The following is a 57,671-nucleotide window of genomic DNA, read 5'->3' on the forward strand; positions in this document are numbered from 1 at the left end:
TCCTATTACATAGTCCATCCTAGATACATAATCAAAACTTTTACTTCCATTTACCTTTTTAGCTTGTACCATTAATATATACTTTCCTTCATTCTTCGGAATCCACTCTACATTCTCACTTTCTGTAAAATCTTTTAACACACTCCAGGTTCCATTGCATCCAATCATATACTTATAAACAAGTTTTTCCTTTAAGTTATTATATATATTTATAATGATTTTTGATTTTTGCTTCTGTGGACTTTCTAGATTACAGCTTATAGCAAGTTCATTCATCTACATCATCCCCCATGTAAAATAATATTCCTAGGCATTAATTCCCATAAATTTATTATACTATAGTTCCATATTTTGTAATAGTATTTTTTGTATATTTCCATTACAATTTAGCAATAGGTGTCTACGTTGAAATATTCCAGTATATCACAATATTGAGACTTAGCTAAAACCAAAAATACTCCCTTTAAAAATAAACTATTTTAAAAGGAGTATCCTATTTTCATTTGTAAAAATTATCTACACTAATTAGCCTTACACCTGGATATTAATTTAAGTAAATTTTTTTCAAGTCTCTCATCATCTTGTTTTGTCCTTTTCTTAGGGCTGAAAGTTTTTCCTCCTGACCTTCTTATTTTTGAAGATATATGTCTTTCAAAAAGAAGTTGATCCATATTATTATCATCATATATATACCCTTTAGGATTTATGGCATAGGCCTTTTTGCCTAGGGTCATGGCTGCTACTCCATAATCCTGACTTATAACTATATCTCCACTTTCAACTTTATTTATAAGGACCATATCCACACTTTGAAATCCACCATCTACATACTTAATAGTACTATAATTGCTATTTAAAACATGATTTATATCGCAGTACATTATAACTTCCACATTATTTTCTCTAGCAACCTTTTCTATTATAGATTTTCCAGGACAGGCATCTGCATCTACTAATATTTTCATCTAATTCACAACGTATAATTTTACGTATTTTCTCCTTTACTATTGATTTCTTTTTTGTCCCATCTTTCCGAAGGTAATCTTTAGCAAAAGCATAAGTCCTCCAAGACACCCACCTGACAATAAAGAAATGCCAATAATTTTAAAAACTGATCCTAAATTTTTATCCTGCAGGTTAATAAAATATAAAACAAAAAATATAAGTGTAAATATTACAAATCTTTTTATAAAATACTTTTTCAAATAACTTCCCCCTACACCTATAAAAATATATTACAACACTTCCTATTATATATTATATTTACACATTTAACAGATAATTTATAAAAATACTTCTAGGGTTTCTAAGCAAGAATAAATTTATACTCCAAATATTCAGTATAATTTCAAAAAAACATGATCGCAAAGCAATAAGCCTTACGATCTTTTCTTTTTCATCAATTTAAAATGATTTGATATCAAATCAAAACTTAATTTCCTTAGGTGCGTCTGTGAAAGATGATATAGTAGCTGTGGCATCCTTGAGGTAAAAAACTTGACAGTTGCCATCATCAGCTTTATACATTTTCTGGAGTGATGGGTATGCATCCAACATATGCTGTCTTGCTTCTACTCTATCATCCTCAACAGCAACAGCTTCCACTCGAATCCATTTACCATCTGCCATACCACAGATTTCAATTTTCGGATTTGCCTTCATTTGTTTTGATACATTTTTGACCTTGCCGGTTTGAATATAAAGTTTATTCTCAAAAATATCCGCCGTGCCAAAAGGACGAACTCTCGGCTGATTACCTTCAACAGTTGCCAAATAATATGTTTCGCATTTTTTCAAGAACTTACAAACTTCTTCCATAAATACTTCCTCCACTCCTTTTAGTGATTGACTTTCAATCCACTTTTCTATATCATTAAATCATAGTACGATATAATATTCAAGTACAATTTTTTAATATAGTAAGTATCAAATAGATACTAAAGGAGGAATTTATGCAAGAGGATTTATTTGGAATTTGTCCATATGTGACGGCACAAAAATTGCTTACAGGAAAATGGACATTGCTCATTATGTACCACTTAAGCGTAAAAACAATGCGCTTTAATGAACTCCAAAGAACGCTTCCCAATTTGACACAGGCTACCCTGACAAAGCAGTTACGCATGATGGAAAAGAACGGCCTAATTATCAGAACAGTATACAACCAAATACCACCAAAGGTAGAGTATTCACTCAGTGAGTTGGGCGATCATTTTAAACCCGTTTTGGATGCACTCCAGATATGGGGAAACGAATATATTGATTATCTTAAAAGCAATAGCTATTAATGTTCAACATTTTAACCATAAATTTAATAATAAAGGCCGCTTTCTGAAGTTTTTCCAGTCATTTTTCAAAACTTGAATTTAAAAAATCTCAAGCACTTCTATTTTAAAAATTGGGTGGAAAAACTTAGTTATAGGTTTTCTAATTGAAATTTGCTATTATATGAAGTCCACCTTCAAACTAGAAACCCTATATCTGTTTTTCAAGTTCTAATTTCATATTTTCATAACCAGGTTTTCCAAGGAGTGCAAACATATTTTTCTTGTATTTTTCAACACCAGGTTGATCAAAAGGGTTTATTCCCATAAGATAGCCGCTTACAGCACATGACTTTTCAAAAAAATATACCATATGTCCAAAATAATACGCTGTTAATTCAGGTACATTTAATACTATACAAGGTACATTTCCATCACTATGAGCTAAAACTGCACCTCTAAAGGCTTGCTGGTTTACAAAATTCATAGTTTTTCCTGCAATAAAATTCAATCCATCAAGGTTTCCTTCATCTGACTTTATTGTAACCTCTTTTCTTGGCTTCTCGACATTTATAAAAGTTTCAATTAAACTTCTAAATCCATCTTGTATATATTGTCCCATAGAATGAAGATCTGTTGAAAAGTCTACTGCTGCTGGAAATATTCCTCTATTATCTTTTCCCTCACTCTCTCCATACAGTTGTTTCCACCATTCTCCAAAATAATGCAAACATGGTTCAAAATTAGCTAATATTTCTATAGATTTACCCTTTCTTTGCAAAATATTTCTCACTGCTGCGTATTTATAGGCATCATTTTTATCTAACTTTGGATTTCCATATGCAATAACTGCATCTGCAGCACCTTGCATTAATTGATCTATATTAATGCCAGCTACAGCTATTGGAAGCATACCTACTGCTGTAAGTACAGAAAATCTTCCTCCAACATCATCTGGAATTACAAAGGTTTCATATCCTTCCATATCTGCCAGAGACTTTAGTGCACCTTTTTTCTTATCAGTTGTAGCAAATATTCTCTCTTTTGCTCCCTCACGTCCATATTTATTTTCAAGTAATTCTCTAAGCATTCTAAATGCTATTGCAGGTTCTGTTGTAGTACCTGATTTGGATATTACATCAACAGATATGTCTTTTCCCTCTATAATTTCCATAAAGTCTGCCATATAAGTTGAACTTATGTTATTTCCCAGATAATATATTGCAGGGCCACCTCTTTTTTCTCTAGGCAAATTGTTATAGAAAGTATGGCTTAACATTTCTATAGCTGCTCTAGCTCCCAGGTAAGATCCGCCTATTCCTACAACTACAAGGACATCAGAATTGTCTCTAATTTTTTTTGCACATTTTTTTATTTTCTCAAACTCTTCTCTATCATAATTTAGAGGCAAACCAATCCATCCTGTAAATTCACCACCTATTCCTGTTTTCTTATGGAGCATTTCATGAGCCTGATTTATAAAAGGCTCCAAGGCTTCTATCTCATAATTTTTTAAATAATTCTCACATTTACTCAAATCCAAGTTTAAACATCCTTTAAACATATTTTACCTCCATAATTATATATCTATAAAATAGTTTATACTAAAAAACTTAAAAAATTAATAAATTTGCTTTTTATTTTTACTTTTTATCTTTTAATATATTAATTTTTCTGATTACATTATTTATTAATCTATTGCATATTAAAAGTGTATCACAACCATATACTGTTATGATACACTCTTAAATACACTTTTATAATATCCTTTACAATTTATGTGCAATTTTATTTAATTCTGATGACATAGAACTTAATTCTTGTATACTCGCCGTAATTTCTTCTGTAGCAGAAGCTTGTTCTTGACTTTCTGCTAGAGAACCCTGGCTTTTTTCACGAGTTTCATCAACTTTCTGTTTGATGCTATCGGTTAATTTCTTAATTTGTGGAACTGTATCTTTTGATTGTTTAGATAATTTTCTTATCTGCTGTGCAACAACTTCAAAGCCTTTTCCGCTTTCTCCTGCTCTAGCTGACTCTATGGCAGCATTCAAGCCAAGCATATTTGTTTCATCAGCAATATTTTTTATAAATACTGATACTTTATTAATTTCTTCGGACAAATTTATTACTTCCTTAATACCGTTATTAAGATCCATTTCATTTGAGTGTATGTTTGTTGCAGATACAGATAACTGTTCAATTGCAGAAGCGATTCCAGAAATACCACTTTCAAGATTAGCAGACATATCTCTTAGATCACCTGCAACCTTTTTTGGAATCACTATTCCTAATGTGGCCACAATTTCATTTGAATTTTCTTCATCGAACAATGGTAAACATGTAACTAAAGTAGGGACTCCATACTTTGAACTATCAAGTTCTAGTGTAACTTGCTTTTTCTTATCTATAACCTCTTTTGCAATGTCGCCTTCTACTAATTTATATCCTACAGTTACAGTAGGCATATCAAACTGTTTTGAGGCTTGTCTGTATGCTACTTTGTATAAATCAGTCATATAGATAAAAACTCCTTCTGGAAACATTTCAGATAAAACAGGCGCAAAATTATTAAAGGATCTTGCTACAGGATGAAGCCTAGGGAATACAATTGAAAGTGCTCCAACAACTTTTCCACTTTCATCAACTAAAGGTTCTGCAACTGTCTTTAATCTTACCCCATAAAGGGATCTTGGAACATTTTCCATCAATGTTCTATTTTCTTTCATTGCCCTACCTACTACACTGTTTGAATTTAATTTATCACCAATCTTAAACATATCCAAATCAAATTGTTTTGATGCTTTTCTCCATGTAAATGTCTCTCCTTCAATAATTAAATATAACACTCCACCAGGTATCATTTCTAATTGCAATTCTAATATAGCTTTTAACTGTTCCAGCATGTTTATAGAAATCATAATAAATCCCTTCCTTTATGAAATATTTGTAAATCTATAGCTTAATTTAAGTTATAATTGTTTATTTTGTCGTAATTTAAATAATAATATATTTTCAGTATATTATAAAAATTCAATTGTATCAATTAGTAATGTGCCTTATTAATGCTTAATTTGTTTTGCCTCTCTAGTCAAATTTTTCCATATATAAAAATAAAGTGCTGCAAAACTACTTTAAAAAGTATTTCTACAGCACTCCATTTTTACTAATATTAAATTTAAATATATATGTTTTATTCCCATTCAATAGTAGCAGGTGGTTTAGAAGTTACATCGTAAACTATTCTGTTTACTCCTTTAACTTCATTAACTATCCTTCTACTTACTTTATCCAAAACATCATAAGGTATTCTTGCCCAATCTGAAGTCATGGCATCACTGGATACTACAGCCCTCAGTGCAACTGTGTAGCAGTATGTTCTTTCATCGCCCATTACTCCAACAGAACGTATATTAGGAAGGCAAGCAAAATACTGCCATATCTTTTCATCCAGTCCTGCATTTGCTATTTCTTCTCTAAATATAGCATCTGCCTCTCTTGTTATTGTAAGTTTTTCTTCAGTAATTTCTCCAAGTACTCTTATAGCAAGACCAGGTCCTGGGAAAGGCTGTCTCCAAACCAATTTATGAGGTATTCCAAGCTTTTCTCCCACAGCTCTAACTTCATCTTTAAACAACTCTCTAAGAGGTTCTATAAGCTTAAAATCCATGTCTTCTGGAAGTCCGCCTACATTATGATGGCTCTTTATAGTTGCAGAGGTTCCAAGACCACTCTCAACTACATCCGGGTATATAGTACCTTGAACTAAGAAACTTATATCTCCTAGTTTTTTAGCTTCTTCTTCAAATACCCTTATAAACTCTTCTCCTATTATCTTTCTCTTCTTCTCAGGGTCCGATACACCTTTTAATTTTCCTAAAAACCTATCTTTGGCATTTACTCTTATAAAATTCATATCAAATTGCTTTTTAAATACATGTTCTACCTGATCACCTTCGTCTTTTCTCAAAAGACCATGGTCTACAAATATACAGGTAAGCTGCTTTCCTACAGCCTTATGTACAAGTACTGCTGCCACAGAAGAATCAACTCCACCGGACATGGCACATATTACTTTCTTATTTCCTACTTTTTCCCTTATTAACTTTATCTTTTCATCTGCAAAGGAAGACATAGACCAATCTCCCTTTAAATTACATACCTTAAATAAAAAGTTAGAAAGCATTTCTCTTCCAAAAGGTGTGTGTTCAACTTCAGGATGGAATTGAACTCCATATATTTTTTTATCAGTGTTTTCTATTGCTGCAACAGGACATCCATTGGTCTTTGCTATTACTTTAAATCCTTTTGGAGGTTCTGATACAACATCTGTATGACTCATCCATGAGATTTGATTTTTATCTATATTAGAAAATAAAGCACTATCTGTATCAAGTTCTATCTTTGTCTTTCCGTATTCCCTTACTTCTGCACTTTTAACTTTTCCACCCAATATATTGCATATAAGTTGATGTCCATAGCATATACCTAAAATAGGTACTCCCAATTTAAATATCTCTTCACTTATTCTAGGAGCATTTTCACCATATACGCTATTTGGTCCACCTGTAAATATTATTCCATTAGGACTTTTTTCCTTTATCTTATCTATAGAGCAAGTATAGGGAAGTATTTCGCAGTATACATTATTTTCTCTAACTCTTCTTGCTATGAGTTGATTATATTGTCCGCCAAAATCAACTACAACGACCATCTCTTTTTCCATGAACTTCCTCCTAACCAATTATAGAAAATCATTTTATATTAAACATTACAAATACAATTATATTATAAAAACTTCTATTGGACTACAATTTTTACTGTCTAACACTGTAATTTGGAGCTTCTTTAGTCATGGAAATATCATGTGGATGACTTTCTCTAAGTCCTGCTGAAGATTGAACTACAAAAGTAGCTTTTTCATACAAATCCTTTAAAGTAGGTGATCCTAAATACCCCATTCCTGAGCGTATTCCTCCTAAAAGTTGGAATACAGTATCTGCTACAGATCCTTTATAAGGAACCCTGCCTTCTACACCTTCTGGAACTAATTTTTTATTTCCTTCCTGAAAGTATCTATCTTTACTACCACAAGCCATAGCACTTAGAGATCCCATTCCTCTGTAAACTTTATAACTTCTTCCCTTATATATTTCAGTTTCACCTGGTGCTTCCTCACATCCTGCAAACATTGATCCCATCATAACTACTTTTGCTCCAGCAGCTAGTGCCTTTACTATATCTCCTGAATATTTTATTCCTCCATCTGCAATAGCTGGTATACCGTATTTATTAGCTTCTTCTACACAGTCCATTACTGCAGTAAGCTGTGGGACTCCTACTCCTGATATTACTCTAGTAGTACATATGGATCCAGGTCCAATACCTACTTTTATTGCGTCTGCACCAGCCTCAATTAAATCTCTAGCAGCTTCTGCTGTTGCAATATTTCCTGCAATAACCTGTACTTCTGGATATTTTTCTTTTATAATTTTTACTGCATCCAAAACTCCTTTAGAGTGTCCATGAGCTGTATCAACATTTAAAACATCAACTCCAACTTTCACAAGGGCACTTACTCTCTCCATCATATCTTTGGTAACTCCTACAGAAGCACCGCATAAAAGCCTTCCTCTAGAATCTTTAGCGCTGTTTGGGAATCTCTTTACTTTTTCTATATCTTTTATGGTTATAAGCCCTCTTAAATTATTATCCTTATCTACTAAAGGTAACTTTTCTATTTTACTTGTTTTTAATATTTCTTTAGCTTCTTCTATAGTAGTATCTTCTGGAGCTGTTATTAGTTTTTCTCTTGTCATAACCTCGGAAATCTTCTTATCATAATTCGTTTCAAATACTATATCTCTATTAGTAATTATACCAACTAATTTTCCATCTACAGTTATAGGTACTCCAGATATTCTATATTTACTCATAAGACTCATAGCATCATTTATGCTGTTATCTGGTGAAAGGTAGAAAGGATCTGTTATTACTCCATTCTCCTGTCTTTTTACCTTATCCACTTCCATAGCCTGTTCTTCTATAGTCATATTTTTGTGTATTATACCTATGCCGCCTTCTCTTGCCATGGCAATAGCCATTTTTGAATCAGTAACGGTATCCATTCCTGCACTCATAAGAGGTATGTTTAATTTTATAGTCTTAGTTAGATTAGTAGCTAGAGAAACTTCCCTAGGTAAAACCTCTGATTTGTTTGGTACTAAAAGTACATCATCGAAAGTATATGCTTCTTTTAAAATTTTTGCCAATTAAAATCACTCCTAAATTATAATAATATGTTATTAACTAATTGTTTTTGATATAATTTAATAAAAAAGCCATATTAAATTCACATATATGCGAAATTAGTATGACTTGTACCATAATAATTCCGCTCATAGTCAGAAATTTACGGCTTCCGGTAGATACTCCCTGCCTTATTGAGGGTATATATGAGCTGGATAAAAGATATTCACTTTTTACAAATTTTAATGAATTTCTATCTATTTTAATAACTATTTACACTATTTTATTCAATTTTTTTGTTTTTGTCAATGAAAAGTTACTAATATGTTTAAAATGAGCCTAAATAGCATCTAATTATCCTATTTATTGAAAATATAGTAAAAATCAGTATTAATATAATAACTGACACAATATGAATCAGGATAAATTATAGATTCCCCTTTAGATATCCTATATATACATTAAAATAGCTTTCTAATTATAATACCATAATAAAGCTTAAACCCCGCATTAAAGTAATACGGGGTTGTAAACTTTTTCTTATATTTACTTTTGAATTAGTACATTCCTTCCATTCCGCCCATTCCTGGTGCTCCTGCTGCTGGACCTGCAGGTGCTTTTTCTGGAATATCTGCAACTGCTGCTTCTGTAGTTAAGAATGTAGCTGCTACGGATGCTGCATTTTGAAGTGCTGATCTTGTAACCTTAGTTGGGTCTACTATACCCTTTTCTACCATGTTTACATATTCGCCTTTTAATGCATCGTATCCAACACCAATTTCACTATTTCTAACTTTTTGGATTATTACTGAACCTTCAACACCAGCATTGCTTGCTATTTGTCTAACTGGTTCTTCCAATGCTTTTCTTATTATGTCTATACCAACTTTTACATCCGGTACATCTGAAGTTAATTTTTCAACTTCTGGAATTGCATTTATATAAGCAGTTCCGCCTCCTGGTCCCATACCTTCTTCAACACCTGCTTTTGTAGCTGCTAAAGCATCTTCTATTCTTAATTTTTTCTCTTTTAATTCAGTTTCAGTTGCTGCTCCAACTTTTACTACAGCTACTCCACCTGCAAGTTTTGCAAGTCTTTCTTGAAGTTTTTCTTTATCAAAATCTGAAGTAGTTTCTTCTATTTGAACCTTAATCTGGGATACTCTATCTGCTATAGCTTTCTTATCTCCTCGTCCATTTACTATAGTAGTATTTTCTTTATCTATCTTTACAGATTCAGCTCTTCCTAAATCCTCTAATTCAGCTTCTTTTAAGTCTCTTCCCAATTCTTCTGATATTACCTGTCCTCCAGTAAGTATTGCTATATCCTGAAGCATTTCTTTTCTTCTGTCACCAAATCCAGGTGCCTTTACTGCTACACAAGTAAATGTTCCTCTTAACTTATTTACAACTAAAGTTGCAAGTGCTTCTCCTTCTACATCTTCAGCTATTATAAGTAACTTCTTTCCTTGTTGAACTATTTTCTCAAGTAATGGTAATATATCTTGAATATTTGATATCTTCTTGTCTGTTATTAATATATATGGATCTTCTATTGCAGCTTCCATTTTTTCTGAATCAGTAACCATATATGGACTTAAATAACCTCTGTCAAACTGCATACCTTCAACTACATCTAACTCAGTTCCCATAGTTTTTGACTCTTCAACAGTTATGACACCTTCGTTACCTACCTTTTCCATGGCATCAGCTATTAATTTACCTATTTCTTCATCAGAAGCTGATATAGCTGCAATTCTTGCTATATCTTCTTTTCCCTTTACAGTTGTTGAAACTTTTTTTATTTCTTCTACAGCTTTATCTACAGCCATCTTTATACCTTGTCTTATAAGCATTGGATTTGCTCCAGCTGTAACATTTTTTAATCCTTCTCTTATTATTGCTTGAGCAAGTAAAGTAGCTGTAGTTGTTCCATCTCCAGCTACATCATTTGTCTTTGTAGCAACTTCTTTTACAAGTTGTGCTCCCATGTTTTCATATGGATCTTCTAATTCTATTTCCTTTGCTATTGTAACACCGTCATTTGTAATAAGCGGTGAACCAAATTTCTTATCAAGTACTACATTTCTTCCCTTAGGTCCAAGTGTAACCTTTACTGCATTTGCTAGCTTATTTACACCTTCTTGCATTGATTTTCTTGCATCTTCACCAAATAAAATACTTTTTGCCATAAAAAACCCTCCTTACAACTAACCGTTATATAGATACTTATTTTTCTTTTTCAATTAACTACTCGATTATAGCTAATATGTCGTCCTGTTTTAAAATAGTGTACTCTTGTGCATCTATTTTTACTTCATTTCCAGCATATTTGGAGAATAATACCTTATCTCCTACTTTTACTTCCATTTTAACTTCTTTTCCATCTACTGTTCCACCAATTCCTACTGCCACAACTTCTGCTTCTTGTGGTTTTTCTTTAGCACTTCCTGGTAAAACAATACCGCTCTTCGTAGTTTCCTCAGCTTCTAATTTTTTAATTACAACTCTGTCTCCAAGTGGTCTAATTTTCATCTAAACCCCTCCTTAAAAATATTTTAAATGTATTTAAAATTAATTTTTAGCTTTTATTGTTAGCACTCATTAATTATGAGTGCTAATACAATTATTATAATAGTGAATAGTATTTATATTTTCAAATTTAAATTTACCAGTTATTAGCCTATTTTACAGTAAAAATATTGATTATACTTTAATTATATAGTTATTTCGCCTTATTACTATTAATTTCATATATATCTTAATATGTAAATTGTTTATATGTAAAGCCATACCTATTATTATCTTCCAATTAGGCTTTATATATACAAAATATTTAAAATTTATTAAAAAAGCGATAAACAATCCAATTAAAGTTGTTTATCGCTTTCTGAAGTTCTATTTTTTGTTATCTTAACTATTATCTTTTCGCCTTTTAACACGCCTATTATAAATAAAAGTGTCATTATGATTCCTATTAATATAAGCACCATTTTATTTCCAGTATATATTTTTGATCCAAAATAAGCTGAAATAATTACTCCAGGCAACCTTCCTAAAGTTGAATAAAGTATAAAGTGTTTAAACCTAATGTTTGATATTCCACATATATAAGCCAGAACATCTTTAGGTATTCCTGGAATCAAATATAATAGAAACACTATAAAGTTTATACTGCCTAAATTCAATATTCTATGAAAAAACTTTAAATCCTTGTCAGATATTATTTTGTTTATAAGCGGTTTCCCATAAATTCTCGATATACTATAGGCTGCTATGCTGCCAAAAGTTATGCCCAAGATTGATATGATACTTCCAAACAACGTTCCATATATATATCCTCCTGCAATTTGGACAATCTCCCCTGGTATAAAAAAAGCAACTACCTGCAAAAATTGGACAAATAAAAATACTACTACCCCATATTTGCCATAGGACATAATCCAATTCTTTATTTTATTTGGATCTCTAAATATATACATATATTTATTGTAATATTCATATGCAACTGCAATTAATATAAACAATATAATTGCTAACACTATATAAGATTTATATTTTTTTAAAGTTCTTTTTAATCTTTTCAATCCATACCACCTAATTTAATGTAATTAATATTAATTATGTTCAATTCATTTTGTTATATACTTTAAATCTTACCACAGTTTTTTGTATAATTTATTAAATTTTAATTAACCATATGTTATTCTAACTTAAGAATCAACTTATGCGTAGGTATATTTTTAAGTTAATAATTAAGAATGAATAGTAAAAGTTGATTTTTTGCTTAGAAACCCTATAGTTTATCTTTCAAGATCTACATCTCTAAATTTTTCAAGTTTTTCATTAGAAAGCACGGATTTTTTATCAGATTGTTTACTAAATTTAATCAATTGGCCTCTAGCTTTCATAGAAGAAATCATAGTAGCCGGTCCTCCAATACATCCACCTTCACACATCATTCCCTCTATCTTTACAAATATCTTGATTTATATGAGCCCTTCCATCTACCTTTGATATTGCTTTTGCCGGACATACTTCCATACATTTGTGTTGGATGCATCCCCTGCAAGCCTCTGTCACACGATATTTATATATAGGAATAATATTTTAAACTAAAAAAGGGATTCTCCCTTTTTTAGCCCATGGAGAGTCCCTTTTATTTTTAAACCTGCGAGCTATTATCTATTCTATTTGCGGTTTACATGTAATAGTTCGTGGTTTTTACCTTTTAACAATCCTGAATACAGTGATTTCATAAGCGGATTGTCAGCTGTACGTTTTATAGTGCTCATTTTATCTGATTGATATATTCCAGCACTACGTTTTAGCTTTCCTTCAAGTTTTTCAAATGGTTGTCCACCACCAGAAATGCATCCACCTGGACATGCCATAACTTCAACGAAATCATATTTTGATTCACCAGATTGTATTTTCTGTATAAGATTTTCTGCATTTCTAAGACCGCTTACTATTGCTATTTTTATTTCACGATCACCAACAGTAATGCTAGCTTCTTTAGTACCTTCCATGCCCCTAACACCATTAAACACAATTGCACGTAATGCAGCATTTGATTTATCAGCTAAAACTTTACGTATAACAGCCTCTGTAACACCACCTGTTACTCCAAATATAACTCCAGCTCCACTGCTAAGATCAAATGGCATATCAACTGCTTCAGGCTCTAATTCAGGAAATACAATTCCTGCTTGTCTTATCATACTTATAAGCTCCTGTGTAGTTATTACATAATCTACATCAGGTACACCATTTTTTGAAAATTCTTCTCGTTTTGCTTCATATTTTTTAGCTGTACAAGGCATAACTGCTACAACTACAATTTTTTTATCACTATTTTTATAGTACTCCTTAAGTACAGAAGCAAACATTTCCATAGGTGATTTGCAAGTAGAAACATATTTCATTAACTCTGGATGTGTATTCTCTACATAATTTACCCATGCAGAACAACAGGATGTAAACAATGGTAAACTTTCATTTTTTTCAAGTCTTGAAGTAAATTCTGCTGTTTCTTCCAAAACTGTAAGATCTGCTGCCGTTGAAGTATCAAAAACTTCATCAAATCCCATTCTTCTAAGTGCAGCTACTATTTTACCCATTTCGTTTTCGCCGTTTTCCTCACCTAATTCCTCATTAAGACCAACTCTTACAGCGGGCGCAATTTGAGCTACAACCTTTGTATTCTTATCACTAAGTGCTTCCCATAATTCAGCTGTATCATCCTTTACTACAATAGCACCAGTAGGGCATACTGCCGCACATTGACCACATCCAACACAATTCGAATTTGCTATAGGTTCATCAAATGCAGTAGTTACAGTCATATTAGAACCTCTTTTAACAAAATCAATAGCTCCAACATTTTGTACTTCTTCACACACTCTTACACAGTCACCGCATAAGATACATTTACTCCTATTTCTTACAATGCATACTGATGAATTATCAATTTTTTTATTTATAGAAGTATTTTTAAATCTTACTTTCTTTATTTTAAAACGCTTTGCTAAATCTTGTAGTTTGCAATGCTCATTTTTTTCACAAGTTGTACAATCTCTGCAATGATTTGCGAGTAACAACTCAAGAATGTTTTTTCTGTATTTTCTAAGTCTTGGAGTATTTGTATATATTTCTATACCAGCTTGAGGAGGAGTAGAACATGCAGCTTGCATACGGCCGCGTTTATCTTCAACCATGCACATACGGCATGCACCATAAACTGAAAGCTCCGAATGATAGCAAAATGTAGGTAAATCAATGCCAGCTTTTCTAATTAGTTCAAGAATATTTTTTTCACCATTTATCTCTACAGGAATATTATCTATAATCATAAATTGTCCACTCATTCTATTAATCCTCCTTTACAGCTTTAAATGCACAAGTATCAACACAGGTTCCACATTTTATACATTTATTTTGATCAATTGTAAATGGCTTCTTGATTGTTCCTGAAATTGCTCCGACAGGACAAGCTCTTGAACATTTTGAGCATCCTTTACAAATTGTCTTATCTATATATATTGTTCTAAGCTTAGTACATGTTTTTGATGGGCATTTTTTATCAACTATGTGAGTTTCATATTCATCACGGAAATTCTTAATAGTACTAACAACTGGTGATGGAGCCGATTTCCCAAGTCCGCATAGTGCTGTTGAAGATATAGTATCTGCTAGCTCTAATAACATATCTATGTCTTCTATTTTACCTTTGCCTTCAACTATGCCCTCAAGGATTTCAAGCATTCTCTTAGTTCCTTCACGGCAAGGAACACATTTTCCACAGGATTCATTTCGTGTAAAGTTCATGAAAAATTTTGCAGTATCAACCATACATGTATCTTCATCCATAACTACAAGTCCGCCAGAACCTATCATGGCTCCTACTTTTTTAAGTGAATCAAAATCCAGTGGCAAATCAAGATCTTTACTTGTAAGACATCCGCCAGATGGCCCTCCTATTTGTACAGCCTTAAATTTTTTACCGTTTCTTATTCCTCCACCAATATCAAATATTACTTCTCTTAGGGTTGTACCCATTGGTACTTCAATTAATCCTGTATTTTCAATATTTCCTGTTAAAGCAAAGGCTTTTGTACCAGGACTGTTTTCAGGTCCAATGTTTCTATACCAGTCTGCTCCTTTAGCAATAATTACAGGTACATTTGCAAAAGTTTCAACGTTATTAAGTACTGTTGGCTTACCAAAGAGTCCATGTTCAACAGTTCTTGGAGGTTTTACTCTTGGCATACCTCTTTTTCCTTCAATAGAAGCTGTAAGGGCACTTCCTTCACCACAGACAAAAGCACCTGCTCCTTTATTAATTTTAATATCAAAGTTAAAACCTGTTCCAAGAATATTTTTACCCAAAAGTCCGTATTCTTTTGCTTGTGCAATTGCATTAGAAAGTCTCTCTACAGCAAGAGGATATTCTGCACGAACATAAATATATCCCTCTTGTGCACCACAAGCAACACCTGCAATCATCATTCCTTCAAGTACTCTATGAGGATCTCCTTCCATTACGCTTCTATCCATGAATGCACCTGGATCCCCTTCGTCACCATTACATACAATATATTTCATATCTGTCTTTTGACGTTTTACTTGAGTCCATTTACGGCCAGTAGGAAATCCACCGCCTCCACGTCCTCTTAAATTTGATTCATCTATTTGCTTAATAACTTCATCCGAATCCATGTCAAATAATGCTTTTTCAAATGAGGAATATCCTCCTAAGGCAATACATTCTTTTATTGAAGTTGCATCAATGTGACCACAGTGCTCAAGGGCAACTCTTGTTTGTTTTTTATAAAAAGGAATTTCCTGCTGCTTCCTATATATTTGTCCATCTTTTTTATATGCAAGTCGTTCAACACATTCATCATTAAGTATAGTTTTATCTAAAATTTCTAAACAGTCATCCGGTTTTACTTGTATATACAAGTATCCGAAAGGTTCAACTCTTACAAGAGGTCCCATCTCACAAAATCCATGGCATCCACTTTTCTTAAGTCCAACTGATTTATCATGCGACTCTTTTTCAAGTTCTACTGTACAATTTATTCCTTTTTCTTTCATCAATCTTAAAAATTCATCATAAATTTTTAATGAACCACCTGCAACACATCCAGTACCACCACATATGAGAATTTTCTTACTTTGCATTTCAAGGCTATTTTTATAAATTTTTCTAGCATTAATCAAATCATTTCTACTACTAAACATGCTATTTTTCCTCCTTAAGTGAGTTTAAAAGTTCCATTGCTTTATCAGGAGTCATAGAACCATGTACCTTGTCATTAATTGTGATAGCAGGGGCTAGTCCGCAAGCGCCAAGACAAGAAACCGTTTCCAAAGAAAACATTAAATCATCAGTTGTAGTTTTAGTATCTGAAAGCTTTAATTCCTTTCTTAGTATATTCAATATAGGTATAGATCCTCTTACATGGCAAGCAGTACCATTACATACTTTTATTACGTATTTACCTTTAGGTTCTAAAGAAAAATTTTCATAAAAGGTTGCTATACCATATATCTTCGCTTTGCTAACTCCAAGATTTTTTGAAAGATACGGAAATATCTCCTTAGGTAAATACCTGTATATTCCTTGGATGTCCTGCAATATTGCAATAATATTGCTAGATTTAAATTCATGATTTTTCAATATAGTATCTAACTTACTGTAATCAAATGACTTATTCATTGTACACCCTCCTTATGATAAATATTATTGTTGTGACTTTCGGAAAGGCATAAATATAAATTTTTAATTAAATTCTATCAACATTTCTACGCATTGCAAAAGCTTTATTTGAATATTATAGTAATTCTTCTTAAGCTATTTCTTTAAATACTGCCAGCTTAATCTTTATTATTTTATTTATAATAAATAAAATAATAAAATAAACCATAGCATACATCTCAATAGAGCTTAATGTAGATAAAATTATTCCTTTTATTTTTGAATTTTCAATTTTATAAATTGTTGGCAGGCTTCATTTTTTAGTTCGATTATTAAAAATTAATTTATCATTATGAAATTAATTTTTAATGCAGTAGGTAATATATCTTTTAGTAAATCATTATAGTAATCAATGCAACGTTTACTTTCAAAATTTAAAAATGTTGATATGTTTTAAAATGTTCATCTGCAAAGGCAACATTTATTCAATATCCTTCTTAGCCTGAATTACTTCATACCTAATAATTGTTATAAATTCTTAATATGAAGAACCTCTTACTTTTTCATCCAAAAGGATATTGTAACTTTACCTAAAAGATTAACCTTTGTATTTTTCACTATGTAATTAACTATCTTGTGTTATTAAAGAAACATATTCCTTTAGCACCAAATACTCTAATCTTAAGTGAATTTCAAAATTTGTTATCTTATGTTTTCCTTTGTCACATTTTATAATTTGTTTGTTTAATTATAACACTTTTAGATATAAAATGTAACTACTTTTCATTTTTTATGAACAATATAATACTTTCCTTATATATCAGTTGTTTGCAAGGGCATGGTTTTTTTAACAAATTTAAACAGCCTATTTTAAAAAATAGTACAGTTTTAAAATTATTACTTTTATTACATTTATTATAATTTGATGCTATTTTCTCTAGCATAATAAAATAAATACTGCTGAGCAAATCCTGACAACTTGCCAAATTTGCTTATTCCAAAATCCCTTATCTTTTTTAGTGATACATCTGGTGCCAAATAAAAATAATTCATAGCTCTCTTAACCCATACATCTACAGGAAATGCAGAATATTTCTGCATAGAGAAAAGCATAATGCAATCTGATACTTTAGGCCCTATACCCATAAATTTTTGAAGTTCTTTATGGCATACCTCATCCTCTTGATCTTTAATCCAATTAATATCATATTTTTCATCGTAATTTTCTTTAATTTTAGTTCCATTATAATAAATCTTTGATACAGTATCTTTAATATATTTATTTCTAAAGCCAGTTCCACAAGAAGCAAGTTCTTCTAAAGTAGCTTCCTTTAATTTATCTATTTTAGGAAAACTATAATAAATTTTATCTTTATATTCTAAAGGCTCTCCCCATTTTTTACTTATATTTTTTATAGCCCTCTGTATCATTGGGATTCTATTATTAGCAGATATTATAAAAGAAACTATCAATTCAAAGGGATCCTGCTTTAATAATCTAATTCCTTCTCCAAATTCTATAGCTTTCTTTAAAACAGGATCTTTACTAAGTATATTTTTTATTTCATTGTAGTCCCTATACAAATCAAAATAATCTGCCCAAATTTTCTTAAAATCCTGCTGCGATGTGTTATATAAAATCACATCCTCTCCCTTTTTTTCTACCTCTATTACTTTTCCAAAACTCACACCTATATAGTTGCCATTTTCTTCTCTATGCCATCTAAAACACTGCCCACATTCAAATATATGGGCTAATTCAAAATTTCGAACATTTTTTATTATAATCCCATTTTCAAAATCCTCTACATAATTAAAATCCATATTATACTTCCTTTTCTCCGTAAAATTTTTACCAAAATCGTATACTTATTTCTGATAGTATACCATTTTATTAAGATAATTTTCAATCAATATTAAAAAAGCTGTACCAGAAATCTGATACAGCTTCTTTATTCAATATATGATTATTTTTTCAGATATTCATCTATAGCCTTAGCAGCTTTTTTACCTGCACCCATCGCAAGTATTACAGTAGCAGCACCTGTTACTGCATCTCCACCTGCATATATTCCTTCTCTTGTAGTAAGTCCAGTCTCTTCTTCTGCTATTAAGCATTTACGCTTATTCATTTCAAGTCCTTTTGTTGTAGTTGATATAAGTGGATTTGGTGAAGTACCAAGGGCCATAATTACAGTATCTACATCTAAATCAAATTCTGAGCCCTTTATTGCAACTGGTTTTCTTCTTCCAGATGCATCTGGTTCTCCAAGTTCCATCTTAATACAGCGTATTCCATTAACCCAACCTTTTTCATCTCCTAATATTTCTACAGGATTAGTTAAAAGATTGAACTTTATTCCTTCCTCTTTTGCATGGTGTACTTCCTCTGCTCTTGCTGGAAGTTCTGCTTCGGATCTTCTGTATACTATGTATACTTCTGCTCCAAGTCTTAGAGCTGTCCTTGCAGAGTCCATAGCTACGTTTCCGCCTCCTACTACAGCTACTTTCTTACCAGCTTTTATAGGAGTTGCATAATCATCCCTATATGCTTTCATTAAATTACTTCTTGTTAAGAATTCATTTGCAGAGAATACTCCATTTAAGTTTTCTCCAGGTATTCCCATAAACCTTGGTAGTCCTGCTCCTGAACCTATAAATACAGCATCAAATTTTTCTTTTTCTACTAGTTCATCTATAGTAACAGTTCTTCCTATTATTACATCTGTCTCTATTTTTACTCCTAATTTCTTTACATTTTCAACTTCATGTTTTACTACAGTATCCTTTGGAAGTCTGAACTCTGGAATACCATATACAAGTACTCCTCCTGCTTCATGAAGTGCTTCAAATATAGTAACGTCATATCCAAGCTTTGCTAAATCTCCTGCACAAGTAAGTCCTGAAGGACCACTTCCTATAACAGCTACTTTTTTGCCGTTTTTAGGTAAAGTCTTAGATAAATCGATATTATTCTTTCTTGACCAATCTGCTACAAATCTTTCCAGCTTACCTATAGCAACAGCATCACCTTTTTTGCCAAGTACACATTTTCCTTCACACTGAGTTTCCTGAGGACATACTCTTCCACATACAGCAGGAAGTGCACTTGATTCTGCTATTATTTTAGCAGCTTCTTCAAAGTTTCTATTTTTTACCTGTTCAACAAACTTAGGTATAGTTATTGTAACAGGGCACTGAGTAACACACATAGGCTTTTTACAATTCAAGCATCTTGAAGCTTCTTTTACAGCTTCTTCTTCAGTGTATCCCAAGCAAACTTCATCAAAATTAGTAGCTCTAACTTTAGGATCCTGTTCCTTTATAGGTACTCTTTTCATCCTAGCAGCTTTATCTTCATTGTGACACTCACAGCCTTTTCTATCAAAAGTGTCTCCTTCTTCTTCTTTCAGAAGTTTCTTTCCTTCTTCAGTTTTATACATAGCCTGTCTTCTCATAGCTTCGTCAAAATTTACAAGATGACCATCAAATTCAGGACCATCTACACAGGCAAATTTTAATTCTCCACCTACAGTAACCCTACAAGCTCCGCACATTCCAGTTCCATCTACCATTATAGTATTTAAACTTACTATTGTTTTAATTCCGTATTGTTTCGTAACTTGAGTTATAAACTTCATCATTATCATAGGCCCTATGGCAACTACACAATCGTACTCTTTATCTTTCTTGTCAATAAGCTCTTTTAAAAGATCCGTAACAAATCCTTTATATCCATAACTTCCATCATCCGTTGCTATATATAAATTCCCACAAATTGGTTTTAATTCATCTTCAAATAATAGATAATCTTTTGATTTACATCCAACTATAACATCTGCCTCTACCCCATGCTGATGAAGCCACTTTACCTGTGGATAAACTGGTGCAGTACCTACACCACCTGCTACAAACATTATATTTTTCTTCTTAAGTTCTTTAAGATCCATCTCTACAAGTTCTGAGCAATGTCCAAGTGGTCCAACAAAATCTTCAAAATATTCTCCCACTTCATATTTAGCCATTTTTTTAGTTGAAGCTCCTAATGTCTGAAATACAATAGTAACAGTTCCTTTTCCTGCATCATAATCACAGATAGTAAGAGGTATTCTTTCCCCTTTATCATCCATTTTGACTATGATAAATTGTCCTGGTAAACAGGACTTGGCAACTCTTGGTGCCTCAATATCCATTAAGAATATGTTTGGTGATAACTCTTTTTTGTTAACAATCTTGTACATACTTTTGTGCCATTTTTTCTAGTACATAAATCATAAGATCTATGGCTATTTCCCTTTTCATAGTGTTCGATTTTGCTAGTTAGCTACTTTCGTTTGGTCTTTCACTCCAAGGGCGTAAATTCGGATGAAATTCACCCTACAGCATCAGTAAATACCCCCCAATAAGATACATCTGACTAAACGGCTTTTTGCCCCTTTCTCAACTCATATTTGACCTAATATAAACCTATATAATTATATCATATAATTATGAAAATTGCACAAGAAAACAATTACAATATGCTAAAAATATAAACTATATTCATAATATTGCTCATTTTTTCTAAATATTTATGATTTAAATTTATTTTCTAACAAATGAATTTTTTAACTTAAAGAATTCATTTAAGTTTTTAATCTATATCATTTAAAAGACACGTTAATGTTAATAAACTATCACTTAAATGAACATTTTCAATCTTTATATCTTCTGGAGTAACCAAATCTACAGGAGCAAAATTCCAAATACCTTTAACTTTGTTTTTGACTAAAATATCACAAACCTTTTGGGCATTATTGTTAGGTACACATATAACGCCTATATCTATACTATTTTCTTTTAAGTAATCATCTAAATAATCTATATCCCTTATCTCGATATCCCTGATTCTAATACCTATAAGTTTAGGATTTATATCAAAAATAGCTTCTAATCGAAAACCTATTTTTTCAAATCTAGAATAATTAGCTATAGCCTGACCTATATTACCTGCACCTATTATAACAGTCCTATAAGTTTTTGTAAGACCAAGTATATTGCATATTTGCCCATATAATTCACCTACATTATACCCATATCCCTGCTGTCCAAAGTCCCCAAAACAGTTTAAATCCTGCCTTATTTGTGAAGCTGTAAATCCTATTTTTTCACTTAATTCCTTAGAGGATATTCTATCCACGTCATTTTTCATTAAATCCATTAAATACCTATGGTATTTTGGCAATCTCTTTATAACAGCCATTGATATATTCTTTTTTTTATCCATACTACACCTTCTTCTATATTCTTTGATTTCTCTTAAATACTTTTTTGATTTTTAGAATACCATTATTGTATCTAAATAAATTACTTTGATATATATTTAATTATCCTATTCATACAGACATAAATCAATACATTTATATGTAAATTATATTAATTATTTACATGCTTTATACAATATAGTACTCACTTTTTTAGTTACCTTTTAACATTCGTAAATAATGAGCAGTAACAACTATTGTTAATTTGCCTACATTCCTAATCCTTACAAATGTGCTTAAAAGTTAACTATAATTTCTTTTTTAAAATAAATTTAAGCCAATAATTATCCCATATCATAATTTTCTAATTATAATTATAACATAGGACTACAAAAAAGTTACTATACATAGTAAAATGTTAATGATTAAGGAAGGTGTTACTAATGGTTGTTTTAAGTTGCAATAATATTCATAAAAGTTATGGAATAGAAATTATACTTGAAAATATAACTTTCAACATAAATGATGGAGAAAAAGTAGGATTAATTGGTCCAAATGGAGCTGGCAAATCCACCTTATTTAATATTTTAACAAGTAAAATAAATTATGACAGTGGAAATTTATTTATAGATAAAGCTAAAACAGTTGGATATCTAACTCAACATCTGTCATTGGATTCTTCAAATACTATATATGACGAGATGCTTACTGTGTTTCAGGATCTAATTAATTTAGAAAATAAGTTAAATAAATTAGAAGTCTTGATGAACGAACCTTATGATTCCAAAAATGAAGAGTATAGAAATAAATTGATAGATAAATATACCACCTGTTCAGAGATATATACAAACAGGGGGGGCTATACCTACAAAGCTGAAATAAACAGAGTTTTAAGTGGACTAGGTTTTCAAGAAAATGAATTCCACGATCCTATAACTGTGCTAAGCGGTGGGAAAAAAACAAGGGTTGCACTTTGTAAACTGCTTTTATCTAAACCTGATATCATTCTTTTAGATGAACCTACTAACCACCTGGATCTAGACGCTATAGAATGGCTAGAAGAATATTTAAAATCCTATAAAGGCACTATCATAATAATATCTCATGATAGATACTTTTTAGATGCTATAACCCAGTCAACTATGGAACTCATAAACGGTCATATAAATTTTTATAGCGGAAATTATACTACTTCTTTGGAATTAAAACAAAAAAATTATGAAGTCCAGCTAAAAGCCTATAATATACAGCAAATAGAAATAAAAAAGCAAGAAGAAATCATTGAAAAATATAGATCTTTTAACAGAGAAAAGAGCATAAAGGCAGCAGAAAGCAGGCAAAAGAAGTTAGACAAAATTGATAGACTAGCTGCTCCTGACAAAGATGAAAAAATTAAAGGTATAACATTTAAAACTCAGATAAACAGTGGAAATGACGTACTTCACGTAGAGAACTTGAGTAAAAGTTTTGATAAAAAACTATTGTTTAAGAACTTAAATTTTGATATAAAAAAAGGAGAAAAAACAGCTTTAATTGGTGAAAATGGTAGAGGCAAAACTACATTTTTTAAAATAATTCTAGGAAAATTAAAACAAGATGATGGTCTTTGCAAATTAGGTAAAAATGTATTGGTAGGCTACTACGACCAAGAACAATCTGACTTAAATATTGAAAAAACAATTATAGACGAAGTATGGGACAGTTTTCCAAAGCTCACCACTACAGAAATAAGAAATGCTCTAGCCAGCTTTTTATTTACAGGAGATGACGTATTTAAAAAAATATCTTCTTTAAGTGGTGGAGAAAAGTGCAGGATAAATCTATTAAAACTTATATTGTCTAAATCTAATTTTTTACTTTTAGATGAGCCTACAAACCATCTTGATATAACATCCCGTGAAGCCTTAGAAGAAGCTTTATTAAACTACGATGGTACCGTACTTGTAATTTCCCATGACAGATACTTTTTAAACAAATCCGTTAATAAAATATATGAATTAAATGAGAATGGTGTAAAAGAATACTTGGGTAATTACACCTATTATGTGGAAAAGAAAAAGAATCCCTTGAGATTTGAAATGGAAGAGGAACAAAGTTCAAAAACTAAAACTCAAATACAACATGAGAAAAAAAAGAAAAGAGAACTTGAAAAGTCTAAACGTGAAAAAAAATCTAAAGTTAAAAACATTGAAGAAGAAATTTCAAATTTGGAAGATCACGTACTTGAACTTCAGAAAAAACTGTGCCTAGAGGAAGTTTATTCTAATCCTGAAAAAAGCAGTGCTGTAAATAAGGAACTTTCAGATACACAAAATGAAATAGAAACTTTATACGCTGATTGGGATAAAATGTTATAAATTTATAGAGTTTCTAAACAAAAATAAACTTATGCTCCGAATATTTTTACAACCACAAGCACGATTAAATATTTTGATAAGTCTAAGCAGAAAATTTATAAAAACCTAAGGACTTTTGAAAACTCGTACCTCAGACAATTCAAAAGTCCTAAGCTTTTTCATAAATTTTCAACTAAGACTTATATACAAAATATTCAAATGTACTTGTTTATTGTAAAATATTTCTACGCATAAGTTTATTTTTAAGTTAGAAACAGCTATAAATTGTTGATATCTGCACATTAAAGGTAGTTTTTAACTTGAATTTAAAGTACATTCAAAGAATTAGAAACAGCTATTTAAATCAATTTCTCAGGAATAAATTTAGATGAAATCCTTTTTATCAATAGATAATCAAGTACTAAAAGAACTCCACCCGCTATAAGCATTACAAGGTTATTGAGTAAAAGTATACCTGTCATTTGAGCTACTAATACAAGAATCACTGGAATGACGAGAAGGCCGCTTACCTGCTGTGCTTCCTGAAAAGTTTCTGACTTTGCTGATACCATAACAGTAAATGTTAGTGATAATAAATTGATTGCAGGTGAGATCCAAAGTATGATTATGAGCCATTTTATGTCTGGAAAAATAAGTCTTCCAAAATAGATAAAACCACCTATATTACATATGATGCCAAAGACTATAAATGAAATGAAAGTCACGATGTAAGATGGCACAAAAACACCTAAAATCTTAGCTCTAAGCAGTTGTTCCATGGATATTGGTGTGTAAAGCAGAGACTCCAGAGTTTTATGCTCTTTTTCTCCCACAAAACTACTGGCTCCAATAACTCCTGAACACATTATTGGAATTATGAGAAAGTATGATGGGAACATAAAGTCTATACTTACTTTTATTAAAAGCTTAGCTGGAGTATATGCTGCATATTCAGGAGGCAATTTTCTTAGGAGAGGAGCCATTTTTGTAAGCATACTTGAATCATTTTCAACAAAGTTCGCACCAATAAGTATACCTAATGGTATGATTACAATCAAAATAATCGGTACAATAGTCATAGGCATAATAACACGTTTTGAACTTGTTATTTCATTTATATCTTTATAGATCAATGCTTTTTCACTTATATTCATACCCTAACCCCTCCAGACTTATAAAGTTACATCATTAGATGTGCCTTTTATATATTTAAAGTAAAGTTGTTCTAGTGACCATTTCTTCTGCATCGCCTCATAAATTTCTCCACCACTTGTCAGTATACCTTGTATCAGAGTATTTACCTCTTTATCTCCTAAAATAGATTTGCTATATATATCATTACCTTCATGGATAAATCCAAGTTTTTCCGAAATATTTTTTCCTCTAATTTTTAATTGAAGAGCCGCATTTTTCCTTAAAGCAAGTTCATCAAATGTACCTAACCCGAGAATACTACCATTATTTATAAAACCATATAGTGTGCAGATATCTTCAGCATATTTTAATTGATGGGTACAAAGAAATATTGTAACCTCATTTTCCTCTGCAAGTTCTTTTATAAGCCTTGTAACATTCAGTGCATTTTCTGGATCTAAACCAGAAGTAGGTTCATCAAGAAATAAAATCTTAGGATTATGAACTAATGCTACAGCTAGAGAAACTCTCTTTCTCATTCCCGTACTAAAAGATTTTACCTTCCTGTTTCTTACATCTAATAACTCCAGCCTTTTCAATATAAAATCAGTACGTTCATTAAGCAATTTTTCACTCATTCCATGCATTTTGCCAAAAAATATTAAATTTTGCTCAGCAGTAAGGTTTTCGTAGCAGGAAGAACTTTCAGTCATAACCCCACATAATCTATGAATTTCAATATTATTTTTTCCCACAGGTATTCCTAAAATTTCAGCATATCCTGACGTTGCCGAAAGAATTTCATTAAGAATTCTAACTGTAGTGGTTTTTCCTGAACCATTAGGGCCAAGAAATCCAAATATCTCGCCTTTTGGTATACTTAGACTTATATTGTTCAAAGCATTAATCTGCCCATCGTAAGACTTTTTAAGATTTTTTATACTTATTGCATTCACTTTTTTCACCTAACCTTTCTTTCAGTTTTTTCTTGATTGTTGTCTCATCTATACGAGTATTTGTTCCATTACAATTATTATCCTCAAATCATTTATCTACCTTATTAAAATATTCATTTCTTTCTATCGCCTCTAAATAATATTTTAGATGTTGACCTATTTCCCGTAAATGGAGTTGTAGTTGATCTTAGTTGAAAAAATCAACTTGCAGGAAACATGATTTCATAATTAAAGCCCTGCTTCTTTTAATTAAGCAAGGCTCATATATATATAATCTTTAATTTATACTTTTTACAACTTGGCATTTATTACTTCTATTCTTTTAACACAACTCCAAGCAGACTAATAATTAAAACAGCCTGTTTTCTCGTCTTTATACACAATAGTTCCCTTATATATCGTTCTCTTTACTTTTCCATACAACTTTTCACCTATAAAAGGAGAATTGCAGGACTTAGAATAAAAGTTACTTACCACATATTCTTCCTCAGGATTAAATATTACAATATCTGCCCTATGTCCTTCTTTTATATATCCTCTATCTAATCTATACAATTTCGCAGGATTTACAGTAAACTTTTCTATAACATCCATGTAACTTAAATATCCTGGCTTAACTAATTTTGAAATTGCAAGGGAAAGTGCAGTTTCAAGGCCTATCATTCCACTTGGTGCTTTAGAAATTTTACCTTCTTTTTCTTCCCTTGAATGGGGTGCATGGTCTGTAGCTATTATTTCAATTGTGTTATCTTTCAGTGCCTCAATTATAGCCTTTCTGTCACTTTCCATTCTCAAAGGTGGATTTACTTTTGCACTTGCTCCCTTTTTCAAGACTTCCTCTTCTGTTATGCTAAAATGATGTGGTGTTGCCTCTGCCGTTATATTTGCACCCATTCTTTTTGCCCATCTAACAAGTTCAACAGATAAACCAGAACTTATATGTTGAATGTCAATTTTTGCTTTAGTTGATATTGCAAGTGCTGCATCTCTTGCAACAAGCACATTTTCTGCTTCTTTTGGAGAACCTTTTATATCTAATGCGTCTGCTATTTTCCCTGAATTTATTCCATTTTCACTTATTAGTTCTGGATCTTCTTCGTGAAAGCTAAGAACTACATCAAGCTCTCTTGCCATGTTCATAGCCTCAACTGCTGTTTTTGAACTTATAATTGGTTTACCATCATCAGAAAATCCTACTGCTCCAGCTTCCTTTAACTTTTTCATGTCTACAATTTCTTTTCCAGCCATTCCTTTTGTTATAGAAGCTACTTGAAGTACTTCAATTCTTGCCATTTTAGCCTTGTTCAATATATAGTTTAAAGTCTCAACATTGTCTACCACCGGTTTAGTATTGGCCATACATATAACCGTTGTGTATCCTCCCCTTGCACCTGCATTTGCTCCAGTAAATATATCCTCTTTATAGGTAAAACCAGGATCTCTAAAATGACTGTGTATATCTATAAAACCTGGAGCAACTATGCAAGAAGAAGCATCTATAACCTTATCTACGTTTTCTTCATCTATGTTTTTGTCAACTTTTATTACATTTTCATTATCTATTAAAATATCCATATTTTTATTTAATTTGCTCAATGGGTCAATAACATATCCGTTTTTAATAAGTATCATTCCAAATCCTCCTACTATATTCATAAGCTATTTTGCATTTATTCTACCAGAAATAAGTGTCTTTAGCTATCTATTTCATTGATAATACAAAAACTGCCGACAAAATATATTTGCCAGCAGCCTGTAATGTAGAGTTTCTAACTTAAAAATCAACTTTTTTTGAGAGGACAATTGACAATTGACAGAGGACAGTGAAGGAATATTTTTCTCCGCTGCACTACGAAAAATCTTTAATTTAAAAGAAACTCACGTTTTTTGTTTCTAAAAAGTACTTTCTGAGCAAGCAATTATCTGAAAATCACAGATTTTAGAGCCTGCTTAAGCGATGTTTTGCATTAGCAAAACAAGCTTAAAAAATAAATTAGTTTTCTGACGTAAGGAGGAAAACTCACCTTCATTGTCCTCTGTCCTCTGTCAATTGTCCTCTTGAAAAAGTTATGTCGTAATTTTTTTATTTTCTTATGTTAGAAAGAAAATTATCCTTATTTGATATTTAAACTTTGTACTTTGTTATTTAAAAACTTTATTTTCCCTTAGAATCTCTCTCTAAAAAGTCTAAAAGTACTTCTGTACGTTCTTTTTGTTTCTTTTCTAAATCTTCTGGTGTCCAATTATAAAATCCTTGTCCACTCTTACTTCCCAAATTTCCAGCTTCAACTTTATCCTGCATTAACTTAGAAGGTTTTGTATAATTACATAAATCTTTAAATAAATATGTAGATATATTATGAAATATGTCTAAGCCTCCTAAATCTGCACTGCATAATGGGCCTGTAACAGGTAATCTTCTACCATGTCCATATTCCATGGCTTTATCTACCTCTTCTGGTTTTGCCCAACCTTGTTCTACTATATATAAGGCTTCTCTAAGAAGTGCAAGTTGAAGTCTATTCCCTATAAACCCTAAACATTCCTTTTCCATGCGAACAGCTTTTTTACCTATAAATTCAACCCAGTTCATGACTATTTTCATCGCATCCTGTGATGTTTTTTCTCCTGGTACTACTTCTACCAATGGAATCAGCTGTGGTGGATTCCAAAAGTGGGCAATTGCTACTCTTTCAGGGTACTTTGTATTCTTAGCTATAGCCGTTGGACTAAGTCCTGAAGTATTACTAGTTAAAACTACATCTGGTGAACAAATTTCATCCAACTGCCTAAAGATATCCTGTTTTAACTCTAAATTTTCAGCTAATGCCTCTATTATAAAATCAGCATCTTTGGCAGCTTCTTGAATTGTTTTAACACCTTTTATTTTGCTTAAAATTTCTTTACATTTTTCATCTGACAATTTTCCTGCAGCCTTTAAACTATTTAGGCTAGATTTTATATTATTAAATCCTCTTTCCAAGCTTGCATCAGATCTGCCATACATAACTACATTTAATCCTGCCTTTGCAGAAAGTAATGCTATACCATGTCCCATAGTTCCAGTTCCTAAAACTGCTATGTTTTTAATGTTCATCATTTTTCATCCCTTCTTAAATATAGCAATTGCTGACTATCTATACTTGCCAATTTTCTCTTTCATTGTTACTCCTGTTGGTTTATAATCTATTTTTACTACAGATGCAACTCTCTCTGCACCTGCTTCTGTACATATACTTTGAGCCTTTTCTACTATTTTCAGAAGTTCACTCAATTCACCTTCCATAGTAGTTTCCATAGGTCCTACTTCATACTTTACCCCAGTAGACGCTATATACTCTATAACCTTATCAACAACACCATACAAATCCTTATCCTTCACTACAGGTAATACTTGAAGACTTACATTTACTAATGCCATAATACATTTCTCCTTTTCAAATTTAATTTTTAACTATTTTGTCATTACATGATCTGTATAAGTTAACTTTTAGATTGAAAACCCTATATGAGTATTCTAACTTAAAAATCAAATTATACGCAGGGATATTTTTACAATAATGAAGCTCTTTTAAATATTTTGTATATAAATCTTAGGAAAAAATTCGTAAAAACTTAGAACTTTTGAATTGTTTGAGGTACGAGTTTTCAAAAATTCTTAGCTTTTTTAGAATTTTTTACTTAGACTTATCAAAATATTTAATGAGCTGAAGATTGTAAAAAATATCCGAAGTATAATTTGATTTTTTGCTTAGAAACTCTATAGTTCATATCTTCAATAATTCTCTTAATTTTTTTACGTTACTTCTGCTTATAGGAATTTCTGACTTTTCTTCATCATCCATAACCAGCTTATAAGTTCCATTAAACCAAGAATATAATTCTTTTATATTATCCATGTTTACCAGGTAGCTCCTATGACATCTAAAAAAATTAGTTTTCTCTTCTATCTGATAAAGAGTTGTCCCAACCAGATATCTGTCATTTTTAGTTTTAACATAGGTTTTATCATCTTCTATGTAGCAATAATAGATATCCTTTACATTTACTAAAATTATCTTTCCTTGCCTCTCACAAGGAATTCTTTTTACCAAATTACTCTCTTTGTCTATTTTACTTACTATTTCATTTAATATATCAGGTATTTTTTCATTTTCTGAACTTTTTTCACGCCATTTGCTAATTAATCTTCTTATAGTAACAGCTATTCTCTTTTCATCAAAAGGTTTAAGTACATAATCAAGGGCATATATTTCGAAAGCCTGAACTGCATATTGTTCATAAGCAGTAACAAATATTATATCTATTGACTTATCAAATTTTTTAATGACTTTTGCCAATTCAATACCATTTTTTAAAGGCATATTTATATCTAAAAATACAGCATTTGGTTTTTTATTTTTTATAAGATCTAGTCCACTTTTACCATCGTATGCAATTCCTTCTATACATAAATCCTCATATTTTGATATTATATAATTCAATTCCTCCGCAGCAGGAATCTCATCTTCTACAATAACACATTTCAGTTTATCCATTTGCCGATGAAACCTCCTTCATTGATATGAGGAAACTAATTTTAGTTCCATTATTTAAAGAAGTCTTTATACTTAGTCCATGGTCTTCCCCATATAATAGTTTTAATCTTTCATTTACATTCTTCAATCCTATTCCAGGCCATTTAGTTAAAATTTCATTTAATCTTTCATTACTCATACCTACTCCAGTATCTTCTACTGAAAATAGTATTTCCTTATCCTTAAAAGATGCCTTAAGATATACACTGCCGCCTTCAGGTTTGGGCAGTATTCCATGTTTTATAGCATTTTCTACAATAGGCTGTAGTATGAATGCAGGAACCTTGGCTGTCATCATTTTATCTGGTATATCAATAATTAGCTTCAGCCTATTTCCAAATCTAGCTTCTTCAATAGAAATGTATGATTTAGTAAATTCTAATTCATCTTTTAAATAGGCAAAATCCTCTTCTCTCTTTAAAGTTTGTCTAAAATAATTTGATAAATCTATAATAAGTTCCCTAGCTTTAGAGGGGTTTGTCCTACAAAATGACGATATAGTATTTAGGGCATTAAACAAAAAATGAGGTTGTATCTGGGATCTTAGCGCTTTAAATTCTGCTATAGATGCTTCTTCTGCCAATTTATTTAGTTTATATAATTCTATCTGGTTAGAGAGTAAATCGCTTAGTTCTTGTACAAATTGTATAAAATAATTGTTAATATCTTTTTTTGACTTCAATCCAAGTCCCAGTACTCCTTGAAAACCAGAGTTTGGTATATTAAATGGTGCACACACAAAAAACATCTGTCCTTCATTTATGATTTTATAAACAGGAAATTTATCACCCTTATATATACTTTCTCTTAATCTTATCTTATTTATGTTTTTAACAGAACAAGTCAAAATATCACTTTTATCCCCTATAAGTATTCCATCAATATTTGCTACTTCATATATTATTTTTGATACATTTTTAGCTGTTTCCTCTCCAAGTCCTTTTCTCATATATTTTACAGTTCTCTTTGCAATGTTTAAAGCCTTTTGTGCTTCTATAGCTCCAACTTTATTATATTCTTCCTTAACACTTTTTATTATACTTATAAAAATAACAGTACCTAATGAATTTATAAGTATCATTGGGACAGCTATAATTTTTACTAATATAAGTGCACTTATAAGAGGTCTTGCAAATATTAGAATTATTATCATTTGAAAACATTCTGCAACTATGGCCGCAAAAAATGCGTGTTTTACATTAAGGCTTTCATCCTTGGAATATTTTCTTGCAATACCTCCTATAAGCCCTTCTACTATAGTTGCAATAGTGCAAGCAACAGCTGTAAACCCACCTAAAGCATACCTATGGACTCCTGAAATCAATCCTACTATAACTCCAATTAAAGGTCCTCCAATATATCCGGACACTATGGCTGCAATAGGTCTTGTGTTAGCTATAGCATCATGCATTCCCAGATACCCCAAAGCCATAGTTTCTGAATTAATATTATTAGCTGGTTCTACATTTACCCCTGTATAATTACTTAAAATACCTAGAGTACTAAAAAATATTACAAGTAAAATTTTATCTGCAGTTCCCAGCTCATCTTTGATTAATTGTTTTAAAATACTAGAATGATTGTACATATATGCAGATAAAGCAATTAAGGCCATGTTCTGAAGTAATTTAAGATAAATCAAAGTATATCACTCCTCGTATAATTATCTATGAGAACTAGCAGGAACCAACTATTTGAACTTTTATCCGATGACTACCTGCTCTAATACTCCCACGCACACAGCAAAAGCGACTATCACCAAATCAAAGATTTGGGATATCTGCTTTTCTCTAAGTGTGAGTAAAGAGCAGCTACGTCCCTGGATAACGATTTCTAAGCATCAGATGGAGTCAAAACTCCATCTGATGTCAAGAACTCTGTTTATGCCTAAAAAATATAATAGCACCCCTTATATTATAATAACAAAATTCAATTGCTTTGTTAACTTTATTATATAAATACCTCTTACCGATTACCATCTATTTTCGACTATTTATCACCCTTTTTTACCATTTTAGAGTGCATTAGTATGAAAACGAATAAATTCGGACTATTATCAATATGTAATAACGTTACCATTGTTATTTATTAATCAAGCACTTTTAATTTATTAAAAATTTTACAAGGAGGTACTTATATGAACTCTATAGTACTAGTAATTATAGGAGCTTTAGTATTAGTTATAGGCTACAGACTTTATGGATCATTTTTAGCCGCAAAAGTCTTAGTTCTAGATGAAACAAGAGAAGTTCCCGCTAAAAAATTTGAGGATGGGCATGACTATTTGCCTACAAACAAATGGATGCTTTTAGGACAGCACTTCGCAGCCATTGCCGGTGCTGGGCCACTTATAGGACCAGTTTTAGCAGCACAATTCGGATATCTTCCAGGTACACTTTGGATTTTAATAGGTGGTGTACTAGCTGGAGGAGTTCACGATATGGTTATATTGTTTGCTTCAGTTAGACAAGATGGTCAATCCATAGCCGAAATTGCAAGAAAAAATTTAGGCGAAAGAATGGGTTATATTACATCAATTTCTGTTATTTTTATACTAATAATTACCATGGCAGGCCTTGGGCTTCCAATAGTAAACTCTCTTGCCAGTAGTCCATGGGGAACTTTTACCGTAGGTTTTACTATTCCAGTCTCAATATTCATAGGTATTTATCTTAAATTTATAAGACCAGGTAAAATAGGTGAAGGTACCATAATTGGTATGGCACTTATTTTATTAGGAGTTATTTTAGGACCAACTATCCAAAGTTCAGCACTTGCTCCATATTTAACTTTTAATGTAAAGCAAATGTCACTTATACTTGCTATATACGGTTTCTGTGCAGCTGTTCTTCCTGTATGGCTCTTACTTATTCCAAGAGGTTACCTAAGCACTTACATGAAAATTGGAGTTATGGCCGCACTTGTAGTAGGTATTGTACTTGTAAGACCAGAACTTCAAATGCCTGCTCTTACTAAATTTGTAAATGGTGGAGGACCTATAGTTCCAGGTAAAGTATTTCCATTTATATTTATAACTATAGCTTGTGGTGCTCTATCAGGTTTCCATTCATTGATAAGTACTGGTACAACCCCTAAGCTTATTGCCAATGAAAAGGATATTTTAGCTGTTGGTTATGGATCAATGATTATAGAATCTTTCATAGCTTTAATGGCATTAATTGCAGCAACTTGTCTTCCAACTGCTGATTACTTTGCTATAAATTCAACACCAGCTCTATTTGCAAAACTAGGTATGGTTCCAAAAGAACTCCCTATGCTGCAGCAGTTAGTAGGAGAAAACTTAGTAGGAAGAACTGGCGGTTCAGTATCATTAGCTGTTGGTATGTCTTACGTATTCTATAAAATTCCTGGACTTAAAGGATTGATGTCTTACTGGTATCATTTCTGCATAATGTTTGAAGCATTATTTATACTCACTACTATAGACTCAGGTACTAGAATAGGAAGATATTTATTTCAGGATTTATTCGGAAAATTCTGTAAGCCTCTTGCAAAACAGGACTCCTGGTTTAACATAATATTCTTCAGCTTGCTTATGTCTTTCTGTTGGGGATATTTACTGTGTACAGGTAATATATCTACAATATGGCCTTTATTTGGTGTGGCAAATCAAAGTTTGTCAGCTATAGCCTTTGCAATAGGTACTTCAGTACTTATAAGAATGGGCAAGAGAAAGTATATACCTATTACAATAATACCTATGGCATTTATAAGTGTGGCTACTTTAACTGCATCAGTTGAAAATATAACAGGAAACTATATTCCAAATCATAAAACTACACTTACAGTGTTATCTTTAATTCTCATAGCTATAGTAATAATTATACTTTATGAAAGCATAAGACACTGGATTAAAGATTTAAAATCCGGAGATTATGATAAGCCTCAAGAAGAAAAAATAGTTGGATAAATAGGGTTTATCCTTAAAAGTTTTATTCACAGTGTGTATGAAAAAAAATTCACACTGTGAATTTTTTTTATAAATTTTTCACACTGTAAAATTCAATTATGTTATTCAACTCATTGTAAATACCATTCACATGTTATTTTTGACCATTCGCATCCGTTTTTTTGCACTTTGGAATATTTGGGTATGAAAATCAATAAATTCAGACTATTATAAACATGTAATAAAATTCATATAATTAATTATTAATGAACTATTTATAATTATTAAAAATTAAAAAGGAGGTTTTTATATGAATTCTATAGTACTAGTAATTATAGGCGCTCTTGTATTAGTCGCAGGCTACAGAATATATGGATCATTTGTAGCAGCAAAAGTTCTAGCATTAGATGAAACAAGAGAAGTCCCGTCTAAAAAGTTCGAAGATGGACATGATTATGTACCAACTAACAAATGGATACTTCTTGGACATCATTTTGCTGCAATTGCAGGTGCTGGACCACTTATAGGACCAGTTTTAGCAGCGCAATTCGGATATCTTCCAGGTACACTTTGGATTTTAATAGGTGGTGTACTAGGCGGTGCCGTTCACGACATGGTTATCTTATTTGCTTCAGTTAGACAAGATGGACAATCAATTGCCGAAATTGCCAGGAAAAATCTTGGTGAAAGAATGGGTTATATTACATCAGTTTCAGTTATATTCATACTCATAATAACAATGGCAGGTCTTGGACTTCCTATAGTAAACTCACTTAACAACAGTCCATGGGGAACGTTTACAGTTGGATTTACTATTCCAGTTGCACTTTTTATAGGTATTTATCTTAAATTCTTACGACCAGGTAAAATAGCTGAAGGTACAATTATTGGTATGGTACTTATATTACTTGGAGTTATTTTAGGACCAACTGTTCAGCATTCAGCTTTAGCACCATTTCTTACTTTCAATGTAAAACAAATGTCACTTATACTTGCCGCTTATGGTTTTTGTGCAGCTGTACTTCCTGTATGGCTTTTGTTACTGCCAAGAGATTATTTGAGTACTTACATGAAACTTGGAGTTATGGCAGTACTTGCAGTAGGTATTATATTTGTAAGACCAGAACTTCAGATGCCTGCTATCACTAAATTTGTAAATGGCGGCGGTCCTATAGTTTCAGGTAAAGTATTCCCATTTGTATTTATAACCATTGCCTGTGGTGCTCTATCAGGTTTCCATTCATTAATAGGTTCTGGTACTACACCTAAACTTATTTCAAATGAAAAAGATATACTTCCTATAGGTTTTGGTTCTATGCTTCTAGAATCCTTTATAGCTTTAATGGCATTAATTGCTGCAACTTGCCTTCCAACTGCGGATTACTTTGCTATAAATTCAACACCAGCTGTATTTGCAAAACTAGGCATGATTCCAAAAGAACTCCCTATGCTGCAACAGCTAGTAGGAGAAAATTTAGCAGGAAGAACTGGTGGATCTGTATCTCTTGCAGTTGGTATGTCCTACGTATTCTATCAGATTCCTGGCTTAAAAGGATTGATGTCTTACTGGTATCATTTCTGTATAATGTTTGAAGCATTATTTATACTGACAACTATAGACTCAGGTACTAGAATAGGTAGATACTTACTTCAAGATTTAATCGGTAAGTTCTGCAAGCCTCTTGCAAAAAAGGATTCTTGGTTTAACATAATATTCTTCAGTTTGCTTATGTCTGTATGTTGGGGCTACTTACTGTATACAGGTAATATATCAACTATCTGGCCTCTATTTGGTGTAGCAAACCAAAGCTTAGCAGCTATAGCCTTTGCAATAGGTACATCAGTACTTATAAGAATGGGCAAAAAGAAGTACATGCCAATTACAGTAATACCAATGGCATTTATAAGTGTGGCAACTTTAACAGCTTCAATTGAAAATATAACTGGCAACTATATTCCACACGGTAAAACTACACTTACAGTATTATCTCTAATCGTTATGGCCATATTGATAGTTATACTTTACGAAAGTATCAAGCATTGGATTTCAGATTTAAAATCAGGGAAGTATGACAATACACCTGAAAATACCGCAGTTTAGTAAAACACCCTAAAGTTAAAATGTTATCCACAGTGTGAATAAATATGTATTCACACTGTGGATTATTTTATTTTATGCTTATTCAAACAAACTAACCATATTATTAAATATATCTTTATTTTCTTTTATTTTTTGTTCATTTCCAAGTACACATACATTATTTTTGTCCATTACGCTGGAAATAAGTTCTGAAAACCCTGCTATGTCCTCAGGCTTAGTACTTAGTATTTCTTCTCTTTCCTTTTGTAGGTCATCATAACTTATGTGTCTTATATAGTTTTCAGCAGCACGTTCTCCCTTCATAGAAGGTGACAGTGGAAAATCCAAATCTGATATAGTACCTATTATATATTTAGTCATCTGCCTGCTGTCTGCTTTAAAGTTTGCAAAGAACTTACTTGCATTATCATATACCTCAACAGTATGTTTCAAATTTGGATCTCTATAGGATGTAAAAAACATATTTCCATTTCTCTGAAAAGATGCAAAGCTTCCGTAAGCTCCTCCTTGAACTCTTACCTGATTCCATAAATATTCATAATTAGCTATGGATCTTAATACCTGAAGGCTTCCACTATAAGAATATCCGAGATCTATATAGTTATAAGCTTTAGCTACATATTGAACTTTAGATGAAGTCATAAGTCCTTCATTTTTAGGCTTCAAGTCAAAATTATACTCTACTTTACATATCTCATTATCTTTTAATTCATGAAATAAATCCTTAGAAGCACTTTTAAAATTACCATAATCTTTTTCATCACAAGTTATATTTACAGTCAGGTTATTTTTATTAAATATATTATTTGAAACTTCCTCTAATTTTTTGCTTATTTCCTCTGACTTACTATCAAAATTCTTTTCTAAATCTGATATAAATTTATAAAACTCTAAACCACTGAGCATATCTTCATATTTACTTATAGGCGAAAAATAAGATGAAACATGATTTGCAGCTACTACATGGCCTCTTTCAAAAATAGCCATCTCTATTCTAGATTTAGTTTCCTGAATTATTTCTCTCAATCTCTTCTTTTCTTCAAATTTTGTATGATTTATTATATCATTCAATATTGAAATTAATTTTGGTAAGTTATCCACAAGAACCTTTGATCTTACTACAAACTTAGGATAGAATTTGTGGCTATTTCCATTTTCTCCAAAGGATTGAGCAGAATAACCTATTCCTCCTGTATATATATTTATTTCTTTGGCCAGTTCTTCATAATAACAATTTTCAGTGCTGACTTTTCCAAGTACCGCACTTAAAAGTGATATATATGGAATAAGTTCTTCTTTTACTGTATTACTATCAAAATAAAGGTTTAAATAATAAATTCCATTAGTGAATGTTGGATAAAACAATACTTTTACTTTATCCTCTTCCTTTTCTTCAAGTTTCAATCTCTTAGCCTTTGGATCTATATCTGATATGGACAAAAGTGGTATTTTCATCAAGTCTTCCTTGCTATCCCCACTTTCCTGTCTCTTTTTCAATTTTTGAGTATCTTGTATTATTTTTTCTAATTCACTGTCTGAAAGTCCCTTCTTAAAATTATTTAGTTTTTCCTTTAATGCTTTTTCCTTCTTTTCCTCAAGACCCTTTTCAGGTTTAACTATTACCATAGATCTATGGTTGTTTTTTAAAATATATTTATCTATAAGTTTTTCAAAATAATTATTGTCCAATTCAGATTTTATCTTATCCAATACTTTTTCATAATTTAAGTGAATCCATGGCTTCTCACCATACAACCAACTGTCCATAGACTTCATTCCATATATTAATCCCTTAGGATATCCCCTATAATCTGCTTCTCTAAGCTGGAATTCCTTTATATTCAAAGAAGCTTCTACAAGTTTTTTATCGATACCCTTATTAACCATATCCTTTAAAGTAGTTTCAACTACCTGCTTAAATTTATCTTTTTCACTTTCATTAGAATTTTTACATACTATTCCAAGCATAGGCTGAAGCATACTTGGTTCAAATACTCCAAATACATCCTTTCCTATATTGGCATCGATTAATGCTTTTTTTAAAGGTGAAGATGGAGTTTCTAAAAGTAAATGCTCCAATATGTCAAAGGCTAGATACAGTTCACTGTCCACAGCTTTTCCCACTGAATAATTCATACTTAAAAATGTTTTATCTTCTTCCCTTTCACTACTTGAAATAGGATATTTAATTGTCATCTGTCTCTCACTACTAAAAGAAGTCTGATTTAATATAGTAGAATCTACATTTTTTTTAGTAAAGTTACTTAAATACTGTTCATCTAAAAATTTCAGTTTTTCCATAATGTCCATGTTACCATACAAATATATATAACTATTTGATGGATGATAATACTTATTATGAAATTCTACAAACTGCTGTTGGGTTAGTTCCGGTATCACATCCGGATCTCCTCCAGATTCTACTCCATATTGAGTATCTGGATAGAGAGATTCCATCATTTTTCTAAGAAGTATGGACTCTGGCGATGAAAAGGCACCTTTCATTTCATTGTATACTACACCTTTATAAGTTAAGTCTTGGTCTTTGCTGTCAAGTTCATAATGCCATCCTTCCTGCATCATGATTTCTGGATACTTGTATATATTAGGATAAAAAACTGCATCCAAATATACGTCCATAAGATTTACAAAATCCTTGTCATTAACACTCGCTACAGGATACATTGTTTTATCTGGAAATGTCATCGCATTTAAAAAAGTATTGAGAGAGCCTTTCACTAGTTCTACAAAAGGTTCTTTTACAGGAAATTTTCTTGAACCACACAATACAGAATGTTCAAGTATATGTGGAACACCTCTGCTGTCATCCGGCGGCGTCCTAAAACTTATTGAGAATACTTTATTGTCGTCTTCATTTTTTAGGAAAAATAATCTAGCACCACTTTTTTCATGTTCAAAAAGCATTCCCTCAGAATTTATCTCATCTAATTTTTCCTTCTCTAGTAATTTAAAGCCATTGTATGTTTTTCCTAAATCCATATCAATTCTCCCTTCCTATTATTTACCCCACAATCCATTTCTCTAATTTATCATAACACTGTGAAGCTTCTTTATACCCTTGATTATATAGTTCAGTGAGTTTATTTTTATCTTTTTCTAACTTTAAGCTGCACTTTTCTTACTATAACCTCAAACACGCTTTGACATTTCAATTGATTTTTCTGTACATTTTTTCACAGCTTCAATAACCGTTCCCCTAAAGTTATTTTTTTCAAGTGAATAAACTGCATCTATAGTTGTACCTGCTGGAGAACATACATTATCTTTGAGTATTCCCGGATGCTGTCCTGTCTCAAGTACCATTTTTGCTGCACCTAAAACTGACTGTGCTGCAAATTCATAGGCCATTTTTCTTGTCATTCCACTTAAAACTGCACCATCTGCCAGTGCTTCTATAAACATATATACATAGGCGCCTGAAGATCCACTTACACCTACAACTGCATCCATAAGTTTTTCATCTACTATTTCCGCTCTTCCTAAGCTTTTAAAAATATCCACCGTAAAATTTAAATCTTCTTCTTTAACTACATCATTAACACATACTGCAGTCATACTCTCCCCCACTTGAGCAGAGGTATTTGGCATAGTTCTTATTATAGGTAATTTCTTTTCGAACCATCCTTCTACAGATTTAATATCTACACCTGCAGCTATAGTAACAATAACTACATCTTCTTTTATTTCTTCTTTTATTTCTTCTATAACTTTCCTATATATGTTTGGTTTTACACTCAAAAAAAGCAAATCTGAAAATCTAGCCACTTCATCATTGCTTTTAGCTGTCAAAATTCCGTATTTCTCTTCAGTAGATTTAAGTTTTTCATAAGATCTATTACTTGCCATTATATTTTTACTGTTAATTAATCCTGACTTTACTATTCCTCCAATTATAGCTTGAGCCATATTTCCGCATCCAATAAATCCAATATTTTTGTTCATCTTCATACCTCTTTCCTACAAGTTATTTTCTTTCAAATGCCTAAACTTACACCGCTAAATTGTCATTATTAATATATTCTAACATAACTGGTTAAGTTAGTGAAGTTAAGCTATAGAGTATTAAAAAACAAGGTACTATTAGAAACCCTAATAGTACCTTGTAATAATATTTATTTACTTTAATTTAATTAAAAGTTCTCCAGTTTTAACTCTCTGGCCTTCTTTTACAAATACTCCATCAATTACTCCTGCTTCAGCAGCTGAAACATTTGTTTCCATTTTCATAGCTTCTATTACAATTAAGCTCTGGCCCTCTTCTACTTTATCTCCTGGTTTTACAAGTACTTTAACAATGTTTCCAGGTATACTTGATCCTATTTCTTTTTCATTATCTTCATCTGCCATAACACATGAATTTTCTTTTATTCCTGATCCAGAGAAAGCCAAGTTATCTTTTATCCTTATGTCTCTCTTAATACCATTAACCTCAAACACTAAGAATCTATATCCTTCATCGTCAACTTTTGTAATCTCTAGTAATTGTACAAATAAACTTTTTCCTTCTCCTATTTCAACTTCACAAAGTTCTCCTTCTGCAAGTCCATAGAAGAATGTTTCACTTTCCATTCTGCTGAGATCACCATATTCATCTATGAATTTAAGGTAATTTTCAAATACATCAGGATACATAGCATAACTCAAGAGTTCTTTATTTTCAAATTTTCTCTTATATTTTTTAGTTAAATGATCTTCTATCTTGCCAAAATCTTCTGGTGGCAAAAATTCTCCTGGTCTTCCCTTTAAAGGTTCCTCTCCCTTTAGAACTATTTTTTGAAGTTCTTTTGGAAATCCTCCCATAGGCTGACCCATCATTCCCTTGAAGAAAGAAATTGTAGAATCTGGGAAAGTTAAATTCTTACCTTTTTCATAAATATTCTTTTCATCCAAATCATTTTGTATCATAAATATAGCCAGATCTCCTACCATTTTTGAAGAAGGAGTTACTTTAATTATATTTCCAAGCATTTTATTAACTCTCTTATACATTTCTTTTACATCTTCAAAACGATCTCCCAACCCAAAACTTTCAACCTGAGGTTTTAAGTTTGAATACTGGCCTCCTGGTATCTCATACTTGTATATTTCTGCAGTACTTGACTTAAGTCCCGACTCAAACTGACTATATATAGGTCTTACATCTTCCCAGTAGTTAGATATTTTTTGAAGATTATCTGCATCTAACTTAGTATCTCTATTTGTATTTTTAAGTGCTGCTGCTATTGAATTCAAAGCTGGCTGGCTAGTAAGCCCAGACATACTATTGAATGCAGTATCAGCTATATCAAGTCCTGCATCAGCAGCCATAAGTACTGTTGCCACACCATTACCTGTAGTATCATGAGTATGAAGATGTATTGGAATAGAGATTTCATTCTTAAGTGCTTTTACAAGTTTATAAGCAGAATATGGCTTTAACAAAGCAGACATATCCTTTATTCCAAGAATCTGTGCTCCAGTTTTCTCTATTTCTTTAGCTAAGTTTATATAGTACTGAAGCGTATATTTATCCTCCTTGTCATCTAATACATCTCCTGTATAGCACATGCATGCTTCAGCTATCTTTCCTTCTTTTAATGTCTGATCTATAGCAACTTTCATTCCTTTAAGCCAGTTTAGTGAATCAAATATTCTAAATACATCAATGCCTGAAGTTGAAGATTGTTTTATAAATTCTCTAATAACATTATCAGGATAGTTCTTATATCCTACTGCATTAGCTCCTCTTATGAGCATCTGGAATAGTATATTAGGAACCTTTTCTCTAAGTTTTTCAAGTCTTTCCCAAGGAGATTCATTTAAAAATCTATACGCTACATCAAAAGTTGCTCCTCCCCACATTTCCATGGAGAAAAGATCGTTTGCCAAAGCTGATTGGGCTTTTGCTATCTTAAGCAAATCTCTAGTTCTCACCCTAGTTGCCATAAGTGACTGATGAGCGTCTCTCATAGTAGTATCTGTAATAAGAAGCTTATCTTGTGATTTTATCCAATCAACTAATCCATCTGCTCCTTTTGTATCAAGTATTTGCTTTGTTCCACTCAATTTAATATTTTCTTCTACTTTTGGTACAATAGGTATATTAAATTTCTTCTTCTTTCCACGAGTCTCATTTACTACTTTATTTCCTATAAATTTAAGTACACTCATTTCTTTATCTAATTTTGGTTTTATATCAAATAAATCTGGATTATCTTCAATAAAATTAGTATCACATTCACCTTTTATAAACTTTTCATGACTTAACACTTTTATTATAAAGTCTGCATTTGTCTTTACCCCTGATATAACAGTCTCATTTATAGACCTTATTGCCTTTCTTATAGCATCTTCAAAAGTTCTTGACCAAGATACAGTTTTTACCAGTAAGCTATCATAATAAGGACTTATTACTGCACCTGTAAATCCATTTCCTCCATCAAGTCTTATACCAAATCCAGAACCAGTTCTATACATATCTATTCTTCCTGTATCTGGCGCAAAATTATTTAAAGGATCTTCTGTAGTAATTCTGCATTGTATTGCATATCCTTTTAACTCTATATCATCTTGAGATTTTATTCCTATTTCCTTAGAATCAAGTGAATGCCCTTCTGCAATAAGTATTTGATCTTGAACTATATCTATTCCTGTAACCATTTCAGTTACAGTGTGTTCTACCTGAATTCTAGTATTCATCTCTATAAAATAGTGATTTTCATTTTTGTCAACTAAAAACTCCAAGGTACCTGCACTTGTATATCCTACAGTTCTCGCAATTTTTAAAGCATCTTCACATATTTGTTGTCTTTTTTCTTCTGAGAGGGCTAAAGATGGTGTAAATTCTATAACCTTTTGATGTCTTCTCTGTATGGAACAATCTCTTTCATATAGATGAACAATATTGCCGTACTTATCTCCAAGTACCTGCACCTCTATGTGTTTTGGATTTTCAATATATTTTTCAATGTATATTTTTTCTGAACCAAAAGCTTTTCTAGATTCATTTTTAGCACTGTTATAGGATTCTATGAGATCTTTTTCTTCCCTTACTATTCTCATTCCTCTGCCGCCGCCACCGTCAGCTGCTTTAATCATAACAGGATATCCACAGAAGTTAGCAAATTTTAAAGCTTCTTCTTCTGTCTTTATAGCTTCTTGAACTCCTGGTATTGTTGGTACTCCAGCCTTTTGTGCAACAATTTTAGATTTTATCTTATCACCAAGCATCTCCATCATATCTGATGTAGGTCCTATAAATTCAATACCTGCTTCTTTACACTTTTTTGCCAATTCAGGATTTTCTGATAGGAATCCATAACCCGGATGTATTGCATCTACATTTTTCTTCAAAGCTATATCTATTATTTCATCAATATCCAAATATGCTTCTACAGGTCCCTTATTTTTCCCTATCATATAGGATTCATCAGCTTTAGTTCTGAAAAGAGATCTCTTATCCTCATTTGAATATATTGCTACAGTAGTTATTCCCAATTCTTTGCATGCTCTGAATATTCTTATGGCTATTTCTCCTCTATTCGCTACAAGAACCCTCTTAAACCTCTTTAACAAGTAATCCATCCCCTTTTATAAAAATTATATATTTTGTATAAATATTAATTTTTATTAATATTTATTAATATTTATTATTAAATATCTGAGTCACATTACTATTATATATAAGTATTAAAATTATTTCAATTGAATTTTTATTTTTTTTGCCTTGCATAATAGTTTTATTTTGAAAATCTTCTTGTATAGTGTATGAATACTGTATGTATACGTTACAATGGAATTCGTCATATATAGTTTATAGTTTGACAATATATATATTAATATGTTATTTGCAATTTTTCTTTATACATGAAATCAATATCGATACCATTTATTATATATCGTGTAATGGATTTTGTAAATAGTATATTCTATATCTTATTTATGCTACTCAATATATAGTGGTAAATTATTCAACATGATAGAGTTTTTTAACAAAAAATAAACTTATACTTCAAATATTTTTACAACCACAAGTACGGTTAAATATTTTGATAAGTCTAAGCAGAAAATTTGTAAAAACCTAAGTCCTTTTGAAAACTCGTACCTCAGACAATTCAAAAAGCCTAAGTTTTTTAGCAAATTTTCCACTAAGGCTTATATACAAAATATTTAAATGTAATTGTTTATTGTAAAATATTCTTACGTATAAGTTTACTTTTTTAAGTTAGAAAACCTCATCATATAACTATAAAAGAGCTTACAGTTCATCATTGAAAACTATAAACTCTTCTATAGTTATATTGGATTCTAATTGAAATTTGAACTTATACACAACATATAATGACAAAATTGAAGACACTTTTGAAAACTTTTCCATAAGTCTTAGTGAGGTATTTTAGAAAATCTTAGAATCTTAGATATGTCTGAGGTACGAGTTTAGCTAAGGTTCTTAGATTTTCTAAATACCGAACTTTAGACTTATTAAAGTTTTTAAGGTGATGTAATTTGTCATTATATGATTTGGTATAAGTCAACTTTCAAGCTAGAAACTCTATAACTTCTCTATCTTTCTCCTAGTTTTAAATTTGGAATTGCATTTAAATTTAGAGGACTTCTAGTCCCTTTCATATATTCAAAATATGCGGCACTTCCTATCATAGCTCCATTGTCCGTGCATAATATAATCTCTGGAAACAAAACCTCTATATTCCTTTCATGACCTGCATTTTTTAAAGTTTCTCTAAGACAGCTATTTGCAGCTACTCCTCCTGCTACAGCTATTTTATCTACATTTTTCAACTTACATGCCTTCATAGCATTGTCTACTAAAAAGCTTACTACAGCCTTTTGAAACGATGCTGCTACATCAGCTCTGTTTATTTCTTCATTTTTCATTTCCTTTTGATTCAAATAATTTAGCACAGCAGATTTTAACCCACTAAAGGAAAAATCAAGGGAACTTCCATCATGAAAATTTGCCCTAGGAAATTTAATTGCATCTGGATTTCCTTCTTTCGCTAACTTATCAATTTTAGGTCCTCCTGGATACCCAAGTCCAATAGCCCTTGCAACTTTATCATAGGCTTCTCCAGCCGCATCATCTCTAGTTTGACCCATAACCTCAAATTTTCCATAGTCCTTCATATAAACCAAATAAGTATGCCCTCCAGATACAACCATACATACAAAAGGCGGTTTTAAATCTTTATATTGTATAAAATTAGCACTTATATGTCCTTCTATGTGATTTACTCCTATTAAAGGCTTGTTAAGTGCATAAGCCAAACCCTTTGCATACTGAAGTCCTACAAGGAGTGCCCCTACAAGTCCTGGTCCATAAGTAACTCCTACAGCATCTATATCATCAAATGTAATACCAGCCTTTTCAATAGCCTGCTGTGCTACAAGACTTACAACCTCTATATGTTTCCTTGAGGCTACTTCTGGCACTACTCCTCCAAATTTCGTATGTATATCTATCTGCGAAGATATTATATTAGACAAAACATTTCTTCCATTCACCACTACAGCTGCAGAAGTTTCATCACAGCTGCTCTCTATAGCAAGTATTTTTATATCTCTTTCCATAATTTCTTACCTTCCCACATTTCATATAAAGTTATTAAAATTCGTCTCTAATCCACTTGTTTAGCTACCATTGAATTATACTACTTATCTTTTTTATAGTATAGTGTATTTCCGTTTTATTTCCCGGGACTTAAAGTCCATATGATATAATATAGCCATATTATAATTTAACTCAACTTTCACATTTTAAAAACTGTGCAAAGGAATTTTTTTAAAGAACAAAGTGCAAAGTTCAAATATCAAATAAAGATAATTTTCTTCCTAACGTCAGAAAATATTAAAATTATAGATTTCCTGAGGTACGAGGGAAATCATCTTTATCTGTTCTTTGTTATTTGAACTTTGCTATTTTCAAAAGCTTTGCTTCGCAATATTTTAACATTAAGTCAAAATTTCATATGTGATAGAATTAAATTATCTAAACTTTATATACTGGAGAAATAAATATGATTAAACCTTATGCAAAAATTGTAGTAAAAGGTTCTCCTATATCCAAATCAAATTTTAAGCTGTTTAACGTAAATGGAAGGGCTATATTACCCTATAATTCTGGGAAATATCACGACAGATATGCCCTGTATGAAGAAGAAATAGCTTATGAATGCAGGAGTCAAAATCCTGGACTAGTTATAGAAGAATCCCTTATAGCCCTTTTAAAAGTATACTATAAGAGTAAAAAAAGACATCCTGATACCAACAACATAACTAAAAGTATATTTGATGGTATTGAAAAAAGTGGACTCATAATAAATGATGCCCAAATTAGAAGATTGATCATAGAAGAACATTATGATCAGGAATATCCTAGATTTGAACTGGAGTTATTTGGCGAGAGTACCTATGACATGAGTTACAATGTTTTTAAAAAAACTACCATTGATGAACCTATAAACTACTCACCTCCTCCAAATAAAAAAAGAAGTTTTAAAAACACTAAAAAAACATCCAGTTTCCATGAGGGGCATGAACATAGTATATGTGAAATTTGTCAAAAATCAGTAAGTAGTAGTGAACTAATATCTGCAAACAAAGGTACAGTCATGATTTGCAAAGATTGTTTTAATAAACTATTTAAATAATTTTTTAAACTATTATTGTACTTGTACATAAACAGAGTTCTTGGCATTAGATGGAGTTTTGACTCCACCTAATGCTTATTAACAAGATTCTTAGTGCTTCAGCACTTAGAAGGCGTTATCCTTTAGGGAAAATCGTTATCCAGAGACGTAGCTGCTCGCAACGTACACTTGGAGAAGTGGAAGTATTAGAGCAGGTAGTCATCGGATAAATTTGCAAGTCTGCAAATTTATGTACACAATTTATTTTCCAAAGAAATTATCTATTATACTTTCCGCCATTTTCTTTTCTATATTCGCCCTTACAATCAACATAACTACAACTGTTATAAGTTTATTTTCATCCTGTTCTAATTCTTCCCCGTTACAATTAAAGGTATCATTCTCAGTAATTTTCGATTTAAAATCTTTTACAAAGTCCTCCACTTGAATTTTTTCTATTTTCAAAAAATCCTGGTATATCTTATCTAAATCTTTTGTATGATCTTCTCCTTCTTTTATGGATTCAGCTAGGGAAGAAAATAAGCTCTGTATATCACCTATGGATAAAATTTGTTTTAAGTAATATGTCAATATAATAAGTATCATATGCTGCTTAGAATATTTTTTCTTTTTAGGCGGCATTAGTATACCTGCTTTAGTATAATTGTTTATCATAGTTTTAGTAATAGCCGTATCTTCTTTATTTCTCTTTAAATATCCTAACTTTTCTTCAATAAAAGTAGTTACCTGATCCATGTATAAATCTATATCTGGTATGCTTTCAAGTTTTAACTGTGTAAAGTTTCCAAGCTGATTTGTCAATTCATCTAATGTAGTTTTATCCATATTATACCTCCTAGCTTTATCTCCAGTAAATTCTCAATATTATTATAACATATTCTTCTGGAATAATATTTATTTACTGTTACACTTCAGTTTACTTACTGTAGCAAAAAAAGTAAGTAGGTTAGTTTCTCTTACTTCTTTTTACATTTTTCGTAGCTATAATATTTATTCCTGAATTTACTACATTTTCTACTATTATATCTCCTATTTTAATAGGTGCCTTAACTACTTTCCCCTTGAGCAGCTTTATACAATCAAATACCCTGTCTTTAGGGATGTCCATTTCTGTTTTAACCGGAAGTACATCTATTTCTCCGCCTTCTACATATACAGAAGAAGTAACTATCCTAGTAGGATTAGTACATTCCTTTTCTCCATACTCTTTTCCATTTTTACAGGTGTTTCCAGCAACTTCTACAACTTTATCCTTATTAAGCTTAACTAAAAGCTGACATCCCATAGGACATCCTATACAAGTTAATTCTCTTGTACTCATACTACTGCTCCCTTTCCAGCTTTATTGTTATCTCCCTACAATTCGTATATTTATTCAGCAGCTCTTTACTAATATTAACTGTTTCCATTTTTCCTGGAGTAAGTATCCTCTTTTTTATATACATTTCTCTGGTCTTATCAAAATAAACTGATATAAAACTATCTTTAAATACATCCCCTACTCTAAATCTAACATCTACTGACTTTTCTACATTTTTAGGATTTATATACTTTGGTACTGTATACCTGACACCACTAGCAGCTATAACTTCTATTTTATGTCCGCTAAATCTTTTTCCACCTTTTACATATCTAGCTGCATTCTTACCTGCATTTATGCTTTCTAATGTTACATTATCAACTAAATCATGAACATGCAATACATTTCCACAGGCAAATATTCCGTCTACATTAGTCTCCAAACTTTCATCGACTACAGGTCCTCCTGTTACATCAGATAAATTTATTTCAGCTTTTCTCGAAAGTTCATTTTCCGGCAAAAGTCCAACAGATAAAAGTAAAGTATCACAAGGTATATATTCTTCAGTACCCTCAACAGGCTTTCTATCTTTACCTACTGCAGCAATAGTCACGCCTTCTACTCTTTTCTTTCCCTTTATATCTATTACGGTATAGCTTAACCTCAGTGGAATTTCAAAATCATCAAGGCACTGCACTATATTTCTCTTAAGCCCGCTAGAATAAGGTAAAAGTTCCACAACTGCTTTTACCTTTGCCCCCTCAAGCGTCATTCTTCTTGCCATTATGAGACCTATATCACCAGAACCAAGTATTACAACTTCCTTTCCCGGCATATATCCTTCTACATTTACAAATTTTTGAGCTGCTCCCGCTGTATATATTCCAGCACATCTGCTTCCTGGTATATTTATGGCCCCTCTTGGTCTTTCCCTACATCCCATAGATAAAATTATAGATTTAGCCTTTATTTCAATTATACCTTCTTCTTCATTGACAGCCGTTATACACTTATCTTTATTCAAATCAAGCACCATAGTATTTAACTTATATTGTATCTTTAAATCTTCTATCTTATCTATAAATCTCTGAGCATATTCAGGTCCTGTCAATTCTTCTTTAAAAGTATGGAGACCAAACCCATTATGAATACATTGATTTAATATTCCCCCCAGCTCATTTTCTCTTTCTAATATAAGTATATTATCTATCCCTGCTTCTTTAACTGATATAGCAGCTGCAAGCCCTGCAGGTCCGCCTCCTATTATTACTACATCATATTCTTGCATATTTTAAACCTCCAAATCATCCTAATTTATCTGATGGCTACCCGCTGCCCATCCATAACTCTCCCATCACACACAGTGAAAGCGATTCGCTCCTTCTTTATCCGATGACTACCTGCTCTAATACGCCCACTTCTCCAAGTGAGAGTAAAGAGCAGCTACGTCCCTGGATAACGATTTCTAATCATTAGGTGGAGTCAAAACTCCATCTGATGCCAAGAACTCTGTTTATCTTTCCCTACTAATATATTTGAATGATTTCCAAATTTAGTTACTTCTTGTGGTGAGATCTTCAATTCTCTTGCCAAAATCTCAACTACTCTTGGTGAGCAAAATCCTGACTGACATCTTCCCATGCCTGACCTAGTTCTCTTTTTCACAGCATCCATTGTTCTTGCACCAAGAGGTCTCCTTATGGCATCTAATATTTCTCCTTCTGTAACAGTTTCGCATCTACATATAATTTTACCATACTTTGGGTTACTGGCAATCATACGTTTTCTCTCTTCATTTGTCATTTCTCTAAATTTAGGTATTCCTTTTCTTATAGGGTTAAATTTATCGTTCTTTTCTGGTTTTAACTTACTAACTACAATATCTCTAACCATTTCTGCTATAGCAGGAGAACTGGTTAAACCAGGTGATTCAATACCTGCTGCATTTATAAAATTCTCCGCATCCTCTGCTTCTCCAATTATAAAGTCTCCTTCTGTACTATGTGCCCTAAGCCCAGAAAAAGAAGTTATAATCTGTTTCATTTGCAGCTTATTTACACTTAAAGCTGCCTTAGAAATTACAAAATCTATCCCCCTACTTGTAGTAGTTAAGTCTGTTTTATCTTCTATATCTTCTGCATCAGGCCCTATAAGCAAATTTCCATCTACTGTAGGAGTAACTAAAACTCCTTTTCCCTTTTTAGTAGGCAGCTGAAATATAGTCCTTAAAACAGTATCTCCTACTGATTTATCAAATAAACAATACTCACCTTTCCTTGGAATTATTTTAATCTTTCTATCACTTATCATATTATTTATTTCATCTGAAAACACTCCTGCTGCATTTACTACAAGTTTTGTTTCTATATCTCCCTTATTAGTCTTTATCAAGTAACCATATTTATCCTTTTTTAAAGACATTACCTTTGTATTTAATCTAAACTTTACTCCATTTACAGCAGCGTTTTCAGCCAATGCTATAGTCATTTCATAAGGACAAACTATTCCTCCCGTTGGAGCATATAGTGCAGCAACTGCTTTCTTTGATATATTGGGTTCTAATTCTCTTACTTTATCCCCATCTATTATTTCAAGATCAGGAACTCCATTTTCAATTCCCTGCTGTTTTAATTTCTCCAGATTCCTCACCTCAGATTTATTAAAGCAAAGCACTAATGAACCAACTTTTTTAAATGTGAAGTCTAATTCTTTAGAAAGGTTATCAAACATACTATTTCCAATTACATTTAATTTACTTTTTAACGTATTGGGTTCTGCATCAAATCCCGCATGAACTATACCACTATTTGCTTTGCTAGTACCATTTCCCACATCAGAATCTTTTTCTACAACACATATATTAAGTTTATATCTACATAACTCTCTTGCTACGGCATTTCCAACAACTCCAGCTCCTATAATAGTAACATCAAACACTGAATATTCCTCCTTATGTACTAGTAAAAAATAAAAAGAGCCAACCTTAAGGCACCAGTTAAATGTCTTAAAATTTTGGCTCTCTTTTTTCTTTGTCATAACCACATTTCTTAGTATTAAATTAAGTTTAACATATACGATCACACTATTCAAGAATAAAGAATGATAATTAAATAACAATTAAGGGTATAAAAATGCCTTATTTATATACGCTCTCCTTTGGTTTAGAAGATTTATATTTATAAACAACAAAATATGCTAATCCAACAAATATTGATCCTCCAACTATATTACCTAAAGTTACAGGTATTAAATTATGAACTATTCCAGCTGCAGATACTATTTTATCTTGTGAAATACCTGATGCTGCTACAAATGAAGCATTGGATTTTGCAAAAAGTCCAGCTGTTAAAAAGTACATATTAGCAACACTATGCTCAAATCCACAAGTTACAAAAGTCATTATAGGAAACCATATTATTACAATTTTACTTATTATATCTTTAGCTGCAAAAGCCCCCCACACTGCAAGACATACTAAAAAATTACACATTATTCCGCTACAGAAAGCAGATCCAAAAGAAAGTGATGCCTTAGTGGAAGCTACCTTTATAACCGTTCCACCAAGCTTTCCACTACTCATGCCAAAAGTCCCTGATTCAAATACCAAAAAAGCTACAAGAACTGATCCTATAAAATTAAATATATAGACTACTATCCAGTTTTTAATCATAGGCTTAAAGGTTATCTCCTTGCCAACTAGTGGTACAACCATAAGACAATTTCCTGTAAAAAGCTCTGCTCCACATATAACTACTAGCATAAGTCCTACCGGGAAGACAGCTCCCCCTACAAACTTTGCAACTCCAACATTTGTTATACCATGAGATGCAACGGCAGAAACAACACCACCACATGCAATAAACGCCCCCGCGAGTATTCCAAGTACTGCTTGTTGATAAGTCTTTAGTGCTGCTTTAGAACAACCCGCTCCTACAGCAGCATTACATATTTCATTTGGCTTTAACATATTACTTTCCATTTTCGAGACCCCCATCTCTTATTTTTTATATGCTAAATTTGTTATAATTCCTATAGATGTGTCTCCTACCACAGCTAAATCTTCAGCCGTAAAATAAAATGGCACATTACTATTGAATAATATCTGGGACGAAGGTGCAAATTCTTCATCACCTTCCCATAATGCAAAAATAACATATATGTTGTTTAAAAATCTAAATTTATAAGCAGCATCCCCCATGCTTACTTCTTGAGCTTCTAAATTTTCAAACACTTCTTTAAATTTGTTTATATTGTTTCCAAAGGTTTTAGATAATCTTAATAGACATCTCCCATAAAAATTATTATAATATACATTTCCGCCATCCACTTCTCTATAGGTTATATATTTATCAGAAGGTGCTAATCCTTTGCCCTGCATCAGATATCTCAAAATTAAAGTCTTAGGAGGATATTTTTCTATTTCAGAACCATCCTCATTAAGAACCTCACCGGAAGGATATTTTACTATTACATTTTTGCCCATTAACTTTACTTCTATTTCTCCTCTGGATTCATTGTATACACACCCTGTATTTTTTGCCATTATTTCAGGTTCAAAATTCTTAAATATACTTTTATAGTGATCATAGGGTATTTCATCCTTTGGTTTTTTGTCTATACCATTCTTGTACATCTATTACACCCCTCCAAAACAAATAGCATTATTATTTTTTAAATTTTCTAATAATTATATAATCTCCTCCATAGATGGTATATAGGATTAAACAACTTCAATCCTATATCTTTTCATCTGATGGCTATCTACTGTAACTCTTCCACGCACACAGCGAAAGCGACTATACCAAATCAAAGATTTGGAATATCTGCTTTTCTATCAAAATGGGAGATACTAGAACTCTTGAGCTTTAGCGATTTAGAGTTCTTATGCTGTGCATAACAGTAGCTACGCCCCTAGATAATTCATCTAAACTTAGTGGGTCCCACTAAGTAAGATTCATTGATAAAATTGAAGTTGTTTAACAAACTTAAGCTAAGCTATTCCATATGCTTTTCCGCTTCTTCCAACATATTGTCAGCTTGTTTCATAAAACCGATTGCCTTTTCAATAAATTGTGAAGTTTCTACTTTTCCCATATTTTTTGCTTTGTCTACCCATTCTGCAAATCCCTCTTCATGGGATTTATTATGCTCTACCCAATGACTTAAAAGTATCTTTAATGTTTTTTCTTCCTTACTTTCATCACCATCTAACATTTCATGTGTATGATGATGATCATCATCGTGAACATGTGTATGAGTATGAGCTATACCATCATGATAATGTTCATGAGTATGAGGTGTATTGTCATGATGATGGTGGCATTCATGTTCGTTGTTCATTATAGTACCTCCTTATACAATAGCTACATTGCTTTTTCTATTACAATCTTATGCTCCAAAAGTCTTACTTCCTTTAACATTCCCTCTATTATCTCTTCTTCTCCTAAAATGTCTGTCAATGACAACTTACCATTTTCTTTTGGAACTATATCCACTACATAATCCATAATTTTACGTTCACCTTCAGGTGTTACCAAATAAGCTGTTGATTCACACATTTTCAATTACCTCCTCTTAAATTTTACACATAAGCAGGGTACTAATTCTGATACCAGGTAAAGCATTTGCTTAATCTGATATCAGAATAAATGTTTACCCTAAGTTAAAAATTAACTTTCAATTTAAGTATACTCCTTTTACTATGTTATTAAAATAACATAACGATGAAATGATAATATATTAATTTCAATATGACTAAATAGATTTATCTAAAAGCTTCTTAACAGTAGGAAATTTTTCTATATCCGTATGTGGTAAAAAACAAGCTGATACAAATTGATCCATATATAATGGATCTACGCTAAGCTCCACATAGGTCATATGATTTGCTATCTGCTCCAATTTGTGCCTTGCATCCTCACTCATCAGTGTCAAATAACATCCCATAAGAGAACTATTACCTATATAATTTATTTTATGCTGATCTATATCAGGCAGCATTCCTATCTTTACAGCATTATCTATATTTAAACTATTTCCTATACCTCCTGCTATATAGATTTTATCAATCATGGTAAAATCCATTCCCAGGTTGTTTAAAAGTGTAGTAATTCCAGAATAAATTGCTGCTTTTGCTCTGATAAAATTGTCTATATCCACATCTGTTATACTTACATCTCTATCCAAATCATATTGTTCTTTAAAAACTAAAATATACTCCCCAATTCCGTTTTCATCAAATCTAACTCTATTAGTTTTTAAATTTTTTACTATTTTGCCCTTCCTATCGATAATTCCTGCAAACATCATTGAACATATTAAATCTATAATACCTGACCCACATATTCCAAGAGGCTTTTCATTGCCAATAACGCTAATTATAGGTTCATAGTCACTACCTATTTTTACCTTTTCTATGGCACCTCCTGATGCCCTCATTCCACAACTTATTTCTCCACCTTCAAAGGCAGGTCCTGCAGAACAAGCACAGGTCATCAGATATTCTTTATTACCAAATACAATCTCACCGTTTGTTCCTAAATCTATAAATAGTATATTATCTTCAGTATTCCACATTCCCGAAGACAATACACCTGCAGTTATATCTCCCCCAACATAACTTGCTACACAAGGGATCAAATATATAAATGTTTCAGGGTTAACTTCTATATTTAGTTCGGAAGCTTTTATAAAAGGAGTCTTAACAAAAGCAGGTATATATGGCTCCATTCTTAAAAAATTTGAATACAACCCCAAAAAAAGATGAGACATAGTTGTATTACCAGCCGTAACAAAGGATACCACTTGTTCCTTTCTTATTCCTGAATCCATATACATCTTATTTAAGAGGGGATTTATAGTTTCCTGTATCACTGCATTATTCAATTCCTGTAGTCCGTTACCTTTAGTAGAATACATTATTCTGTTTATAACATCTGCTCCATACTTTATTTGAGCATTTCCAGATGAAGCTTTTGCAATTAATTCACCATTGTATAAATCCACCAAGCACGCTGCCACAGATGTAGTGCCAATATCCACTGCCACTCCATAAATCTTATCTGTCGTATCCCCTTTTTCTATATCAATAATTGTAGTTTTACCTACTCCTCTAGGTATATGAGTTATGGTTACTTTAAAATCTGCCTCTCTCAAAAGCTGAGGTATCTTCCTCAATATGGGTAATCTACAAAATACATTATTACAATTTAAATGATTTTTAATATGCCTTTTTAATCTTTCAAAATCAGATATATTATCATTTAAATTAGGAAGATCTAACTCTAAATAGTCCTTCCTTACATAAGTCTTAAATTCCATACCACATTTTAATATTTGATTTTTAGCTCTTTCAAATATATCATATTCTCTCTTGCTTGAGAAATCTTCTATTTTCATTCCATGCATTGAAGAGGATGCAGTTCCTGGTATTTCTACTACTATATTTTCTTTAACTTTGCACTGACAAGCAAGCACATATCCTTCCTTTTTTTCCTTTTCTGTAATGTGCCTGCTATCTTCTGATATAACACTTCCAGTTGTTATCTTAACTTTACATTTTCCACAGGACCCACTTCCATTACATGGAGTGTCTATAAATACACCTGCTTTTCTGATAGCCTCCAGCAGGTTTTCTCCTTCTAAAACATCTATTTCTTTGTTGTATGGAGTAAATTTAACTTTTACCATATTTTGTGAATACCTCCTTGTGAAAAGTAACCTTTGTTTATTTCAAACCTGCTTCGTATTCAGAAGCATCTACTAAGCTTTTAACTTCTCCACTGTCTTTTACTTTTATTTTTACTATCCATGCATCATAAGCATTCTCATTTATATATTCTGGTTCATCATCTAGTTTTTCGTTAATTTCGAGCACTTCTCCAGATAATGGAGATATTACATCTGAAGCCTTTTTGGATGATTCAACAACTCCAAGAGAAACTCCTTGAGTAATTTCATCTCCTACATCTGGCATTTCTACAAATAATATCTCTCCAAGTTGATCCTGTGCAAAATCACTTATGCCTATAAGTGCTGTGTCTCCTTCAATCTTTGCCCATGTGTGTTCTTTGCTATACTTTAATTCTTTTGGGAAATTCATAAATAACACTCCTTTATAAATTAAATTTTTTATAATTGGATGAGTAAACGGCTTATACAAAATTTCAGACTTACACTCTAACTTAATGATTCATTTATTAAAACAATAGTGACAGCTGCTCCTGTCACTATCATTTAAGTACTTAAAAAATTTTACTACATTATTGGATCCATCTTTAATGCAGGATGACCTTTTTCTTCCAAGAATTTTACTACTTCTTCAGATTCTGTAGCTATAGTTTCATCACAGATCATATCTGCAAAATTATCTATATTATATAATTCCTTTGCTGTCTTATTTAATTTTTCTGCAACAAAGTCTTTTAATTCTTTTGGCATCCAAACTATTCTGCCAAGTCCGCCTTCACCTTTCATAAACTTCTTTGAAGCTATGAATTGTCTTCCATGTCCCATAAATCCTGGAGTCTGAACTCCACCACCTGTCATAGATGCAAGTTCACCAAATGTCATTCCAAGAGGAGTTGTTGCACCAAATTCTCTGTTTACCATTACAACACCATTTGCTTCTGGCATTATACCTGTAATACACTCAAAACATCCACAGGAAGTCATTGGATCTTGTAATATACTGTATAATGTAACACTAGTTACAGCACCTTGAGAAATT

At 31.8% G+C, this 57,671-nt stretch carries 44 protein-coding genes, 2 pseudogenes and 1 riboswitch (2 of these 47 running past the window's edge); of the genes and pseudogenes, 5 read left to right on the forward strand and 41 right to left on the reverse strand.

What is annotated here, in order from left to right; genetic code table 11:
* From CLAU_RS07545 to CLAU_RS07560, 4 genes are all read right to left on the reverse strand, one after another.
* Positions 1-276, reverse strand: partial view of a triple tyrosine motif-containing protein gene (locus tag CLAU_RS07545; protein ID WP_023162299.1) — the 5' portion only. The gene continues 1,728 nt to the left of window position 1, outside the view; 276 of the gene's 2,004 nt are visible here — the first part of the coding sequence; it begins with the start codon at positions 274-276; the stop codon falls past the left edge of the window.
* A gap of 245 nt (positions 277-521) precedes the next feature.
* Positions 522-965, reverse strand: coding sequence for a YaiI/YqxD family protein (locus CLAU_RS07550; protein ID WP_023162300.1), 444 nt, complete (start codon positions 963-965; stop codon positions 522-524).
* A 39-nt stretch (positions 966-1,004) separates the two neighbouring features.
* Entirely contained in the window at positions 1,005-1,205 is a 201-nt protein-coding gene (locus CLAU_RS07555) for a hypothetical protein (protein WP_013240314.1), read from the reverse strand.
* Positions 1,206-1,425: 220 nt separating this feature from the next.
* Positions 1,426-1,818, reverse strand: coding sequence for a pyridoxamine 5'-phosphate oxidase family protein (locus tag CLAU_RS07560; RefSeq protein ID WP_023162301.1), 393 nt, complete (start codon positions 1,816-1,818; stop codon positions 1,426-1,428).
* Between the two features lie 134 nt (positions 1,819-1,952).
* Here CLAU_RS07560 and CLAU_RS07565 point away from each other — a divergent pair, with 134 nt between their 5' ends.
* Positions 1,953-2,288 (forward strand): winged helix-turn-helix transcriptional regulator, encoded by a 336-nt coding sequence (locus CLAU_RS07565; protein WP_023162302.1) that lies wholly within the window; start codon positions 1,953-1,955, stop codon positions 2,286-2,288.
* Positions 2,289-2,475: 187 nt separating this feature from the next.
* On the opposite strand, the gene CLAU_RS07570 is transcribed toward CLAU_RS07565, so the two are convergent.
* From CLAU_RS07570 to CLAU_RS07630, 14 genes and pseudogenes are all read right to left on the reverse strand, one after another.
* The gene (locus CLAU_RS07570) at positions 2,476-3,828 is read right to left on the reverse strand and encodes a glucose-6-phosphate isomerase (protein WP_023162303.1); all 1,353 of its coding nucleotides are present in this window, start codon (positions 3,826-3,828) and stop codon (positions 2,476-2,478) included.
* Between the two features lie 205 nt (positions 3,829-4,033).
* A complete protein-coding gene (locus tag CLAU_RS07575) occupies positions 4,034-5,185 on the reverse strand; it encodes a methyl-accepting chemotaxis protein (protein WP_023162304.1) in 1,152 nt (383 codons plus the stop codon).
* Between the two features lie 272 nt (positions 5,186-5,457).
* Positions 5,458-6,990: a glutamine-hydrolyzing GMP synthase gene (gene guaA, locus CLAU_RS07580; RefSeq protein ID WP_023162305.1), complete on the reverse strand. Its 1,533-nt coding sequence runs from the start codon at positions 6,988-6,990 to the stop codon at positions 5,458-5,460.
* A 91-nt stretch (positions 6,991-7,081) separates the two neighbouring features.
* Complete coding sequence (guaB, locus tag CLAU_RS07585) at positions 7,082-8,536, reverse strand: IMP dehydrogenase (RefSeq protein ID WP_023162306.1); 1,455 nt, start codon at positions 8,534-8,536, stop codon at positions 7,082-7,084.
* Between the two features lie 109 nt (positions 8,537-8,645).
* A riboswitch (purine riboswitch) is annotated at positions 8,646-8,743 on the reverse strand.
* 327 nt (positions 8,744-9,070) lie between these two features.
* Complete coding sequence (gene groL / locus CLAU_RS07590) at positions 9,071-10,705, reverse strand: chaperonin GroEL (RefSeq protein ID WP_023162307.1); 1,635 nt, start codon at positions 10,703-10,705, stop codon at positions 9,071-9,073.
* A 58-nt stretch (positions 10,706-10,763) separates the two neighbouring features.
* Positions 10,764-11,048, reverse strand: coding sequence for a co-chaperone GroES (gene groES / locus CLAU_RS07595; RefSeq protein ID WP_013240324.1), 285 nt, complete (start codon positions 11,046-11,048; stop codon positions 10,764-10,766).
* Between the two features lie 335 nt (positions 11,049-11,383).
* Positions 11,384-12,100, reverse strand: coding sequence for a TVP38/TMEM64 family protein (locus CLAU_RS07600; protein ID WP_023162308.1), 717 nt, complete (start codon positions 12,098-12,100; stop codon positions 11,384-11,386).
* 216 nt (positions 12,101-12,316) lie between these two features.
* Positions 12,317-12,484 (reverse strand): annotated as a pseudogene (locus CLAU_RS21130) (4Fe-4S dicluster domain-containing protein); the annotation flags it as partial.
* 219 nt (positions 12,485-12,703) lie between these two features.
* Positions 12,704-14,383, reverse strand: coding sequence for a [FeFe] hydrogenase, group A (locus CLAU_RS07605; RefSeq protein WP_023162310.1), 1,680 nt, complete (start codon positions 14,381-14,383; stop codon positions 12,704-12,706).
* Positions 14,384-14,387: 4 nt separating this feature from the next.
* Positions 14,388-16,262 carry an NADH-quinone oxidoreductase subunit NuoF gene (nuoF, locus tag CLAU_RS07610; protein WP_023162311.1) on the reverse strand — a complete coding sequence of 625 codons (1,875 nt, stop codon included), beginning with the start codon at positions 16,260-16,262 and terminating at the stop codon, positions 14,388-14,390.
* Position 16,263: 1 nt separating this feature from the next.
* Positions 16,264-16,740 carry an NADH-quinone oxidoreductase subunit NuoE family protein gene (locus CLAU_RS07615; RefSeq protein ID WP_023162312.1) on the reverse strand — a complete coding sequence of 159 codons (477 nt, stop codon included), beginning with the start codon at positions 16,738-16,740 and terminating at the stop codon, positions 16,264-16,266.
* An 894-nt stretch (positions 16,741-17,634) separates the two neighbouring features.
* On the reverse strand, positions 17,635-18,543 hold the full coding sequence (locus CLAU_RS07620) for a DNA-3-methyladenine glycosylase family protein (RefSeq protein WP_023162313.1): 909 nt from the start codon (positions 18,541-18,543) through the stop codon (positions 17,635-17,637).
* A 143-nt stretch (positions 18,544-18,686) separates the two neighbouring features.
* Complete coding sequence (locus CLAU_RS07625) at positions 18,687-20,960, reverse strand: bifunctional dihydroorotate dehydrogenase B NAD binding subunit/NADPH-dependent glutamate synthase (RefSeq protein WP_023162314.1); 2,274 nt, start codon at positions 20,958-20,960, stop codon at positions 18,687-18,689.
* A gap of 392 nt (positions 20,961-21,352) precedes the next feature.
* A complete protein-coding gene (locus CLAU_RS07630; protein WP_023162315.1) occupies positions 21,353-21,985 on the reverse strand; it encodes a redox-sensing transcriptional repressor Rex in 633 nt (210 codons plus the stop codon).
* A 420-nt stretch (positions 21,986-22,405) separates the two neighbouring features.
* On the opposite strand from CLAU_RS07630, the gene CLAU_RS07635 reads away from it, so the two are divergent.
* Positions 22,406-24,319, forward strand: coding sequence for an ABC-F family ATP-binding cassette domain-containing protein (locus CLAU_RS07635; protein WP_023162316.1), 1,914 nt, complete (start codon positions 22,406-22,408; stop codon positions 24,317-24,319).
* Between the two features lie 338 nt (positions 24,320-24,657).
* Here CLAU_RS07635 and CLAU_RS07640 read toward each other — a convergent pair whose 3' ends face one another.
* The 7 genes from CLAU_RS07640 to CLAU_RS07670 form a co-directional block, all read right to left on the reverse strand.
* Positions 24,658-25,452, reverse strand: coding sequence for an ABC transporter permease subunit (locus tag CLAU_RS07640; protein ID WP_023162317.1), 795 nt, complete (start codon positions 25,450-25,452; stop codon positions 24,658-24,660).
* Between the two features lie 18 nt (positions 25,453-25,470).
* Positions 25,471-26,388, reverse strand: coding sequence for an ABC transporter ATP-binding protein (locus tag CLAU_RS07645; RefSeq protein WP_023162318.1), 918 nt, complete (start codon positions 26,386-26,388; stop codon positions 25,471-25,473).
* 342 nt (positions 26,389-26,730) lie between these two features.
* Positions 26,731-28,020, reverse strand: a complete 1,290-nt coding sequence (locus CLAU_RS07650; protein WP_023162319.1) for a dihydroorotase — start codon at positions 28,018-28,020, stop codon at positions 26,731-26,733.
* Positions 28,021-28,543: 523 nt separating this feature from the next.
* Positions 28,544-29,485 (reverse strand): 3-hydroxyacyl-CoA dehydrogenase family protein, encoded by a 942-nt coding sequence (locus CLAU_RS07655; protein ID WP_029170114.1) that lies wholly within the window; start codon positions 29,483-29,485, stop codon positions 28,544-28,546.
* A 36-nt stretch (positions 29,486-29,521) separates the two neighbouring features.
* Positions 29,522-29,809 carry a thiamine-binding protein gene (locus CLAU_RS07660; protein ID WP_023162321.1) on the reverse strand — a complete coding sequence of 96 codons (288 nt, stop codon included), beginning with the start codon at positions 29,807-29,809 and terminating at the stop codon, positions 29,522-29,524.
* Between the two features lie 346 nt (positions 29,810-30,155).
* Positions 30,156-30,926: a LytR/AlgR family response regulator transcription factor gene (locus CLAU_RS07665; RefSeq protein ID WP_023162322.1), complete on the reverse strand. Its 771-nt coding sequence runs from the start codon at positions 30,924-30,926 to the stop codon at positions 30,156-30,158.
* Positions 30,919-32,607 (reverse strand): LytS/YhcK type 5TM receptor domain-containing protein, encoded by a 1,689-nt coding sequence (locus tag CLAU_RS07670; protein ID WP_023162323.1) that lies wholly within the window; start codon positions 32,605-32,607, stop codon positions 30,919-30,921. Before CLAU_RS07670 ends, CLAU_RS07665 begins: the two co-directional genes overlap by 8 nt.
* Positions 32,608-33,102: 495 nt before the next feature.
* Here CLAU_RS07670 and CLAU_RS07675 point away from each other — a divergent pair, with 495 nt between their 5' ends.
* Together CLAU_RS07675 and CLAU_RS07680 are read left to right on the forward strand one after the other, a co-directional pair.
* Positions 33,103-34,896, forward strand: coding sequence for a carbon starvation CstA family protein (locus CLAU_RS07675; RefSeq protein ID WP_023162324.1), 1,794 nt, complete (start codon positions 33,103-33,105; stop codon positions 34,894-34,896).
* A gap of 289 nt (positions 34,897-35,185) precedes the next feature.
* Positions 35,186-36,976 (forward strand): carbon starvation CstA family protein, encoded by a 1,791-nt coding sequence (locus tag CLAU_RS07680; protein ID WP_023162325.1) that lies wholly within the window; start codon positions 35,186-35,188, stop codon positions 36,974-36,976.
* Positions 36,977-37,054: 78 nt separating this feature from the next.
* Here CLAU_RS07680 and CLAU_RS07685 read toward each other — a convergent pair whose 3' ends face one another.
* From CLAU_RS07685 to tsaD, 5 genes and pseudogenes are all read right to left on the reverse strand, one after another.
* Positions 37,055-39,976 (reverse strand): insulinase family protein, encoded by a 2,922-nt coding sequence (locus CLAU_RS07685; protein ID WP_023162326.1) that lies wholly within the window; start codon positions 39,974-39,976, stop codon positions 37,055-37,057.
* A gap of 22 nt (positions 39,977-39,998) precedes the next feature.
* Positions 39,999-40,088, reverse strand: a pseudogene (locus CLAU_RS21495) (patatin family protein); the annotation flags it as partial.
* 38 nt (positions 40,089-40,126) lie between these two features.
* Complete coding sequence (proC, locus tag CLAU_RS07690; RefSeq protein ID WP_023162327.1) at positions 40,127-40,939, reverse strand: pyrroline-5-carboxylate reductase; 813 nt, start codon at positions 40,937-40,939, stop codon at positions 40,127-40,129.
* 174 nt (positions 40,940-41,113) lie between these two features.
* Positions 41,114-44,551, reverse strand: coding sequence for a pyruvate carboxylase (locus CLAU_RS07695; RefSeq protein ID WP_023162328.1), 3,438 nt, complete (start codon positions 44,549-44,551; stop codon positions 41,114-41,116).
* A 987-nt stretch (positions 44,552-45,538) separates the two neighbouring features.
* Positions 45,539-46,564, reverse strand: coding sequence for a tRNA (adenosine(37)-N6)-threonylcarbamoyltransferase complex transferase subunit TsaD (gene tsaD, locus CLAU_RS07700; protein ID WP_023162329.1), 1,026 nt, complete (start codon positions 46,562-46,564; stop codon positions 45,539-45,541).
* 449 nt (positions 46,565-47,013) lie between these two features.
* Here tsaD and CLAU_RS07705 point away from each other — a divergent pair, with 449 nt between their 5' ends.
* On the forward strand, positions 47,014-47,643 hold the full coding sequence (locus tag CLAU_RS07705) for a RusA family crossover junction endodeoxyribonuclease (protein ID WP_029170172.1): 630 nt from the start codon (positions 47,014-47,016) through the stop codon (positions 47,641-47,643).
* A 240-nt stretch (positions 47,644-47,883) separates the two neighbouring features.
* Here CLAU_RS07705 and CLAU_RS07710 read toward each other — a convergent pair whose 3' ends face one another.
* From CLAU_RS07710 to acsB, 11 genes are all read right to left on the reverse strand, one after another.
* Positions 47,884-48,468 carry a DUF1836 domain-containing protein gene (locus CLAU_RS07710; RefSeq protein WP_023162331.1) on the reverse strand — a complete coding sequence of 195 codons (585 nt, stop codon included), beginning with the start codon at positions 48,466-48,468 and terminating at the stop codon, positions 47,884-47,886.
* 121 nt (positions 48,469-48,589) lie between these two features.
* Positions 48,590-48,964, reverse strand: coding sequence for a DUF1667 domain-containing protein (locus CLAU_RS07715; protein ID WP_023162332.1), 375 nt, complete (start codon positions 48,962-48,964; stop codon positions 48,590-48,592).
* A 1-nt stretch (position 48,965) separates the two neighbouring features.
* Positions 48,966-50,231 carry an NAD(P)/FAD-dependent oxidoreductase gene (locus tag CLAU_RS07720; protein WP_023162333.1) on the reverse strand — a complete coding sequence of 422 codons (1,266 nt, stop codon included), beginning with the start codon at positions 50,229-50,231 and terminating at the stop codon, positions 48,966-48,968.
* A gap of 194 nt (positions 50,232-50,425) precedes the next feature.
* Entirely contained in the window at positions 50,426-51,880 is a 1,455-nt protein-coding gene (locus CLAU_RS07725; RefSeq protein ID WP_023162334.1) for an NAD(P)/FAD-dependent oxidoreductase, read from the reverse strand.
* A 199-nt stretch (positions 51,881-52,079) separates the two neighbouring features.
* Positions 52,080-52,922 (reverse strand): formate/nitrite transporter family protein, encoded by an 843-nt coding sequence (locus CLAU_RS07730; RefSeq protein ID WP_029170173.1) that lies wholly within the window; start codon positions 52,920-52,922, stop codon positions 52,080-52,082.
* Between the two features lie 18 nt (positions 52,923-52,940).
* Entirely contained in the window at positions 52,941-53,576 is a 636-nt protein-coding gene (locus CLAU_RS07735; protein ID WP_023162335.1) for a DUF3786 domain-containing protein, read from the reverse strand.
* A 362-nt stretch (positions 53,577-53,938) separates the two neighbouring features.
* Positions 53,939-54,283, reverse strand: a complete 345-nt coding sequence (locus CLAU_RS07740; protein ID WP_023162336.1) for a DUF8180 domain-containing protein — start codon at positions 54,281-54,283, stop codon at positions 53,939-53,941.
* A 23-nt stretch (positions 54,284-54,306) separates the two neighbouring features.
* A complete protein-coding gene (locus tag CLAU_RS07745; RefSeq protein ID WP_013240356.1) occupies positions 54,307-54,501 on the reverse strand; it encodes a CooT family nickel-binding protein in 195 nt (64 codons plus the stop codon).
* Positions 54,502-54,697: 196 nt separating this feature from the next.
* Complete coding sequence (gene acsV / locus CLAU_RS07750; protein WP_023162337.1) at positions 54,698-56,632, reverse strand: corrinoid activation/regeneration protein AcsV; 1,935 nt, start codon at positions 56,630-56,632, stop codon at positions 54,698-54,700.
* Positions 56,633-56,669: 37 nt separating this feature from the next.
* Positions 56,670-57,044: a glycine cleavage system protein GcvH gene (gene gcvH / locus CLAU_RS07755; protein ID WP_023162338.1), complete on the reverse strand. Its 375-nt coding sequence runs from the start codon at positions 57,042-57,044 to the stop codon at positions 56,670-56,672.
* A 155-nt stretch (positions 57,045-57,199) separates the two neighbouring features.
* A protein-coding gene (gene acsB, locus CLAU_RS07760; RefSeq protein ID WP_023162339.1) for an acetyl-CoA decarbonylase/synthase complex subunit alpha/beta crosses the window boundary here: on the reverse strand, positions 57,200-57,671 show its 3' portion. 1,655 nt of this gene lie beyond the right edge of the window; the window shows 472 of its 2,127 coding nt (coding positions 1,656-2,127); the start codon falls outside the window, past its right edge; the stop codon is at positions 57,200-57,202.

Origin of the sequence: Clostridium autoethanogenum DSM 10061 (assembly GCF_001484725.1) — a bacterium.
GTDB lineage: Bacteria > Bacillota > Clostridia > Clostridiales > Clostridiaceae > Clostridium_B > Clostridium_B ljungdahlii.

Excerpts from the sequence above, each read along its gene's own strand:
- CLAU_RS07550 (WP_023162300.1), bottom strand. The coding sequence starts at position 965 with ATGAAAATATTAGTAGATGCAGATGCCTGTCCTGGAAAATCTATAATA.
- CLAU_RS07560 (WP_023162301.1), bottom strand. The coding sequence starts at position 1,818 with ATGGAAGAAGTTTGTAAGTTCTTGAAAAAATGCGAAACATATTATTTG.
- CLAU_RS07565 (WP_023162302.1), top strand. The coding sequence starts at position 1,953 with ATGCAAGAGGATTTATTTGGAATTTGTCCATATGTGACGGCACAAAAA.
- CLAU_RS07570 (WP_023162303.1), bottom strand. The coding sequence starts at position 3,828 with ATGTTTAAAGGATGTTTAAACTTGGATTTGAGTAAATGTGAGAATTAT.
- CLAU_RS07575 (WP_023162304.1), bottom strand. The coding sequence starts at position 5,185 with ATGATTTCTATAAACATGCTGGAACAGTTAAAAGCTATATTAGAATTG.
- guaA (WP_023162305.1), bottom strand. The coding sequence starts at position 6,990 with ATGGAAAAAGAGATGGTCGTTGTAGTTGATTTTGGCGGACAATATAAT.
- groL (WP_023162307.1), bottom strand. The coding sequence starts at position 10,705 with ATGGCAAAAAGTATTTTATTTGGTGAAGATGCAAGAAAATCAATGCAA.
- groES (WP_013240324.1), bottom strand. The coding sequence starts at position 11,048 with ATGAAAATTAGACCACTTGGAGACAGAGTTGTAATTAAAAAATTAGAA.
- CLAU_RS07605 (WP_023162310.1), bottom strand. The coding sequence starts at position 14,383 with ATGAGTGGACAATTTATGATTATAGATAATATTCCTGTAGAGATAAAT.
- nuoF (WP_023162311.1), bottom strand. The coding sequence starts at position 16,262 with ATGTTTAGTAGTAGAAATGATTTGATTAATGCTAGAAAAATTTATAAA.
- CLAU_RS07615 (WP_023162312.1), bottom strand. The coding sequence starts at position 16,740 with ATGAATAAGTCATTTGATTACAGTAAGTTAGATACTATATTGAAAAAT.
- CLAU_RS07620 (WP_023162313.1), bottom strand. The coding sequence starts at position 18,543 with ATGGATTTTAATTATGTAGAGGATTTTGAAAATGGGATTATAATAAAA.
- CLAU_RS07625 (WP_023162314.1), bottom strand. The coding sequence starts at position 20,960 with ATGTACAAGATTGTTAACAAAAAAGAGTTATCACCAAACATATTCTTA.
- CLAU_RS07630 (WP_023162315.1), bottom strand. The coding sequence starts at position 21,985 with ATGGATAAAAAAAAGAATATATCAATGGCTGTTATAAAGAGATTGCCA.
- CLAU_RS07635 (WP_023162316.1), top strand. The coding sequence starts at position 22,406 with ATGGTTGTTTTAAGTTGCAATAATATTCATAAAAGTTATGGAATAGAA.
- CLAU_RS07640 (WP_023162317.1), bottom strand. The coding sequence starts at position 25,452 with ATGAATATAAGTGAAAAAGCATTGATCTATAAAGATATAAATGAAATA.
- CLAU_RS07650 (WP_023162319.1), bottom strand. The coding sequence starts at position 28,020 with ATGATACTTATTAAAAACGGATATGTTATTGACCCATTGAGCAAATTA.
- CLAU_RS07655 (WP_029170114.1), bottom strand. The coding sequence starts at position 29,485 with ATGAACATTAAAAACATAGCAGTTTTAGGAACTGGAACTATGGGACAT.
- CLAU_RS07660 (WP_023162321.1), bottom strand. The coding sequence starts at position 29,809 with ATGGCATTAGTAAATGTAAGTCTTCAAGTATTACCTGTAGTGAAGGAT.
- CLAU_RS07665 (WP_023162322.1), bottom strand. The coding sequence starts at position 30,926 with ATGGATAAACTGAAATGTGTTATTGTAGAAGATGAGATTCCTGCTGCG.
- CLAU_RS07675 (WP_023162324.1), top strand. The coding sequence starts at position 33,103 with ATGAACTCTATAGTACTAGTAATTATAGGAGCTTTAGTATTAGTTATA.
- CLAU_RS07680 (WP_023162325.1), top strand. The coding sequence starts at position 35,186 with ATGAATTCTATAGTACTAGTAATTATAGGCGCTCTTGTATTAGTCGCA.
- CLAU_RS07685 (WP_023162326.1), bottom strand. The coding sequence starts at position 39,976 with ATGGATTTAGGAAAAACATACAATGGCTTTAAATTACTAGAGAAGGAA.
- proC (WP_023162327.1), bottom strand. The coding sequence starts at position 40,939 with ATGAACAAAAATATTGGATTTATTGGATGCGGAAATATGGCTCAAGCT.
- tsaD (WP_023162329.1), bottom strand. The coding sequence starts at position 46,564 with ATGGAAAGAGATATAAAAATACTTGCTATAGAGAGCAGCTGTGATGAA.
- CLAU_RS07710 (WP_023162331.1), bottom strand. The coding sequence starts at position 48,468 with ATGGATAAAACTACATTAGATGAATTGACAAATCAGCTTGGAAACTTT.
- CLAU_RS07715 (WP_023162332.1), bottom strand. The coding sequence starts at position 48,964 with ATGAGTACAAGAGAATTAACTTGTATAGGATGTCCTATGGGATGTCAG.
- CLAU_RS07720 (WP_023162333.1), bottom strand. The coding sequence starts at position 50,231 with ATGCAAGAATATGATGTAGTAATAATAGGAGGCGGACCTGCAGGGCTT.
- CLAU_RS07730 (WP_029170173.1), bottom strand. The coding sequence starts at position 52,922 with ATGGAAAGTAATATGTTAAAGCCAAATGAAATATGTAATGCTGCTGTA.
- CLAU_RS07735 (WP_023162335.1), bottom strand. The coding sequence starts at position 53,576 with ATGTACAAGAATGGTATAGACAAAAAACCAAAGGATGAAATACCCTAT.
- CLAU_RS07740 (WP_023162336.1), bottom strand. The coding sequence starts at position 54,283 with ATGAACAACGAACATGAATGCCACCATCATCATGACAATACACCTCAT.
- CLAU_RS07745 (WP_013240356.1), bottom strand. The coding sequence starts at position 54,501 with ATGTGTGAATCAACAGCTTATTTGGTAACACCTGAAGGTGAACGTAAA.
- acsV (WP_023162337.1), bottom strand. The coding sequence starts at position 56,632 with ATGGTAAAAGTTAAATTTACTCCATACAACAAAGAAATAGATGTTTTA.
- gcvH (WP_023162338.1), bottom strand. The coding sequence starts at position 57,044 with ATGAATTTCCCAAAAGAATTAAAGTATAGCAAAGAACACACATGGGCA.